This is a genomic window from Klebsiella scottii (assembly GCF_036561945.1).
Classification (GTDB): domain Bacteria; phylum Pseudomonadota; class Gammaproteobacteria; order Enterobacterales; family Enterobacteriaceae; genus Klebsiella; species Klebsiella scottii.
The window spans coordinates 1199963-1257633 of sequence record NZ_JARXNI010000020.1 but is presented as its reverse complement, the minus strand read 5'-3'; the positions used below and the strand labels follow the sequence as shown (position 1 = coordinate 1257633).

Here is a 57671-nt window from a genome sequence, read left to right as displayed (position 1 = left end):
ATTGACGCCGGGGTAGAGCGCGCCAGCGACGACCCGCTCACCATCTACCATATCGGGCAGATCGACAGCCGGCTGGCCGCCGCCGAGGCGCTGCTGGAGCAGGCGGGGAAAACCCTCGATCGCTACCGCAACGCGCTGAACGAGGAGAACGTGGCGCTGGCTTCGGTTGCCGTCGCCCGCGCGAAGGTGTTCACCACCGAAGTGGCGCTGGAGGCCGCCAGCCGCCTGTTCGAGCTCAGCGGCACCCGAGCCACCAGCAGCAGCAACAACCTCGATCGCCACTGGCGCAACGCCCGCGTCCATACCCTGCACGACCCGGTGCGCTGGAAGTATCAGCTGCTGGGCAACTGGGTGCTGAACGGCGTTCGCCCACAGCGCCACGACTGGAACTAAGGTGGCGACGGTGCTGGAATTTTTTGCCGAAATCGACTGGAACGACGTGGCGCAGGCCGCTATCGATACCCTGACGATGCTGGGCTGGTCGCTGGGCTTTACCGTCCTGATTGGCCTGCCGCTGGGGATCGTTCTCTACCTGACCGGCCAGCCTCGGCTGCTGCACGCCCCGCGGCTTTACCGCCTGCTGTCGCTGTGCGTCAACGTGCTGCGCTCGCTGCCGTTTATCATTTTGCTGATCGTGATGATCCCGGTCACCACCTTCATCACCGGCACCTCGCTGGGGGTGCAGGGCACCATTCCGCCGCTGGTCGTCGGCTGCGCGCCCTTCTTCGCCCGGCTGGTCGAAACGGCGCTGCGCGAAGTGGATCACGGGCTGGTAGAGGCCAGCTGGTCGATGGGCGGCAACACCTGGCAGCTGATCTGGCACACCCTGCTGCCCGAGTCGCGCTCGGGGCTGGTTGCCGCCGTTACCGTCACCGCCATTTTGCTGGTGGACTACACCTCGATGGCGGGCGTAATTGGCGGCGGCGGCCTCGGAGACCTGGCGATCCGTTTTGGCTATCAGCGCTTTCAGACCGACGTTATGGTCGTCACCGTACTACTGCTGATTGCCCTGGTGCAGATATTACAAATGAGCGGCGACCGCCTCGTGCGGTCGATAAGCCGTAAATAAAGGATGCCCGCCCTCTTCCCGCTGCCACAGCCGGTTGACGGGCATCCGTCGCGCAAAAATTAAAGGAAAAGATCATGAAAAAAACGCTTATTGCCGCCGGGCTGCTATCCCTGTTCTCTTTATCGGCCGCCGCCAACGAAACGCTGACCGTCGGCGCCACGCCGGTCCCGCACGCGGAGATCCTCGAATTCGTCAAACCGGTGCTGGCGAAAGAAGGGGTCGATTTAAAAATCAAAGTCTTCAACGACTTTATTCAGCCTAACCAGCAGCTGGCGGAAAAAAATCTCGACGCCAACTACTACCAGTACCGGCCGTTCCTCGATAACTACAATCAGACGCGGCACACCAATCTGGTGCCGGTGGTGGGCGTCCATATCGAACCGTTTGGCGCCTACTCCAGCAAATACAAATCCATTAAAGAGGTACCGGACGGCGCCACCATCGCCATCCCCAACGATCCGGTCAATACCGGCCGCGCGCTGGTGATGCTCAGCAACGCGGGGCTCATCACCCTGAAAAACCCGCAGGACCCGCAGTCGGCCACCCGGGATATCGTCAGCAATCCGCACCGTTTCAAAATTCGCGAGCTGGAGGGGGCGATGCTGGCTCGGGCGGTGAATCAGGTCGACCTGGCGTTTATCTTTGCCAACTATGCGCTGGAGGCTGGAATTGATACCGACAAAGCGCTGCTGGTGGAAAAAGGCAGCGATCTTTACGTCGAGTACCTGGTGGCCCGCCCCGACAACATCAACGATCCGGGGATCCAGAAGCTGGCGAAAGCCCTGCACTCCGAGGCGGTACGCAATTTCATCCTGACCCGCTATAAGGGCAAAATTGTGCCCGGTTTCTGACCGCTGAAATTGACCCGGCAGCGCTACCGCTGCCGCCATTTGCTGGCTAACGGAGGAGAATACCGTGACCAATGCGCTCACCGCAGTACCGCATATTGAGTTAACCCACATCGGTAAAGCCTATCCCAACGGCGTTCGGGCGCTGCAGGATATCAACCTGACGATTCATCAGGGCGAAATCTTCGGCATTATCGGGCGCAGCGGCGCCGGGAAATCCACCCTGCTGCGCCTGTTTAACCGCCTGGAAAGCGCCGACAGCGGCGAAATCATTATTCACGGCGAGCCTACCCGGCGCTATTTACCCGCCCAGCTGCGGGATCTGCGCCGCCGGGTGGCGATGATCTTTCAGCATTTCAATCTGATGTCGACGAAGACGGTGGCGCAGAACGTCGAACTGCCGCTAAAAATGGCCGGCGTTCCCCGGGACGAAAGGCGGCGGCGGGTCGATGAAATGCTTGAGCTGGTCGGCCTCAGCGCCCTGCGCGACAGCTGGCCGGCCAGGCTCTCCGGCGGGCAGAAACAGCGTACCGGTATTGCCCGCGCGCTGGTCACTCAGCCGGAAATCCTGCTGTGCGATGAGGCGACCTCGGCGCTCGACCCGGAGAATACCTACGCCGTGCTGGCGCTGCTGAGAGAGATAAACCAGCGCCTCGGCCTGACCATTATCCTTATCACCCACGAGATGGACGTGATTCGTACGCTGTGCGATCGGGTGGCGGTGCTCGAACAGGGAAAAATTATTGAACAGGGCGAAGTGTGGCAGATTTTTGGCAACCCGCAGCACGAGGTTACCCGCAGCATGACCGGGACGCTGCACCACGCGCGTCCCGGCGAGCCGGAGGCGCCGGTCGCCGGTCGCCAGGTGGTGACGCTCCATTTTGACGGCAGCAGCGGACGGGAGCCGAATTTACAGCATATCGCCGGCCTGCTCGGGGACCAGGCCAGCCTGCTCTCCAGCAGCTGCGAACATATTCAGGGGCGGACGATCGGCCAGATTCGGGTTCGCCTGGCGCAGCCGCTGGAGCCCGGCGCGCTGCACCAGCACGGCTGGGTGGCGGACCGCTTCACCCTCGGCACGGAGGAAATGGTGGAAACCACTACTCCTTAGCACAAATCCGGCATTTTAATTCTGCATTATTGCTAATTCTAATTCGCTATAAACCATAGCCTTTCGTTGTTAGACAGCCGGAGGTGCGGCTCTTATCTTTCGTCATGAATTGTAAATTTAAGCGCAATCATTTGATGAGGGAGCACTTTTGTCCAGATTACTGCCCGGATTAAAAACCAAACGTTCGCGATTCTCGCTAGCTCTGAAAATCGCGCTCATTAGCAGCGCGGTGGCATTTTCTTCTGTCGCCACTGCGGATGATATTTTACAGGAAGGGATCACCCCGGCCACCGATGCCAGCCAGATCCCGGCGGCCGCCAAACTGCGTAAAGACACCGTGGTCGCCGGCATTTCCGAGCCGCAGGGCATCTTTAACCCCTACTTCTTCGTTAACGGCTGGGATGAAAACGTCACCAACGTCATCTTTTCACGGCTGATTGACTGGGACAGCCACGGTAATCTGGTGCCGGGGCTGGCCGAAAGCTGGACCGTCAGCGCCGATAACAAGGTCTACACCATCAAGCTGCGTCCCAATCTGACCTTCAGCGACGGCTCGCCGCTCACCGCCGAAGACGTGGCCTTTACGCTGACCGTGCTGCTGGACCCCAAATACGACGGCGATACTGACATTACGCTCGCCAATATTGCCGGCGGCGCTGAATATAAGGCCGGTACGGCCGACAGCGTTAGCGGCCTGAAGGTCATCGATCCGCTGACGCTGCAGGTGACCACCAGCGAACCGGGCGCCACGACGCTGGCCAAAATCGGCGGCCCGGTGCTGTCCAAAGCCTGGTACGGCAAGGGATATCAGCGCGGGCAGCTCGACTATCTGCGCACGCTGCACGGCAAACCGCTGGGCAACGGCCCTTACGTCTACGACAAATATCTCCCGGGCCAGGAGATTCGCTTCCACGCCAACAGCCATTACTATCGCGGTACGCCGCCGACGCCGCGCTTTATCTATCGCGTCACCAATCCGTCCACCAACTTCCAGCTGTTCCAGACCGGCGAAACCGATTATGACGCCTTTACCTCGCGTCCGGACGATATCGAACAGCTGAAAATGCTCGGCTTCGCCAACATCAACCTCTACGGCTCCAGCGACTACAGCCAGGTTGAATTCAACGTTCGTCGCCCGGCGCTGCAGGATGTCAAAGTGCGCCAGGCGCTGATTTACGGCCTCGACCGGCAGAAGCTGATTGACGTGGTGTATCAGGGCTACGGCAAGGTGGCCATTGAGCCCATCGCCCCCATCTCCTGGGCCTACAATGCGGAAGGCGTTAACCCGTATAAATACGACCCGGCACAGGCGAAAAAGCTGCTTGATGAGGCGGGCTGGAAGCCCGGACCGGACGGCATCCGGGTGAAAGACGGCAAGCGCCTGGAGCTGACGCTGCTGGTCAGCAAGAAGGTGCTCAACGATGCGCTGATCCCCATCGCCAAAGAGAACTGGCAGCAGATTGGCGTCCTGCTTAAGCCGCAGGTGGTGGACTTCAACGCCCTGATGGCCCAGCGAAAATCGGGTAACTACGATCTGGCCTCTTTCAGCACCAGCACGCTGAACGACCCGCATGACGGGGTATGGGACTTCTACAGCAGCGAGGCGAAAGAGTCCGGCTATCACAATCCGCAGGTCGATAAGCTGATTAACGCAGGTAACGCAGTGCTCGACGTGAATCAGCGCAAACCGATTTACCACCAGCTGTACAAAGTGCTGGCGGAAGACCCGCCGGTTATCTTCCTCGGCTACCGCCAGATCCTCTCCGCCAGCAGCGCCAGGGTCAGCGGCTTTAAGCCGGATATCTATAACGGTCTGACCGGCAGCCTGCCGGACGTGAAAATCGCCAGGTAAAAATCGCCTCCGCCGGGGTTTCCCGGCGGGGGATATGAGAATGTTATGAGAAATTTCATCCTGAGACGGCTGCTGCAAACTCTGCCGATGCTGCTGCTGGCTTCCTTGATCATTTTTATGCTGTTCGCTAAAACCCCGGGCGACTTTATCGACGGTAATATCACTCTTACCGCCGCCCGCGCCGCCGAGCTGAAGGCCATCTACGGCCTCGACCAGCCCCTGTTCACCCGGTACCTGCACTGGCTCGGCCAGCTGCTGCGCGGCGACCTGGGCTTCTCGCTGCAGTACCAGATCCCGGTCAGCCAGCTGCTCAACCAGTACGTCTGGAACTCCTTTCTGCTGGCCAGCGTCGCGCTGGTTTTTTACTGGGGCATTGGCCTGACGGTGGGGATTGTTTCCGCCATGAAGCCCAACTCGCTGTTCGATCACCTGGTCAGCATCGCCGTCTTCGCCGCCATGTCCTTTCCGACCTTTTTCCTCTGCCTGCTGCTGATTAAGTGGTTCGCCGTCGATCTGCACTGGCTGCCGCCGGGGGGCATGACCAACACCGGCAGCGATGAGCGCGGCTGGGCCTATATCCTGCAGGTGGCGGCGCATCTGGCGCTGCCGGTGCTGGCGCTGGTGATGCTGCAGGCCGGTAGCCTGACGCGCTATTTTCGCGCCAGCATGCTCGACGTGGTGAAAATGGATTTTATTCGTACCGCCCGCGCCAAGGGGCTGCGCGAACGCACGGTCATCTTCAGGCACGCGCTGCGCAACGCGCTGCTGCCGATTATCACCCTGCTCGGCTTTGAGCTGCCGGGGCTGTTTTCCGGCGCCATCATCACCGAAAAAGTCTTCAACTGGCCGGGGGCGGGCCATATTCATATCGACTCGCTGGCCGCCCGCGATTACCCGGTGCTGATGGGCTTTACCCTGTTTCTGGCGGTGCTGACGATCCTCGGCAACCTGATTGCCGACGTGCTGTACGCGTGGGCCGACCCGCGAATCCGGGTGAGGTCATAATGCTCAGTTCACTGTTTTCAACCAACCGTCGCCTGCGTAAAGCGGAGATCCCGACGCTGGCGCAGATCGCGCCATCGCCCTGGCGCCAGGCCTGGCAAGCGCTACGGCGCAACCGGCTGGCGATGCTGTGCCTGATAGTCCTGCTGTTGATGGCGGCATGGTGCGTGCTGGGCCCCCTGTGGTCGCCGTGGAAAAAAGATGACGCCACCGACGTGCTGATGATCAACAAGCCCCCCGGCGCTGAGCACTGGTTGGGTACCGATTTTCTCGGCCGCGACGTCTATACCCGGCTGCTGCTGGCCGGGCGGATCTCGCTGATTATCGGCCTCCTGACCATGCTGCTGTCGGTCACCCTGGGCTATCTGCTCGGCGCGGTCTCCGGCTATGCCGGCGGCCTGACCGACCGGCTGATCATGCGCCTGGCGGATCTGGTGATGACCATTCCCGGCCTGCCGCTGCTGATTGTCGCCGGGGCGATGCTCTCGGAGCTCGATTTCTCCCCGGAGTCGCGGATCTACATGGTGGTCATTATGCTGAGCCTGCTGGAGTGGCCGAAGCTGGCACGGCTGGTGCGCGGGCAGTGCCTGTCGCTGCGCGAGCGCGACTTTATGCTGGCAACCCAGGTGCTGGGCCTGTCGGCGCGCCGCCGCCTGTTTGGTCATCTGCTGCCGAATACCATCCCGATTCTGGTGGTGATGGCGACGATGGCGGTCGCCAACGCCATTCTGAGCGAGTCGGCCCTCAGCTATCTCGGCCTCGGCGTGGTGCCGCCAACCCCGTCGTGGGGCAATATGATGGACGCCGCCAACAGCCTGATCGACTTCCAGCGCCGCCCGTGGCTGTGGATGCCGCCGGGACTGGCTATTTTTATCACCGTTATCGCCATCAACGTGCTGGGCGACGGCCTGCGCGATGCGATGGACCCCAAAATGAAACAGAGGCTGAAATGAGCGCGCCGCTAATCACCTTTAACCAGCTTTCGGTCTCCTTTGCCGGCGAAAAAAACCGCGTGCGGGCGGTGCAGGAGGTCTCTTTCGCCATTCATGCCGGGCAAACCGTCGGCGTGGTCGGCGAGTCCGGCTGCGGCAAAAGCGTCACCGCCATGTCGCTGATGGGCCTGCTGCCTCCCCAGGCGGCGCGCATCGACGGCGGAGAGATTTTATTCAACGGCGAGGATCTGCTGCGCCTGAAGGCGGCAAAAATGGCCGATCTGCGCGGCAACAAGCTGGCGATGATTTTCCAGGAGCCGATGAGCGCGCTCAATCCGGTATTCACCATCGGCGAGCAGCTGTGCGAACCGCTGATCCGCCATCGCGGAGAATCGGCAAAGGCCGCCTGGCAGCACGCGACGCGGCTCATTAGCGACGTCGGACTGGCGCGGGCGGAGAGCCTGATGGAGAGCTATCCGCACCAGCTCTCCGGCGGTATGCTGCAGCGCATCATGATCGCGATGGCCCTGAGCTGCGAACCGCAGCTGCTGATCGCCGACGAGCCCACCACCGCCCTGGACGTCACCGTGCAGGCGCAGATCCTCCAGCTTCTGCGCGATCGTTCCCGGGCCAGCCGGATGGCGATGATGCTGATCACCCACGATCTCGGCGTTATTGCGCAAATGGCGGAGCACGTGGTGGTGATGTACGCCGGCAGGGTTGTTGAACAGGGCCCGACGGCCGAGATATTACGCCACCCGCAGCACCCCTATACCCAGGGGCTGATTGCCTCCCGCCCGGTGCCCGGCGAGCGCCGTCGCCGCCTCTACTCGATCCCCGGACAGGTGCCGGATCTGGCCGCCCTGCCGCCTTACTGCGCCTTTGCCGATCGCTGCGCGCGCGCCAGCGAACGCTGCCGCCAGGGGATACCGCCGCTGGCGGGCCGCGCCCGACAGGTCGCCTGTTTTCATAGCGAGTTAGCGGAGATCGTGGCATGAGCAATGAATACGTCATCGAGGTCGAAGGACTTAAAAAGCACTTCCCGCTGCGCGACGGGCTGTTCGGTCAGCAAACCGGGGAGCTGCGGGCGGTGGACGGCGTGAGCTTTAAGATCCGTCCGGGGACCATTTTCGGCCTGGTGGGGGAATCCGGCAGCGGTAAAACCACCGTCGGACGCACCCTGCTCGGGCTGTATGAGAAAACCGCGGGCAGCGTCAGGTACCGCGGCCGCGAGCTCAGCGCGCTCTCCCCGCGCGAGATGCGGGCGCTGCGGCCGAAAATCCAGCTGGTCTTTCAGGACCCCTACAGTTCGCTGAACCCGCGAATTCGCATTGGCGACGCCATCGGCGAGGCGATGCTGGAACACAGGCTGTGCAGCAAGGCGGAGCTGTATGACAGGACCCTCGCGGTCATGCAGATCTGCGGCCTCGCGCCGCAGCATTACAACCGTTTTCCGCACGAATTTTCCGGCGGCCAGCGCCAGCGCATCGGCATCGCGCGGGCGCTGATACTCAACCCGGATTTCATTATTGCCGACGAGCCGATTTCGGCGCTGGACGTCTCAATCCAGGCGCAGATCATTAACCTCTTTTCCGACCTGCGCGACGATCTGGGGGTCACGTTCCTGTTTATCTCCCACGACCTTGGCGTGGTGGAGCATCTGTGCGATGACGTGGCGGTGATGTATCTCGGACAGCTGGTGGAAACCGCAAGCCGCGACGCGCTGTTTGCCCGGCCGCTGCATCCCTATACCCGGGCGCTGCTGGCGGCGGTCCCCACCTTAGACCCGCTCCGCGAACCGGCGGTCGTGGTGCAGGGAGAGATTCCGGACCCGTCAAACCCGCCGCCCGGCTGCCGCTTCTCCTCCCGCTGCCCGCAGGCCAGCGAACGCTGCCGCCGGGAAGTCCCCGCCCTCCGGGAGGTCGCCGAAGGCCATCACGTCGCCTGCCACGCCGTTTAGTTCGCCCCTGCCCGGCAGCGGGCGAAAAAAAACCTGCCGGTTGTTCAGCGGCAGGTTTTGTTCACCGGAGGGAGCTAATCCTCGTTAGGCGTGAATAGCCCGCGGGCGCTACTCTTCAAGGGCGTAGGCGATGATATCGTCGCCGACGTCCGGCGAGTGGCTGGCGCCGCCGGCGGAGATCACCACATACTCTTTGCCCGTTTTCGGCGATTTGTAAATCAGCGGCGCGGCCACTGCGCCTACCGGCAGACGCGCGCGCCACAGCTCTTTCCCGGTCGCCGAATCCAGCGCCCGCAGATAGTTATCCTGGGTACCGGCAAAGAAGATCAGCCCGGAAGCGGTCGAGGTTGGCCCGCCCAGAGTCGGCATTCCCAGAGGAATATGCATATGGGTTTTCAGACCCAGCGGACCGGTATCCTCGACCGAGCCCATCGGGACCTGCCACAGCAGCTGACGGGTATTGAGGTCAACGGCGCTCATGGTGCCGAACGGCGGCGTATTGCAGGGTACGCCCAGCGCGGACTGCAGAATATCGATCCGCACGCCGCCGTATGGCCCGGCGATCTGCGGACGGACGGTGCCCATGAAGCCCGGGACTTCGTCGGTGGAAACCTTGTATTTCGCCATATCTTCCTGACGCACCAGCGACATTCTCAGCGGCATACGCATGTCGTTAACAAACAGCGTCCCGGTGCGTTCATCGATGGTGATGCCGCCCCAGTTCATGCCGCCCAGCAGGCTCGGCCATTCGATATACGGCTTCTCTGACGGCGGCGTATACATCCCAAGGTAGGTGGACTCTTTGAAGTCAATACGGCAAATCAGCTGGTCAAACGGCGTCACGCCCCACATTGATTTCTCGGTTAACGGCTCAACGCCGAGCTGCGGCATGCCGGTAGAGAACGGCTGGGTCGCGGAGAGACGCTCGCCTTCCGCCCCTTCTTGCGCCACCGGCCGCTCCTCGACGCGGGTCACCGGCTTACCGGTACGGCGGTCAAGGACGTAGATTTGGCCGGTTTTGGTGGTCTGAATCAGTACCGGGACCTCTTCGCCCTGGTCGTTCTTCATGTGGAACAGAACCGGCTGTGACGGCAGGTCATAATCCCAGATATCGTGGTGCACGGTCTGGAACACCCACTTCGTTTCGCCGCTGCCGGCATCAACCGCCACCACCGAGGAGCCGTACTTCTCTTTGGCCTCATTACGATCGCCGCCCCAGTAATCCGGCGGACCGTTGCCGGTCGGCAGATAAACCAGATTCAGCTCTTTATCAAAGCCCGGTACCGTCCACACGTTCGGGGTTTCGAGGGTGTAGACGCGCCCTTTTTGCGGATCGGTCACATTTTCCGGATGGCCAACGTCCCAGGCCCACACCACCTTACCGCTGCGCACGTCAAAGGCGCGGACCACGCCGGACGGCTCGCCGTGCACGATATCGCGAACCCAGCCGCCGAGAACCGCGATGTGCCCCATAATCACCGGCGTTGAGGTTGGGTGATAGCGCTTGCTGTTTTCGGTGTTATCCATCCCCTGCTTCAGATCGACGCTGCCGTGAGTGCCGAAGTCTTCGCACAGTTCACCGGTTTTCGCATTCAGCGCCAGCAGGCGGGCGTCAACGGTGGAGACCAGAATCCGCTGCGGGCACTGCTGCAGTGACGGGCTGGCCTTCTCCTCGGCGCTCAGCGAGGCGTCGCTTTGCACGTCGTAATAGCCCACGCCGCGGCAGGTAACGTGCTCTGCGGTCTGCGCGTGCGGGTCAAAGCGCCAGCGCGCTTTACCGGTGTCGGCATCCAGCGCGGTCACCACGTTGAGCGGCGTACAGGAATAGAGGGTATCGCCAATCTGCAGCGGGGTATTTTCATCAACCCCGATCCCCGCGCCGGTCAGCCGACGGCCGGTGTGATAGGTCCAGGCCACCTTCAGATTTTTGACGTTTTCCGGGGTGATTTGATCGTAAGGCGCGAAGCGGGTACCGGAGGCATCGCGGCCGAAGAACGCCCAGTTATCGCTTTTCGCCGCCTCGGTCGACACGCCGTCGGTCGCCGCTTGGACGACGCCGTTATGGATGCCGCCGTGCGGATAGAACGCCGACACCAGCGTCGCCAGCAGCGCGATGAAAATTACCGCGGCGCCGCGGTTAGCGTAGCGAACCTGCGCTCGTTTTACCGGCAGGGTCGCGGCCAGCCACAGGCCCAGCATCAGCAGCAGAGCGGGAACCACCAGGCGAGGGATCAGTCCCCAGTAGCTAAGCTGGACTTCGTAAAGTGCCCAGACCAGGGTCAGAAAGAAGGTAATAATTGCGAAAGGAAGAACGTATTTACTGCGGATAAGGTAGCCGACGGCGATAACCATATAGGCCAGGCCCGCCAACAGATACCAGGCGCTGCCGCCAAGAGAGAGGAGCTTGCCGCCCCAGATAGTTAAGAACAGCCCAATGCAAAAACTCAATAACACAAATAGCAGGCGCCAGGCGGTGAAGAACATCCCTCTGCCGCTACCTCGTTGTTCGTCCATATTTCATCCCATACGACGCTAGTCGTTGTAACCAATGTATTTATTCTTAACAGTGCTTTATTGACATAATTAAGGCACAGACCACATAACATACTGGTTGGACGCTCCTGAACGGAGCGAAGAACGTAAGAAAGTATATGAGTTTGTAAATTTTATGTAAAACCATCCAGCATTTAATGTTTAAAATTTTTTAATTTATAAAAGGAAGTTGATAGATGAAGCGGTTTTAAGCTGCCCAACGCGAGGGGAGATCACGGAAAAGCAAGGGGTATACGGGATAGTGCGGAAGATGGCAGGAGGTTGCTGGAAGGTGCGGGAGGATTGCGGGAGGTTGCCGGCCAACAGCCCCCTGTTGACCGGCAAACCCGCTGCTGCAGATTAACCGGCGCTAAGACGCCCGCCAAGCTGCTGCATTGAGGCCGCAAGCTCATGCTGCACCAGCTCTTTCAAACTTTCACGCTTGATAAACTGGCTGCGATGCTTACTTTTGACCTCTTCAAGGCTTTTCTTTATTTCCTGCGACGGCAGTTTATACCAACCGCGACGATACTGCTCACCGCCTACTTCCAGCCACAGCGCAGCGTAATTGGTCATTACTTTGTCGCTTTTAACGTGGAAATGGCTGTCAACCGCATAGATCTCTTTAATATCGCAATGCTGTAAAAAACCGTACAGCAGAGTGATTATTAAATTTTTAGGTCGGATACCGAAAAGCTCCTTAGTCACGACTTTAATTTCATCATTAGTTACGTCTTTCCCTCCCTGAATTCCGCCAATATAAGCGCGACCGTCTGCGGTACAGGAAAAACAGAGACTGTAGATGCGTCTATTATCCAGGAGCATTAAGAGCATCAGCTCCCCTTCTTCCTGAAAAGGCGATGCCAGCAGCTTAACATCAATGCTGGAACCATTTTTCAGCGGAACGCTAGCTACCGTCAGGCCAAACTCTTTCACGTTATACAGCTGCGGCATGATCGCTTCAGAAAACGTTTTTTCCATAAAAATCAACGACCCGTAGGCAATATCGAGTTTGGTTCTCTTTGACAACTTTTTATTTAAATACGCTTTGAAGGGTTTATCCTGGAAACTGACCAGCCCCTCCGTGGCATCGGTTAATCTGGCGCAAACGTATTTATTACACAGCGCTTGATATTCCCTATATTTGCCCCCTGCCAGCGGTATTTCTCTGCATCGGCGTAACACCTTCTTATATTTGAGTTTAACATTACAAATGAGTTTATTATTTTTTCGCCATTCTTTGATGGCGACTGCTGCTGTTTGAGCCATCGATCAAGATCCATAGAATCAACCATAATCGCGGCAATAATATCATAAATCATTCAAGTCAACGCTTAGTTACCCGTTCGTTGTCCTTTCATTTAATAAATAGCCAGGTAATCATTCTATAATTCCCAAAATTATATTCAGCCAACCTGTCAACTCTCATTATTAGCAGTCAGCTTAATTATTCATCACGCGGCGAACTGTTAACTGGCGCGATTATCGCTACGTGCGATCAACGACGGCATGGGGTGCCCCCTCGCCCGTTTTGCCCTATAATCTGCCCACGGTCAAAACTGAACTTAAGTGGGTAACTCATGGAAATTGATCTCGACAACCTGGTTTTTAGCGGTCTGGAAGAGGCGCAGGAGCGTAACGCTGAACGCCTTGAAGATGCTGATAAAAAAGCCCAGGCAATCGTTGCCGATGATGATTGCGGCGACGCCTGCAAAATCTGATTTCTGAACCGGCCGACCAGGCCGGTTTTTTTATGCCCGCCGCTCGCCTGACGTAAAAGTAAAATTATCTACACATCCCACACCTGAAAGTATTTTTTTCTCTCAAACCTGGTTTTTGCGAAGTGAACATGCAACTTATTTCTCTGCCGGGTGCGCTAACATTCTTACTACAGCGCCTGCCGTCCTGTCGATGCTGGCTGGACAGTTGCAGAGCCCAGGCCCGGGAGAGTTGAGATCCGCTCCGTTCACTTTCTCGATGGACATTTTTCTGTACCCCTATAGAGGCTCAGTCATGCCACACCGGGAAACCCGCGTAAAATGGAACGCCTTCATCACCGTCCTGCAGCAAGAGGTCAAGCCAGCCTTAGGCTGCACCGAGCCCGTTTCAGTCGCCCTCGCCTGCGCCGTTGCGGCACGGCAGCTATCCGGGGCCATCGTGCGCATCGAAGCGTCGGTTTCGCCCAATTTAATGAAAAATGGAATGGGGGTCACCGTGCCGGGTACCGGCATGCTCGGCCTGCCCATCGCTGCGGCCTTAGGCGCTGTCGCCGGAGACCCGCAGGCGGATCTTGAAGTGCTTAAAAATGCCAGCCAGCGGGAGATTTCGGCGGCTAAAGCCCTACTCGCCGTCGGCGCCGTGCGCATTGTCCTGCAGGAGCCCTGTGAGGAAACGATCTACGTTCGCGCCACGGTGTTTGCCGGCGACCAGCACGCGACGGTAACGATCATCGGCGACCATACTAACGTGGTGGCGATTGAAAAAATGGGACAGCCCGTGTTTGTCAAAACGGCGGAGGCCGCATGCGACGATCGGCCGCAGCCGCTGACCCAGGTTGCCGCCAGCTCGCTGCGCCAAATCTACGATTTTATTCGCGACGTTCCCTGCGGGGAGATTGACTTCATTTTAGCCGCCGCGCAGATGAACAACGCGCTCTCGAAGCGAGGTCTGGCGAAAGAGTGGGGTCTGCATATTGGGCCGACGCTAAAGCGCCAGGTCGACAAGGGGCTGGCCGCTGACGATATCTTTACCGAGATCCTTTATCGTACCAGCGCCGCCTCGGATGCCAGAATGGGCGGCGCTACGCTTCCGGCAATGACCAACTCCGGTTCCGGTAATCAGGGCATTACCGCGACCCTGCCGGTGGTGGTTGCCGCCGAACGACTCGGCGCCAGCCGGCAGCAGCTCACCCGCGCGCTGGCGCTGTCGCACCTCGTGGCTATCTATATCCACAGCAAGCTTCCGCGCCTGTCCGCGCTCTGCGCCACCACCACGGCCGCGATGGGCGCCGCGGCGGGGATTATCTGGCTGATGGAGGGGAGTTACGACAATATCGCCATGGCGGTCAACAATATGATTGGCGATATCAGCGGCATGATTTGCGACGGCGCCTCCAGCAGCTGCTCAATGAAGGTCTCGACCAGCATTTCTTGCGCGTGGAAAGCAATCCTGCTGGCGCTGGATAACTCCGTCGTTTCCGCCAGCGACGGTATCGTTGAACGCGATGTCGAAAATTCGATCCGTAATTTATGCGCCATCGCCGCTCAGTCGATGCAGCATACCGATCGGCAGATTATTACCATCATGGCGAGTAAGCGCTATTAGCGGGGAGACCGCTGAAAATATCATTGCCCCGGTCAGCGCTGCGCCGCCGGGGCATAGCCGCCATATTCAGGCTTAAACCTGCGGGTAACAGGCGAACAGCGCCGGAGCGCCGCCGGTATGCATAAACATCACCGGACCGCTGCCGACGAATCGCGATGTTTGCACGCCGTCAATCAGCCCCGCCATCGCCTTGCCGGTATAAACCGGGTCCAGCATGATGCCCTCTAGCCGCGCCAGCAGCTCAACCGCCTGCATCCCCTCGGCATTCGGCATACCGTAGCGCGGCGCAAAGTAATCATCCCACAGCGTCAGCGGCGAAGAGGTCGCCACGTTCAGCAGCGCCGATAATTCGCTTTGCAGCTGCGCGACTTTGGGGAGCTGATCGCTGGCGAGACGAGAGACGGTGACTCCGACAACCGCCATGTCCGGCCGGCAGTGTGCAAAACCGACCGCCAGTCCCGCATGGGTTCCCGCGCTCCCCGAAGGTACCACCAGCGAGTCGATATGGAGATCCATGCGGGCGCACTGCTCCGCTATTTCCAGCGCGCAGTCAACGTAGCCCAGCGACCCCAGCGCATTGGAGCCGCCAACGGGAATGACGTACGGCTTCGCCCCGCCGCGAGCGAGCCTCTCGCTAAGCTCCCGCAGCTGCGCGTCCGGCTCGTTAAGCGCCTCGACGTTTTCCAGACGACAGCCCATCATTGAGGAGAGTAAATGGTTGCCGTTGGCGAGATAGTTTGGCGCCTCCGTGGCGATCGGATTTTCAAGCAGCGCCGCACATTTCAGGCCCAGATGCGCGGCTGCGGCTGCGGTCTGGCGCACGTGATTCGACTGAATGGCCCCCGCCGTCACCAGCGTATCGCAGCCTTGTTGAAGCGCATCTGCGACGAGAAACTCGAGCTTTCTGAGCTTATTGCCCCCCATACCAAGATATGAAAGATCGTCTCGCTTAATATAGATATCGCGCTGCAGATACTCCGACAGCCGTTTGAGGTGCTGGATCGGCGTCACCGCCCCCACCAGCTCAACGCGTGGCAATGTCTGCAGATAGTTTTTAATCAGCATTACGTTTGCTCTCAATAAACAGGAATAACAACGGCGGCGCGATGCGGCCGCCGTTATGATGACGCTGACGCCGCGTTAGCCCTGCCAGGCTACCGCTTCAATTTCAACTTTGACGTCTTTAGGCAGGCGCGCAACCTCCACGCAGGAGCGCGCCGGATACTGCACCTTGTGCTGGTCAAAAAACCCGGCGTACGCCTGATTAATCTCCGCAAATTCATTCAGGTCCTTGACGAAGATATTAACCTTACAGATATGTTCGAGGGCTAACCCGCCGGCTTCGATAATGGCCTTAATATTCTCCAGGCTTTGCCGGGCCTGCCCGCCCGCGCTCCCGGCGATCTCGCCGGTTGCCGGATTAATCGGCAGCTGCCCCGAAGTAAAGATAAAACCCCCTACCCGGGCGCCCTGAATATAGGGGCCAATAGCTTCCGGGGCCTGCGCCGTAGCGATAACCTTGGTCATGATAAATCCTTATATAAATATTGAGCGTTAGATCGAAAACCCGACGATTAAATAGACGATGAGCGCGAGGAACCCGGTGACCAGCGCGTAGGGCATCTGCGTGCGAATATGCTCAATGTGATCGCAGTTGGTAGCCATTGAAGCCACGATGGCGTCGCTGGAAATAGGCGAAGTCATGTCGCCAAAGATTGAGCCGGAAATAGCCGCGCCGATCATAAAGTGAGGGTCGATACCGAGCGATACGCCCAGCTGTACGCCGATCGGGATCATAATGGCGAAAGTTCCCCACGAGGTCCCGGTGGCCAGAGACATTACCGCCGCAATCAGAAAAATAAAGCCAATCGAAAATCCGGAGGGAATAACGCCCGAGGTAATTGAAGCAATATACTGCCCGGTATTCAGCTCTGCCGAAATATGTCCCATCAAAAAGGCCAGAATCATGATTGAGCTGATTTTCACCATGCTGGCGTAACCGATATAGAGCTCTTTAAAGAAATTCTCAACGTTTAAAATACCGCGCAGTCTGAACCACGCAAAAGAGACGACGGTACCGAACATCACCCCGGAGTAGACCGACATGGAGCCGCTGCCCCTGGAGAACTGGCCGTCTCCGGTAATATAGAGCACGACCGGAACCATCAGCACGGTTGAAAGAATAGGGATAAAGAAGTTGAGTAGCGAGTTGGATGCCGGATGGTCAATCACCGGGTCTTGCTCTGTTTCGCTCTGTTCCTGCTCCTGCGCCATCAGGCAGGATTCAAACCGGACTTCCGCCTTTTTCATCGGCCCCCAGGTGCAGCCTGACAGGATATAAAAGATGACGGATGCCAGAGAAAACCAGGCCATGATATTCCAGACCATCGAGCTGGCCAGCACTTCAAAGGGTTCCCCGGTCAAATAGCCCTGCGCGATCTGTACGCCGATAATGCCCATCATCGCCGCACCCCAGCCGTTGATCATTACCGATGAGCAGACCGAGACGCAGGAGGTTTGAATAATGTAGGACATTTTTTCCGGCGAGACTTTATAGCGCCGGGCGAGGTTTTTAGTCGACGCCCCGGCAATAAGCTGGTTAATCGAGCTCTCGATAAAAATAAGCGAGGTTACCAGCATAGCCAGCAGCTGAACCGACTTCTTATTGGTGACAAAGTCGTTTTTCTCAGAGAGAAACTGGACCAGCTTGCGCACGCCGCCGGTTACCACAATCAGCCGCATAATGCCGCCGATCATCACCATAAAGATAATCGTCCGGGCGTTCCCGGCGGAAGCAAAGGTCTCAATAATGCCGTTCAGGGTTCCGCCAACGCCCTGAATGAGGCTTTGATGAATCACCGCATACCCGACAAAAATGCCGGTCAATAAGGAGAGAATCACCTGCCGGGTGAGGATCGCCAAAATAATGGTGACCATTGGCGTGATAATTGTCCAGATACCGTAGTCATGCATGATCGCTATCCTGTGTCCGGGCGCTAGCGGCAAAAGCGGTATCGAGGTCGGCAATCAGATCCTCGACATTCTCGATACCGGCGGAGAACCGCAGCGTGGTGTCGTAGACGCCTATCGCTTCCCGCTCCTCTTTTGACATCGCGGCATGAGACATTGATGCCGAATGATTGATCATGCTCTCCACGCCGCCCAGCGACTCGGCGAGAACAAAATAGCGCAGCCCGGAGATAAAGCGTTTCAGGCCCTGCACGTCGCCTTTAAGGGTAGCGGTAACCACCGCGCCGCCCGAGCGCATCTGCTTTTTGCACAGCGCATGCTGCGGATGCGAAGGCAGGCCGGGATAATAGACGCGGGCAACCGCCGGATGGTTCTCAAGATATTCAGCAATACGCCGGGCGTTGCCGCACTGGCGCTGCATGCGGACATCCAGCGTTTTCATTCCGCGCAGCGCCAGGTAGGCATCAAAGGGTGACGCGATAGCGCCAACGGTGGTTTTGATAAAATCAAGCCGGGCCGCTAGCGGTTCATTATTGGTGATGACCGCCCCGCCGATTAAATCGGAGTGCCCGCCGATATATTTACTGGTGGAGAGCATCACCAGATCCGCGCCCATTTCGAGCGGCTGATGATTCCAGGCGCTGGCAAAGGTATTATCGACGCAGGTAAAAATACCGCGCGCCTTCGCAATAGTGCAGACTTTATTAATATCCACCAGCTCCAGCAGCGGATTAGTCGGCGTCTCAATCCAGATTAAATACGTATTTTCCTGAATGCTGGCAATAAGGCTTTCTTCATCATTAAGATCAATATAGGAGACGGTGACGCCGGTGGTATTGGCCTTTAGCTTATCGAACAGACGCCAGGTGCCGCCGTATACGCCCTTCATTGCAATAATATGTGAATCTTTCGGCAGCAGCTCCATAACGATATTAGTGGCGGCCATTCCCGAGGCGGTAGCGGTGGCATAAACACCGCCCTCCAGCTCAGCCAGCGCCGACTCATACGCCTTACGGGTCGGGTTCGAGACCCTTGAATAGCAAAAATCGCCGCCTTCATCGAGATTCGGCTGAATAAAAGAGCTGGCGGTAACTATCGGGGTAAATATGGCATTATTCGCCGGATCAATTTGATTCCCGGCATGGACAACCAGAGTCGCGATATCTTTAAATTTATTTTTCATAGGATATACTCAAACTATTATTCGACATTAGGTAGTGAACATTTATCTCTCTAACAACAGCAGTCAGCACCGGCTAATAAAACAGCAGCCAAAACGCCGCGCAAGAGCTAAAAAATAGCCAACCGCGTTGCTATCAACATAGAGATTTTCATAAATCAACCACCGTTAAAATATATATTAGCGACCGAAGAAAATCTTACCTATTTTCCCCCAAAGGAGGGCAAAGTGGAGAAATTCATTCTCCAAAATCAAAACGGGTAATTTTTCAATACACTGAAAAATAAGGATATATTTATTAATGGTGATTTTAATCACAAAAAATAGGGGAAAAAACACACTCTTTCCCCTTTGCCGGAGAAATTAATTCCATAGGCCGCCGCTGAGGGCCTCCCTTAAGCATCACGGTAAATATCGCCCTCGCGGCTGGACCGGCAAAAAAACCTTCAGCCCGTGCGGCAGCGCCCGCCACAAGAGATGACTTTTGCTGGCTAAGGGGGAGCCTTTGGGCACAATCGCCCCGAAGCGGTCCAGGGCGAGAGGCGATCGGCCTGACGGAAACCCTGACGCTGGAAACCGCCAGAACCGGCATCACCGGCAATGCGATATGCCCCGGCTCGCTGCTGACCCGCTGGTGCAGCAGCGGTTCGACCGACGTATCGCGCAAGGCACGGACCCGGCGCCGACGCCGGTCAGAGAGCGGCGGGTGGCCGAAAAGCAGCCCTCCGGCGAGTTCGTCCCCCCGGAGCCGCCGGGATAAATGGCGCTATTCCTGTGCAGCGATGCCGCCGCCCGGGTGCGCGGGGCGCGTGGAATATGGACGGCGGCTGGGCGGCCAGGTACCAGGTAATTGCCGCGGGCGCGCAGGACGCGGCTATCGTAGCGTCCTCGCGCCCCTGGTGAGGCGCGAAAATAGCGTTGACCAATCAGGAGTTTATTTTCCCACGGCGAAATCATTTCGAGCTATTGATAGAAGAATGATGTATGGTTGCAGCCCATTACATCAGGAAAAAATCATATGTCAGATCGAAAAGACTCGAAAACCCGCCGTAATTACCTTGTAAAATGTTCCTGCCCTAATTGCTCCCAGGAATCAGAACATAGCTTTAGCCGGGTACAAAAAGGCGCCCAGCTCATCTGCCCTTACTGCCATAAACTCTTCCAGACTTCACCCAGAAACGCCGCCTAATCCCTAAATGCCAGACGCTGATTGCTCCCCGCCCCGTTATTTAGATAATTCTTATTATTGGGACGAATCAAACAATCGGTTTTTACCTCGTACCGGCAAATAGAAAACCCGCACTATGGCGGGTTTTAAATAGATCCACATGTTATTTCCTGGCATAACGTATCGTTATCGCTTTTTTATTTTTACCAGGAGTTTATTTGTTCCAAAAAATGACAGGTATTGTCAAAAGCTTTGATAATAAAACCGGCAGAGGACTCATCGTCCCTTCCGATGGTCGTAAAGACGTTCAGGTTCATATTTCCGCATTATCCTCCGCTGAGTCCACCCCCATGACTCCCGGTATTCGCGTTGAGTTTCGTCGGGTTAACGGCCTACGCGGGCCGACGGCGGCAAACGTCTATACCTGCCAGACCGACGACCCGCTTAAAACATCTCCAGAAAGCGTTTTACCGTTCGCGAACGTTCAAAACGCCGCCACGCGATGGCGATATCCGTCTTCAGCGACTCCCCCAGCAGCGGATGCCAGGTTACGTTGGGGTGGCGAATACAGGTCATCGACTGAGGCACCAGCGCAAAGCCGAACCCCGCGTCCACCATGCTAATAGAAGAAGAGAGCTGTGAAGATTGCCTGGCGCGGCTCAGATCGACCCCCGCATGCCGGCAGCTATCGTAAACCTGCTCGTAGAGCCCCGGCGCCACCTCCGGCGGGAAAATAATCGGCACCGTGTCGGTAAGCTGTGTCAGGGAGATCGCGGTTTCCCCGGACAAGGGGTGCGAACGGTGAAGCGCGATAACCATCGGCTCCTCGGCAATAATGCGCAAATTAAACGCCTTGCTGCTTTCACACGGCAGGCGGACAAAAGCGATATCCAGCTCCGCCTCACCCAGCGCGTTCATCAGGGTCGCCATATTACCTTCGACCTGGCGCAGCGCCACCGACGGATAGCGCTGCTGAAACTGGTACAGCAAAGTGAAGATCTGCGCATGAAAAGCAGCTGAACTGGTAATGCCCGGCACCAGGCTGCCGTTGACGCCCCGCGCAATCCCCTTGGTTTTTTCCAACGCCGCATCGCTTAAGGCGAGGATCTGACGCGCGTCGACGTAGAACGACTCCCCGGCTTCCGTCAGCTCAACGCCTCGCGTCAAACGACGCAGCAGCGGCGTCCCCACTTCGCGCTCAAGGCGCTGAATTTGCTGACTTAATGGCGGCTGAGAAATCCCAAGTTCGTGGGCCGCCCGGGTGAAGTTCCGCGCCTCGGCCACGGCGACAAAATAGCGTAAATAACGAAGTTCCATATCGAAAACGTCTCAAACCAGCATGGTTTCTATATTGGAACTGAGAGCTGAATCGGGTCAACATTTATTTAATCTTTCTTATATTTGTTGAACGAGGAAGTGGATTGTGAATCATTATCCTGAATGCTCCTGCGAAGAGAGCCTGTGCGAAACCATACGCGGCTTCTCTGCCCACCACCCCGATAGCGTGATCTATCAGACCTCTCTGATGAGCGCGCTCCTGAGCGGGGTCTACGAGGGCAGTACCACCATCGCCGACCTGCTCACCCACGGCGACTTCGGCCTCGGGACCTTTAACGAACTCGACGGCGAACTTATCGCCTTTAGCAGCGAAGTCTATCAGCTGCGCGCCGACGGCAGCGCGCGTAAAGCCCGGGCGGATCAAAAAACGCCGTTCGCGGTGATGACCTGGTTCAGGCCGCAGTACCGAAAAACCTTTGACCACCCGGTCAGCCGCCAGCAGCTGCACGATATTATCAACCGGCAGATCCCCTCCGATAACCTGTTCTGCGCCCTGCATATTGATGGCCACTTCCGCCACGCCCATACCCGCACCGTGCCGCGGCAGACGCCGCCCTATCGGGCGATGACCGACGTGCTGGATGACCAGCCGGTTTTTCGCTTTAACCAGCGCCAGGGCACGCTGGTCGGCTTTCGCACCCCGCAGCATATGCAGGGTCTCAACGTTGCCGGCTACCACGAGCACTTTATAACCGACGATCGTCAGGGCGGCGGCCATCTGCTGGATTACCAGCTCGATAGCGGCGTGCTGACCTTCGGCGAGATCCACAAGCTGATGATTGACCTCCCGGCCGACAGCGCTTTCCTGCAGGCCGACCTGCATCCTGACAATCTCGATGCCGCCATTCGTGCGGTAGAAAACTAAGGAGCTTCAGATGGACAAACCGCGTCACGAACGCCAGTGGGCCCACGGTGCCGACATGATAGTCAGCCAGCTTGAGGCCCAGGGAGTACGCCAGGTCTTCGGTATCCCCGGCGCCAAAATCGACAAGGTGTTTGATTCCCTCCTCGACTCCTCAATCCGCATTATCCCGGTACGCCACGAAGCCAACGCCGCCTTTATGGCCGCGGCGGTGGGGCGTATTACCGGTAAAGCGGGCGTCGCGCTGGTGACCTCCGGCCCCGGCTGCTCAAACCTGATAACCGGCATGGCCACCGCCAATAGCGAAGGCGACCCGGTGGTGGCGCTGGGCGGTGCGGTTAAGCGGGCGGATAAGGCCAAGCTGGTCCACCAGAGCATGGACACCGTGGCCATGTTCAGCCCGGTCACCAAATATTCCGTCGAAGTGACCGCCGCCGACGCGCTGGCAGAAGTGGTCTCCAACGCCTTCCGCGCCGCCGAGCAGGGACGCCCGGGGAGCGCTTTTGTCAGCCTGCCGCAGGATATCGTCGACGGCCCCACCCGCGGCAGTACGCTGCCCGCCAGCAAAGCGCCGCAAATGGGTGCCGCGCCGGATGACGCCGTCGACGGCGTGGCGCAGGCCATCGCCGCGGCGAAGAACCCCATCTTTCTGCTGGGGCTGATGGCCAGCCAGCCGGAAAGCAGCCGCGCCCTGCACCGCCTGCTGGAAAAAAGCCATATTCCGGTCACCAGCACCTATCAGGCCGCCGGGGCGGTGAATCAGGATAACTTCACCCGCTTCGCCGGCCGGGTGGGCCTGTTTAATAACCAGGCGGGCGATCGCCTGCTGCGCCAGGCGGATCTGATCATCTGCATCGGCTATAGCCCGGTCGAGTACGAGCCGGCCATGTGGAATAACGGCACGGCAACGCTGGTGCATATCGACGTGCTGCCGGCCTACGAAGAGCGGAATTACGTGCCGGATATCGAGCTGGTGGGCGACATCGCCGGCACCCTGGAGAAGCTGAGCCAGCGCATTGAGCATCGGCTGGTGTTAACCCCGCAGGCGGCGGAAATCCTCGCCGACCGCCAGCGTCAACGGGAGCTGCTTGACCGCCGCGGGGCGCAGCTGAATCAGTTCGCGCTCCATCCGCTGCGCATCGTGCGGGCGATGCAGGATATCGTCAACAGCGACGTCACGTTAACCGTCGATATGGGCAGTTTCCATATCTGGATTGCCCGCTACCTGTACAGCTTCCGCGCCCGCCAGGTGATGATCTCCAACGGCCAGCAAACGATGGGCGTCGCTCTGCCGTGGGCGATTGGCGCATGGCTGGTCAATCCGCAGCGCAAGGTGGTATCCGTTTCCGGCGATGGCGGCTTCCTGCAGTCGAGCATGGAGCTGGAGACCGCCGTGCGGCTGCACGCCAATATTCTGCACATCATCTGGGTCGATAACGGCTACAACATGGTGGCGATCCAGGAACAGAAAAAATATCAGCGCCTCTCCGGCGTGGAGTTCGGCCCGGTAGATTTCAAAGTCTACGCCGAAGCGTTCGGGGCCAAAGGGTTCTCGGTAGAGAGCGCCGACGCGCTGGAGCCGACGCTGCGCGCCGCGATGGATGTCGATGGCCCGGCGGTGGTCGCCATTCCGGTCGATTACCGCGATAACCCCCTGCTGATGGGCCAGCTCCATCTCAGCCAAATACTGTGAGTCACTACAATAAGGAAATAAAAATGGAAAAAGTCGCACTTGTCACCGGCGCCGGTCAGGGCATCGGTAAAGCTATCGCGCTGCGCCTCGTGAAGGATGGATTTGCCGTGGCTATCGCCGATTACAACGAGGCCACGGCCAAAGCGGTGGCCGCTGAAATCAACCAGGCCGGCGGCCGCGCGGTGGCCGTTAAGGTAGACGTCTCCCGTCGCGAGCAGGTTTTCGCCGCCGTTGAGCAGGCGCGTAAAGCCCTGGGCGGGTTCGACGTTATCGTCAACAACGCCGGTATCGCCCCGTCAACGCCGATCGAGTCAATCACCGAGGAAACCATTGACAGGGTCTATAACATCAACGTTAAGGGCGTCATCTGGGGGATTCAGGCGGCGGTTGAGGCATTCAAAAAAGAGGGGCACGGCGGGAAAATCGTTAACGCCTGCTCCCAGGCCGGCCACGTCGGCAACCCGGAGCTGGCCATCTACAGTTCGAGTAAATTCGCCGTTCGCGGCCTGACGCAAACCGCAGCCCGCGACCTGGCGCCGCTGGGCATCACCGTTAACGGCTACTGCCCGGGGATCGTCAAGACGCCAATGTGGGCGGAAATTGACCGTCAGGTATCGGAAGCGGCGGGTAAACCGCTGGGTTACGGCACGGCTGAGTTTGCCAAACGTATCACCCTCGGCCGCCTGTCGGAGCCCGAAGACGTCGCGGCCTGCGTGTCGTTCCTCGCCGGCCCGGATTCGGACTATATGACCGGGCAATCGCTGCTGATCGACGGCGGCATGGTATTCAACTAATCGCGGTATTCAACTAATAATATTAAGCTCTGACATGATTTGCCCCTGCCGCAGCGCAGGGGCTTTTTTTTGACCTGACCTCACGCGCGGGTGCCCGCCCGTTCCTGCAGCCTACCGCGTACGTCCCTGTTGTGCTCCCGCAATAGAGATAGCTCCAGTCTAATTTTCCCCGAACGATATTTATGACCCCAGGCCCACCGGCCATATTTCGTTTGCGGGCGGAGGCAGCCCTCACTTCGCCCTGTTTTATGCCGGCGGCCTAAGGCGTCGGGAAGATCCACAGGTCGCTGGCGGGAAGCGTGATATGGCAATGCTCCGCGTCGCGCAGCGTTGAGCCGTAGACGCGAATGGCAAAGTCATCGCCGCGGGTGCGGAACAGATATTCCCAGCGGTCGCCAAGATACATGCTGGTCAGCAGCGGCAGCTCAAGCATGTTGTCTTCCGGCGAGGAGCCGAGGCGCAGGCGCTCAACGCGGATCACCGCCGTCGCCTCCTCGCCGATGCTAACCCCCTCTCCCGCCATGCCCCACAGCGCCCAGCTGGCTCCCTCAATGCGCGCCCGGCCGCTTTCCAGCGCCGTGATTTTACCGCGCAGGCGGTTATTGCTGCCCATAAACTCGGCGGCAAACAGCGTCGTCGGGTTGCCGTACATCTCCTGCGGCGTGCCCTGCTGCTCAATCACCCCGTTGTTCAGCAGCAGGATCCGGTCGGAAATCGCCATCGCCTCATTCTGATCGTGAGTCACCATCAGCGCCGAGAGTCCGAGATTGATAATCAGCTCGCGCAGAAAGACCCTCGCCTCTTCGCGCAGCTTGGCATCGAGGTTCGACAGCGGCTCGTCGAGCAGGATAACCGGCGGGTTATAGACCAGCGCCCGGCCAATCGCCACGCGCTGCTGCTGGCCGCCGGAAAGCTGATGGGGATGGCGATTGCCGAGATGTCCCAGACCGAGCTGGTCGAGAACGGCCTGCACCCGCTGGGCGATTTCGCCGCGGGCGACCTTGCGCAGCTTCAGCGGATAGGCGACGTTTTCAAATACGCTCTTATGCGGCCACAGCGCGTAGGACTGAAACACCAGCCCCAGATTGCGCTCCTCGGCGGGGATTTCGCTGCGCGGATTGCCGTCGTAGACCGTGGTTTTACCAATGGTAATACGCCCGGCGGTGGGCTTTTCCAGCCCGGCGACGGCGCGTAGCAGGGTCGTTTTCCCGCTGCCGGAGGGCCCGAGCAGGGAAACCACTTCCCCCCGACTGAGCTCCATCGATACCCCTTTCAGGACCGGGTTGTCGCCATAGGTGAGATGCAGGTTTTCTACAGATAGCTCAATCATGTAATTTCACTCCAAAGCGCAGGGCGATACCCAACCCGACGACCACCAGCAGGATATTGATAAACGAGAGCGCGGCGACGATATCAATCGCTCCCGCCGCCCACAGCGAGACCAGCATCGAGCCGATCGTTTCCGTTCCCGGCGAAAGCAGGTACACCCCGGTGGAGTATTCGCGCTCGAAGATCAGAAACATCAGCAGCCACGAACCGATCAGGCCGTAGCGCGACAGCGGAACCGTGACGTGGCGGGTAACCTGCCCGCGGGAGGCGCCGGTGCTGCGGGCCGCCTCCTCAAGCTCCGGCGCAACCTGCAGCAGCGTCGAGGAGATCAGGCGCAGCCCGTAGGCCATCCATACCACGGTATAGGCCAGCCAGACGCTGAAAATGGTATTGCGCAGCGCGCGCAGCTGCGCAATAAGATGTTCGCGCAGCCAGTCGGCCATCGGCAGCGCCGAGAGCCAGCCGTTTTTCAGCGACTGATCCAGCCACATCGGCAGGAACAGAAACACCCACAGGAACGCCAGCCCCGCCAGCAGGCCCGGCACCGCGCGCGGCACCAGCACGCTGTAGTCGAGAAAGCGCGTCACGTTGTCCGGCTTACGGTGCATGGCGATCCCGACAAACAGATAGCAAACGACCGCCAGCGCGCCGCCAAAAATGCCGATCGCCATCGAGTTGACGATGGCCCGCAGCAGGTTCGGCTGCTGCCAGATATTGCGGAAGGTCGCCAGCGACAGCTCGTCCCACAGCGAAACGCCGACGCCCCAGTTCGAAATAAACGCCCGCATCGCCACGCCAAGCAGCGGAACGCCGATGGTCACCGTCAGCCACAGCACAACCACCACCCCGGCAACCCAGCGCCACTTGCCCAGCGGCAGCGCGCGCGCCTGGGAGGCTTTACCTTTCATGGTGACAAACCGACTGGCGGTGCGCATCAGCCGACGCTGCAGCATCACCAGCGGGATGGTGATGCAAATAAGCACCACCGCCACCGCCGCCATCAGGTGGTATGAAGGGGTTCCAAGCTTATTGGTCAGCTTATAGAGATAGGTCGCCAGCACCATATTGCCTTCGGGGTCGCCGAGTACCAGCATCAGGCCGAACACTTCCAGACCGAGGAAAAACAGCAGCACGCAGGCGTAGAGGATCGAGGGCCGCACCATCGGCAGGCTGACGGAGGTCATAACCTGCAGCGGCGACGCGCCTACCGTCCGGGCCGCCTCCTCGACGTCGGAGCCGACGCTGCGCAGGGCGGACGAGATGTACAGGTAGGCGTGCGGGACGTGGGTTAATCCGGCGATCGCCACGATGCTGAACATCGAGTAGATATTCCACGGCACAAAGCCCAGCAGCCGCTCGGCCCACTGCGAGAAGAAGCCAACCGGCCCCGCGGCCACCACGTAGCCAAAGGCCAGCACCATCGGCGAGACGAAAACGGGCACCAGGATCAGGGGTTCAATAAAGCGCCGCCCGGGTAAATCGGTGCGGACCATCAGAAACGCGAGGATCCCGCCGAGCGGGATCGCGATCGCCACCAGGCCGAACGCCAGAATAAAGCCGGACTTCAGCGCCAGATAAAAATCAGGATCGGTAAATATAAATTCGAAGGCTTCGAAGCTGAACGCTTTCGACCGCGCAAAAAAAGGCGCCGAGAGAAAGCTCTGCACCACAATAAATAACAGCGGGACATAGATAACTAATGCCGCGATCAGTACCACAATACCGCGCGGCAGCCCCTGCCATTTTCGGCGTAATACGTTCATATGCGATCCCTTTGGTCAGGCGTTTAAAGAGAACCTGCCGGGTATTAACGGGCGCGGCATCGGAGGATGTCGCGCCTCGGGAGGATTATTTTGCCGCCGCGGTACGCCACTGTTTGATAAATTCCAGACGTTTTTTCGGTTCCAGATATTCCAGCAGGGTTTCATCCACCGGAATCGGCTTCAGCGCGTTGCCCAGCATTTTAGTCATACCGTCGATATCATTTTTGCCTTCGATATCATTGCGAATTGAGGGAATATCGGCCTGGCTGGCGAGAATGCTCTGCCCTTTTTCGGACAGCACGTAGTCGAACCACAGCTTAGCGGCGTTAGGATGCCCGGCGTCGGCGGTAATAAACGAGACGCGGGAAAGGACCAGCACATAGTCTTTGGGATAGGCGATGCCGAGGGAGGGATCGGTTTTGGCGCGCGCTTCGGCGTATGAGCCCAGAATATTAAAGCCAATCAGGTTTTCACCCGAGGAGACGCGCTCCATCATGGTGCCGGTAGAAGATTGCACGGTCAGGCCGCCTTTGGCCATTCCGGCCAGGTCGCTGAAATAGCTGGCGTCAGCCTTGCTGTCCTGCACGGCCAGCATAAAGCCCAGGCCGGATTTTTCGATATCGTAGGTGGTAACTTTAGCTTTGAATTTGTCGGCCTGGCCGGCAATCAGCTTCGCCAGCGCGGTATGAGAATCCGGGACGTCGCCCTGCGGGATCAGCCGCTTATTGTAGATAAAGACCACCGGTTCATAGGTGGTGCCGTAGGCTTTCTGCTGCCAGACCGCCCATTTTGGCAGCTTGCTCAGCTCGGGCGAGGCGTACTCTTCGGCGTAATCGGTGGCAAGCTTCAGCGCCGTATCCATCGATGAGCTCCAGACCACGTCCCCGCTGCCGCCGCCCGCCGCCTGCTCGCTGATGTAGCGGTTATACAGCTCGGTGCTGTTCATATCGTTATATTCAACTTTAATTCCGGGGTACTGCGCCTCAAATCCTTTAATTAGCGGACCCGCCGCTTTGGTGTCCGTCGTTGAATAGATGACCACTTTGCCCTCTTTCGTCCCGCCATCAACCACTTTTTGATATTCAGCCGGGTAGCCTTGAGGTAGTTCCGCCAAAACGGAGCCAGAGAAGACCGTCGTCAGTGAAACCACTAACCCACCAATTTTCTTATACATAAAACCAACCCTTAGGCATCATTTATTAAACATAAATTTAACATATAGCGAGGCGTTCGCGCCTTGCAACGCTGGGGGCGGTTTTTTTCTGGCTTTTGTGATGCTGACGGAATTTAACTAAATAAATGGCGAGCGGAATCCGTGCGGCGATAAGCGTTACTCTGCTGGAATATTAAGAAAATATTAAGCTAAGCCGTTTCGCAAAATAGTCCTTACGTTTACCTGAGCGCAAATATAATGCCCGCCGGGTTGTCGAGCAGCACAATATTCATGCGCGCAATGATCCTCGGCGGTAATTTCACTTTTACCGCTGGCTGCTAGCGCCTTAAGCTTAAAATTTGTGACCGACATAGCAAACTGGTCATGAAAGAAAAAAGTAAAAATATTTTTTAAATCAAAAAGGTAATAAAAAAACGCGTCAGCATAAACATGACAAAAGTCACAAAATCACAATCAGGTCACTATTTTTAAGTAAAGGTGACTTTTTTACTATTTCATCACCCTGGAGAACGAGGAAAGATAGCGAGCTTAGACCGCGAATATCGATGTACAACAGCGCGCAGGAGCCGAAATGGCGGTGATAGTTACTTATACATGCGATCTTAACGAAGGTATTCACGCCAGGCCCGCAGGATATATCGCGCGCTTATGCAACCTGTTTCAGGCCGCTGTAAGCTGGGAGAATATCCGTACCGGCCTACAGGCCAATGCGAAAAGCGCCCTCTCGCTGGTTGCCACCGATACGTTGCTAAACGATGAGTGCCGTATCGTGCTTAGCGGTAATGATGAACAGCAGACCGCATCTGAGCTGCGCGCGCTACTGGCCCGCCTTCCTGCGTTTAGCATTGCGTCAGCTCCCGTCTCCCTACACGGCTACCTTCCCCGCTGCCTGCGGGAGCTAAACCCGCGGGTGATCCAGGGAACCCGTATTAATAAAGGCGCGGCGATCGCCAAAACGCTGTTCATGCAAAGCCTTACGTTCAGCGAGCTCGCCGCGCGCAATCCCGGCCGTATTGAGGACCTGGAGAGCGAAAAGGCGCGGCTGATTACCGGGCTCGAGGGATTAGGCGCCGAAAAAGAAATCGCCCTCGGGCAAACCCAGGGCGTTGAGCACGATCTTATCGAGGCTCAGCATTCGCTCATCAGCGACATTGCTTTTCAGAATAATGCGATCGGTTATCTTAATGACAAGATGAATGCCTGGTCCGCGATCGTGCAGGCGGCACTCGATTTTTGTCGCGTACTTGAGCGCTCATCAAGCCACTATCTGCGGGAGCGAACGCTGGATATCCTTGATATCGCCAGCCAGCTAATCCGCATCATGTATGGCGAGCAGGCTCTGGCGCAGCAGCCGCTTACGCTGAATGCGCCGACGATCGTCTTCGCCAGCACGCTGACCCCCGACCAGTTTCTGGCCCTCGACAGAACCCTGCTTGCAGGCCTGGTCATGTCGACTACCGGAAAAACGTCGCACACGGCGATTCTGGCCCGCTCATTAGGCATTCCGGCACTGACGGATATCGATTTTTCGGCCCTCAAACTTGATGCCGATCGGCAGGTCATCATCGATGGCGATCCGGGCATTTTAATAACCGATCCTGATGAGAAAATCCTGCGCTATTACCGCCATGAAATCGCGATACAGCAGAAAATGCAGCGGCTGATGCGCGCCAGCGCGGCAACCCCGGCGCGGACCAGCGACGGACATCGTGTCGAAATTGCCGCCAATATCTCCAGCCTTGCAGAAGTACAGGCGGCAATCGACGGCGGCGCGGAGCATATCGGGCTCTACCGAACCGAGACCGCATTTATGCAGCGCGACCGGCCGCCGGCCGGGGAAGAGCTAAACGAGCTGTATAGCCAGGTGGTCAGACTGGCCGCCGGAAAATCGGTGACCTTTCGCACCTTCGATATCGGCGGCGACAAGCCCGTCGGATATCTTAACTGCGGTAAAGAAGAGAACCCGTTCCTCGGTTTCCGCGCAGTGCGAACTTATCCGCAATATCGTGACCTTTTCGCCCTGCAGCTAAAGGCGATTCTCTCCGCGTCCGCGGTCGGTAGAGCCAAAATCCTGCTGCCGATGATTGCGCGCGTTGAAGAGCTGATCTGGTGCCGGGAGGTGCTGGAATCAGTTAAGCAGGAGATGCGCCGCGAGGGGCGCGCCTTCGATGAGCGGATTGCACTCGGTATTATGCTGGAGGTTCCCTCCGTGCTATTCGCCATGGAGGAAATGGCCGAATACGTCGACTTTTTCAGCCTGGGCAGTAACGATCTGGCGCAGTATCTTTTTGCCGCTGACCGGGGTAATAGCCGGCTCAAGGGGGTTTCTGACAGCTATGCGCCGCCGCTTCTGCGCGCCCTCAAATTAGCGACAGGCGAGGCCCACCGCCTCGGTAAACCCATCGGCCTGTGCGGCGAACTGGCCGCTGACGAGAGCATACTCCCGCTCCTTATCGGCCTCGGCTTTGATGAATTGAGCATGAGCTGTCCGGCGATTGCGGGGATAAAACAGGCCCTGCGCGAGCTTAGCTTTGCCGATTGTCAGACGCTGGCGCGGGTTCTTCTCCAGAGCCCAAACGCCGAGCGGGTCAAAACCGAGCTGCGCAGGTCTGCGGTCGGCGCGGTGAAGAAACCGCTGCTGTCGCCGGAGATGGTTATGTGGGGCATTGACGCTGCCGATAAAAACGAAGCAATCAAAATAATGGTCGATAACCTGTGGTTACACCAGCGCACCACCGCGCGGGAGATACTGTGCGACGATATCTGGGCCCGCGAAGTCCCTTTCCCCACCGTTGTCGGCTCAGGATTTGCTATCCCCCATGCCCGAACGGACGCCATTGGCGACTCGACCGTCAGCGTCGCGACGCTTAAGCAGCCGATCGCCTGGGGCGGCGTGATGGTCGATACCCTCTTTATGCTGACAATCAGCAAATCGGCGAAGGATAACGAGCATATGAAATACTTCTCCACGCTTGCGCGCATGCTGATGAACGATGAATTTGTCCGCCAAATCAAAGAGACACAAAACCCGAAAGCGCTCTATGACCTGATATCCAGAACGCTGGCCTTCTGATCACCACTACGGTATGAGGCTAAGATGTTAAAACTATTAAAAAATACCAAGCGGCATTTTATGACCGGCGTGTCGTACATGATCCCCTTCGTGGTGGCCGGCGGCGTGTTGCTGGCGCTGGCGGTGATGTTCAATGGCGAAGCGGCCGTGCCGGACCACGGTTTTTTGAAAGCCATGTCGCAAATCGGTATGGCCGGACTGACCCTGTTCATTCCGATCCTGTCGGGTTTTATCGCCTATTCAATGGTGGATAAACCCGGTATCGCGCCGGGTGCCATCGGCGGGTTAATGGCCTACCAGATGGGGGCCGGTTTTTTAGGCGGCATGCTCTCCGGGATTATTGCCGGGCTGGTCGTCTATCTTCTGCTCAATATGATTGCCCGACTCAATGTTCCCCACTTCCTGCGGATGGTATTGCCGATCTTTATTATCCCGCTGGTCGGCACCTTCCTCACCGGAATGGCGGTTTATTACATCATTGGTGACCCGATAGCCGGAGTCATGAAGTGGCTTAGCGTTTGGCTTGGCAATATGCAGGGGACCTCGTTCATTATTCTCGGGACCATTCTCGGCTGCATGATCGCCGTCGACATGGGCGGTCCGCTGAACAAAACCGCTTTTTTCTTTGCCGTCGCCCTGATCTCAACTAACCCACAGCTGATGGCGGCGGTTGCCGCCGCTGACTGCACCCCGCCTCTGGGGCTGGCGCTGGCGACCTTTCTGTTTAAAGGCATTTTTAATGATGTTGAGCGAGAAGCCGGGAAGCCCGCGGTTATTATGGGCGCGATGGGCATCACGGAAGGGGCGATCCCGTTTGCGGCGGCGGATCCGGTCCGCGTGATCCCGGCGATTATGCTCGGCAGCGCGGTCGCCGCCGTCCTCTCTTTATGGTTCGGCGCCACCAACGCCGCGCCCTGGGGCGGGCTTATCGTGTTGCCGGTGATCGGCAACCACTTTGGCTATCTCGTTTCAGTGGCCGCGGGAACCGTGACGACCGCAGTTGCGGTCAAAATATTAAAAACCGTTATCAAACCGCGAGCATAATATGGGCACGTTTATTCAATCCATCCTCAGCGAATTTAGTACCCAGGGCGCGAGCAATGACAACGTGCTGGTGGCCAACGGCAACGCGCAGGCCCCGGCGATGGCCTACCATCTGCACGTGCCGCGCATCGAACTTACGGTAAAAGGCACCCTGAGCATGCTGCTGCCGAAAGGGACCGACAGGATCGTTAAATGTGAGCGCCCGGTCGGCACGATTACCTATATTCCCGCCAACGGCTGGAACTCGCCGCTGTGGGAAGGCCCGGTTATCTGCATGTCGATTGTGTTCTGGAAGCAGGATGTTGGTTTCAGTATCAGTAACTGGGACGGGACGCAGTTTAAAGAAGTCGAGAAATATAACCTGCAAAACTCCAGCAGTACGGTTCGTGACCGCCTGCTTGAGCTGACCGAATCGTTAGCGTGGGCGCAGGATAATACCGGCGAAACCTTTGCCCACATCGCCTATGCGCTAATAAACGATCTGCTGTGCCAAATCACCGATGGCCTGAATAACCAGCAGGGCCCCTTCTCTCTGCTGGATGAAATTAAAGGCCATATCGATAGCCACTACCACACGGACATCAGTCGGGAAAGCGTCGCCGAGACCTTTAACATCTCACCCGGCTACCTGTCGCGTCTGTTTTCGAAGGAGTCAGACGTGAAATTCAATGAATATCTGAAGTTGGCCCGTATCTCGCGTTCGAAGGCGCTGCTGATGAATACCAATCTGAAAATCAACGAGGTTTCAGAGAAGTGCGGTTTCACTGATACCAACTATTTCTGCAAAGTCTTTCGCGATATTAACGACTGTACGCCGCTTGAGTACCGGCGCAAAAATAAGGGAGCAAGCTTATGATAACTCGCGCAGGAAGAGATGAGATCCCGCCCTTCTCAAGCGAACGCAATCTGCATATTGTCGCGGTAACCGCGTGCGCAACCGGCGTGGCGCACACCTATATGGCCGCAGAGCAGCTGGAAAAACTGGCGAAGCAGTATCGCTTTGCGATCAAAATTGAGACCCAGGGCGTGCTGGGGCTGAAGAATCCCATTACCGATAAGGATATTTTCGCATCCGAGCTCGCCATCATTGCGTCCGATATTACTATCGATAATCCCGCACGCTTTGACGGCTGCCGTATTCTCAACGTGTGCATTAACTCGCTGCTGCTCAAGCCGACGGAAGTTATCGCCGCGATCCGCAAGTCGCTGAATCTGCCCAGAGGCAATGTCATCGACCTGTAGCGGGCGGGCGTGAAGCTGAGAAGCAAATGCTTCTCAGCTCAGTGCAGCGTAGAGCTCCTCAATGCGATCCCCGCCGCGGCGTTCAAGAAACTCCAGCACCCGTCGCGGGGAGGTGTTGAGGACCCTTGATGCGGGAAAATCAGCCTCTGCAAGCAGATGCTGACAGGCGCTGAAATCACCCACTGAAAACGCGCTGTGCGAATCGCTGCCCAGCGCGATAAGCCCGCCGCTATCCCGCACGGCGGCAACAATGTTGCGGCAGTTCGCCTCACTACCCTGACGCGAATGGACAAAAGAGGCGTTATTCACCTCCAGCGCCACGTGGCAGGCTTTGGCGGCCGCGACTACCGCCGGGATATCAATGGGATACTCCGGGTTGCCGGGGTGGCTAATGATATCCACCTTTCCGCTCTCAATTACCGCGATCAGCGCATCGGTGTTGCTCGCCGTCCCGGCCGGGGCAAAGACCTGTTTGTGGAACCCGGCAATAACCAGATCTAACGAAGCGCGCATTTTGGCGCTGCAATCGGTCTCGCCGCCGGGTTTGATGTTGGCTTCGATACCGCGCAGGAGTCCCACGCCCTCAACGACGCGCGGCAGCACGCGCAGATTATTAAAGTGGAACGGATGCGGCGCGTCGACCATTTCCGGTCCATGGTCGGTGATAGCGATCAGGCGGATATGCTTGCGCGCGGCGGCGGCTATGTAGTCATGAATCGTGCTGTAGGCGTGGGTGCTGGCAAGAGTATGCATATGCAGGTCGACGGGATACATTTCTTTCCCCTGAATAAAAAATGGCCCCAGGTCGTGCAAGGGGCCGGGAAGGTTAAGCCAGAAGCGCTTTCGCCTGATGCAAAATCGCCTCGAGGGTGATACCGAACGTCTGATACAACTGCTCCGCCGGGGCCGATTCACCGAAGGTGGTCATGCCGATAACCGCTCCGTTCAGCCCAACATATTTGTACCAGTAGTCGGTAATCCCCGCTTCCACCGCCACGCGAGCGGAAACGGTTTTTGGCAGTACGGCCTCGCGATAGGCGGCGTCCTGTTTATCAAATACATCGGTGGAGGGCATTGACACCACCCGCGCCTTCACGCCGTCGGCGGTCAGTTTTTCATAGGCAACAACCGCCAGCTCAACTTCAGAGCCGGTCGCGATAAGGATCAGCTGCGGCTGGCCGAGGCAATCCTTCAATACGTAGCCGCCGCGCGCAATATCCTGCACCTGCTGCCAGGTCCGTTCCTGCTGGGTCAGGTTTTGCCGGGAGAAAATCAGCGCGGTTGGGCCATCTTCACGCTCCACGCCGTACTTCCACGCCACCGCCGATTCCACCTGATCGCAGGGACGCCAGGTGCTGAGGTCAGGAGTCAGGCGCAACGAGGCAATCTGCTCGACCGGCTGATGAGTCGGGCCATCTTCACCCAGACCGATGGAGTCGTGGGTATAGACCATCACCTGACGCTGCTTCATCAGCGCCGCCATACGCACCGCGTTACGGGCATACTCCACAAACATCAGGAAGGTCGAGGTGTACGGCAGAAAGCCGCCGTGCAGCGCGATACCGTTAGCGATGGCGGTCATGCCGAATTCACGCACCCCGTAGTGGATATAGTTCCCGCCGCTATCGTGGTTGATCGCTGTCGATCCCGACCAGAGCGTCAGGTTTGACGGAGCCAGATCAGAGGAGCCGCCGAGAAATTCCGGCAGCAGCGGACCAAAGGCTTCAATCGCATTTTGTGAGGCCTTGCGGCTGGCGATCTTCGCCGGTTTCGCCTGCAGCTTTTCAATATACGCCTGGGCTTTGCTGGCAAAGTCGGGCGGCATCTGCCCCTTTATCCTGCGGGTGAATTCGGCAGCCAGTTCCGGGAACGCGTGAGCGTAGGCGGCGAACTTGTCATTCCATGCCGCCTCCTTTGCCCGGCCGGCCTCTTTTGCATCCCACTGCGCGTAGATGTCAGAAGGGATCGCGAACGGCGGATGCGGCCAGCCCAGGGCCTCGCGCGTTGCCGCCACTTCAGCCTCTCCCAGCGGCGCGCCGTGAACATCATGAGTACCGGCCTTATGCGGCGAGCCAAAACCGATGATCGTTTTACAGATAATCAACGTCGGCATTGAGTCTATCGACCGGGCGACGTCAATGGCGGCGCGGATAGACTCAGGGTCATGCCCATCTACCCCGCGCACCACGTGCCAGCCGTAGGCCTCAAAGCGTTTGGCGGTATCGTCGGTAAACCAGCCCTCCACATGACCGTCAATGGAAATGCCGTTATCGTCATAGAATGCCACCAGCTTACCGAGCTTCAGCGTCCCGGCCAGTGAGCACGCTTCGTGCGAAATCCCCTCCATCATGCAGCCGTCGCCCATAAAGGCCCAGGTGAAGTGGTCCACGATCTCGTGGCCGGGGCGGTTAAACTGCGCCGCCAGGGTTTTCTCCGCAATGGCCATGCCGACCGCATTAGCGATCCCCTGCCCCAGCGGCCCGGTGGTGGTTTCCACGCCTGGGGTATAGCCCACCTCCGGGTGGCCCGGGGTTTTGGCATGCAGTTGACGAAACGCCTTCAGCTCGTCAATCGGCAGATCGTAGCCGGTGAGGTGTAACAGGCTGTAGATCAGCATCGAGCCGTGGCCGTTGGAGAGCACGAATCTATCGCGGTTTGCCCACATCGGGTTATTCGGGTTGTGGTTAAGAAAATCCCGCCACAGAACTTCGGCAATATCCGCCATCCCCATCGGCGCGCCCGGGTGACCCGAATTGGCCCGCTGGACGGCATCAACGCTGAGCATACGGATGGCATTCGCCAGGGTCTTTCTTGATGACATAACAAACTCCCTCTTTACATCTTAAGGAAAAAATCCGCCTCGCCCTTGCGCATCACGCGCAGGTCGAGGTAGTGATCAACGGTTTGCCAGGTGTCGATATCGTGAACCATCGACTGGCGGGTCAGGACTTCAACCACCACGCATCCGGCCTCGGTGGCGGAGAGCAGACCGGCGGTGGAGTCTTCAAAAGCGAGACAGCGGGCGGGAGACAGGTTGAGCCGGGCTGCGCCGATCGCAAACGGCTCCGGGTGGGGCTTGCCGTGACGGACATCTTCGCTGGTCACCAGCATGGGCGGATTCGGAAAACCGGCCTGTTTAATGCGCGCCGAGGCAACCTTAAGCGAGCCGGAGGTCACGATGGCCCAGGGAACCTGAAGCCGCACCAGCTGGCGAAGAAATTCATCAGCCCCGGGCACCGGGGTGATGCCGTCGGTATTGCGTGCTTCAAACGCTTCCAGGGCCAGAAACTCATCGTTAATCGTCCGCTCGCTGGCGTCGGGCATAAAATGGCGCAGCGTACTGAGCGCCGGTTTGCCATGCAGGTAATGGCATACCGTTTCGGCATCCAGCCCCTTTTTATTCGCCCATATCCGCCACGACGCCTCCACGAAATCCAGCGAATTGACCAGGGTCCCGTCTAAATCCAATAATATTCCACGAAAATGCATCGCCCTCACCTCAAAAAAAGAAAGTGTGAGCTTTATTTTGTACGCCATCACCCGGCAGCAAATAAATAGAAAAAATGGCCCTTTAATAGCAATTACGTGACCGCAGATTATTCATTAGCCAGAGTGTGATAACTATCACAAGACGTATCATCACTTAATTTCATGACTGCGATCACATAATCGCAATCATGTTATTTAATTAGAGCAAAGGTAACTTTTTTACTATTCAAAGCAGAGCAATAACGATGAAGGATATATAACAAGAAACGCAGACACTAACGTCTGCCCAGAAAATTAACTCGCTTTGTTTAAAGATTCTCGGGAGTGATAATGTCACAGGTAATAAATTATCAATGTGAGCTGAAGGACGGCATTCATGCCAGACCGGCGGGGCATATCGAACGGCTGTGTAATACCTTTCAATCTGCGGTAAGCTGGAAAAATATGCGCAGCGGGATTGCCGCCAATGGTAAAAGCGCCCTCGCCATTGTCGCTACTGATACATTATTCAATGACGCCTGCGAAATTACGCTCATCGGTAAAGATGCGCCTGCTGCTGCGCAACGGCTCGGCGCGCTGCTGAAAAAGCTGCCCTCATTCGAAGTCAGCCAGGCGGAAGAAGCTCCGGCATCCACGGGCTATCTCCCGCGCTCCCTGCGGGAAACCCAGCCCAGGTTTATTCAAGGTTCACGCATTAGCGGCGGTGTCGCCATTGCCAGACCGCTGCACATTCAGAGCCTGTCATTAGACGAAATGCTGGCGCTGAATCCCGCCGAAATATATGACAAAGAGTCACAGCAGCGTATTTTCCTGGCAGGTTTGGAAATGCTGCAGCATGACAAACAGGCGGCCCTGGAAATAACTCAAGGCGTTGAGCATGAGATCCTCCAGGCACATTTATCAATCATTACCGACGTAACCTTTCAAAGCCATATTTCCAGCGCAATAGCTGACGGTGAAAACGCCTGGAATGCGGTCATTAAAGCCGCCATAGAATTCAGCGAAATACTTAACCGCTCGTCCAGTAAATACATAAAAGAGAGGACCCTTGATGTCCTCGATATTACCGGGCAGTTGCTCACGGCCATTTATGGTGCGGGCGTATTGCCGCCAAACCGTCTCGAGTTAAGCGAACCGTCAATTATTCTGGCCAATAGCCTGACGCCGAGTCAGTTTCTCGCCATAAATAAATCGTTGCTCGCCGGGATGGTGCTATCCGTCACCGGAAAAACCTCGCATACCGCAATATTGGCGCGTTCCCTGGGGATCCCAACGCTGACGGATATCGATTTTTCAGCCCTCGAGCTGAATGCGGAAAGTGACATCATTATCGACGGTAATCCGGGTATTTTGATTACCGCTGCGGATGAAAAGGTACTGCGCTATTACCGCCATGAAATCGCCGTCCAACGGACCATGCAACAGCAGATGCTGGCTAACGTGCATCTGCCGGCGACGACAAGCGATAACCATCGTATTGAGATAGCCGCCAATATCGCCAGCCTGGCGGAAGCCGAAACCGCGTTTAGCAACGGTGCTGAAGGTATCGGCCTGTTCCGTACCGAAATGTCGTTTATGGATCGGGAAACGCCGCCGAACTATCACGAACTGGCGGAGCTTTACAGCCGGGTGATGCGGCTTGCTGACGGTAAGCCGGTGATATTCCGCACCTTCGATATCGGCGGCGACAAGCCCGTCGACTATATGTGCATCGGTGAAGAAGAAAATCCGTTTCTTGGCTTCCGGGCGGTACGCGCCTACCCGCGCTATCGAGAGCTTTTCGCCATGCAGCTAAAGGCGATTCTTACCGCCTCCGCGCTGGGTGAAGCCAAAATCATGATCCCGATGATCGCTAACGTCGATGAAGTTATCTGGTGTCGCGAAGTGCTGGAAGAGGTGCAGAACGCGATGCGCGCTGAGGGACTGGGGTTCAACGATAAGATTTCGCTCGGCGTGATGCTGGAAGTGCCCTCTGTCATCTTCGCCATCAGCGAAATAGCGGAATACGTCGATTTCTTTAGCGTCGGCAGCAACGATCTGACCCAGTACTTTTTTGCCGCGGACCGCGGCAATACCCAGGTCGAGGCGGTGTATGACAATTATGCCCCGGCATTTCTGCGCGCCATGCGGTTCGCCGCCGATGAAGTTCATCGTGCGGGCAAGTGGATTGGCATCTGCGGCGAACTGGGGGCCAGCAAAGACTTTCTCCCGCTGTTTGCCGGCATGGGCTTCGACGAGCTCAGCATGAGCGGTACCGCCATTCCCGGCGTGAAACATGCGCTACGGGAGCTGGATTTCGCCAAATGCCAAAGGCTGGCGCAGGAGAGCGTGACCTTAAAACGCTCCGCCGCGGTCAAAGCCCTGCTTCGCTCACCGGATGTGAAAGCGGTCAGCACAATGCCGATCTTCGCCCCGGAGTTTATTCTCTTTGGCCTGCAGGCCAGCGATAAAAACGAAGTCATTAAAAAGATGACCGACAATCTCTGGCTGCACCATCGTAGCGATAACCGCGATCGATTAGCCGATGATATCTGGACCCGCGAGGACTCATTTTCCACCGCCGTAGGCTATGGTTTCGCCATTCCGCACACGCGCTCAAACCATATCCGCCACTCTACCATCAGTATGGCGACGCTTGATACCCCCATTATGTGGGGCGATCAGCAGGTCGAAACCGTATTTATGCTGACGGTGAGCCAATCCGCCGATCCTAACGAACACATGAAATATTTCTCTACGCTTGCCCGAAAGCTAATGAAAGAGGATTTCCGCAATGAAATAAAACAGGCCGAAGACGTCACCGTACTCTACAACCTGATGGCAACAACATTAGCCATATGAAATCAGGATTTATTAAGCCACGTTTTAACTTACAGCCAAATATCAAACTCAGGAGTTATTCATGAAAATTGTCGGAGTCGCAGCGTGCATTACCGGAGTCGCCCACACCTATATGGCTCAGGAGGCGATTGAGCAAGAGTGTAAAAAAAGAGGCTATGACGTAAAGGTCGAAACTCAGGGCGGTATGGGGATTGAAAATGAGCTCAGCGAAGACGAAATTGCCGAAGCCGATGTGGTTATTCTGGCGATTGCCATCGGCATCGAGGGCGTCGAACGTTTTGAGGAAAAAGAGGATGCCGGGCGGGTTATTTCACTTAACCCAGCCGAGGTTGTTCGCGATCCGGTTGCGATCATTGATAAAGCCGAAAAATTAGCAAAATAAATCAAAGATCATATTCCTGAGTTATTTCGACACGCGGAATCTGGTGAATAAAAACGTTAATTAATTTTCAGTGAACCCTGCGTTTATATTCCGTGGCGCAAGCGCCCGGGACGACTACGTCCGTATATCGTGGTTATCCAATAAAAGCACAGGGTGTCTGGAGGATAAAAATGTCGGATAAAATGAAAGCCATTAAGGATGATTTAGTCAAAGCGTTCAGCACCGGCGTCTCATATATGATGCCGGTGGTGGTGGTCGGCGGGATTTGTCTGGCGCTGTCCCTGATTGGCGGCGAGCCGGTTGCCGGCAAAGGCATGGTGGTAACCAATCCCTTCTTATTAAACCTTGGCGCTATCGGTAGCGCGGGCCTCGGGATGATGATCCCGGTGCTGGCGGCGTATATCTCCTACTCTATCGCCGGTAAACCGGGGCTCACGCCCGGTTTAATCACCGGTTTTATGGCCAGCACTCCGCTCGGCGCGGACCACGTAGTCACCGGTTTTCTCGGCGCCATGCTGCTCGGGATCCTCAGTGGCTACGTCGCAAAATGGGTTAAAACCTGGAAAGTCGGCAAAGCGCTCATGCCGGTTATGCCGATACTGATTATCCCTATCGTCTCCAGCTGTATCGTCGGCATGCTCTATCTGTACGTGCTGATTGGGCCTATCGGTATCGCCATGAAATGGCTGGTGTCGATGCTCTCTAATATGCAGGGCAGCAGCGGCGTGGTGCTCGGCCTGATTCTCGGCGCTATGGCCGCCTTTGATATGGGCGGTCCGGTCAATAAAACCGCCACCGCATTTACCCTCGCGTTAATGGCCGAAGGTATTTATGGCCCGAACGGCGCTTACCGTATTGCCTGTGCTATTCCCCCACTGGGCATTGCTCTCTCAACGTTTATTTCTCAGCGCAAATGGGCTGAGGATGAAAGAAGAATGGGGACCTCCGCCGCCTTTATGGGATTAATTGGCATTACCGAAGGGGCAATTCCTTTCGCGGTTAAAAACCTTAAAACAGTTCTGCCATCGATTATTATCGGCAGCGCCGTCGGCGCCGGTCTGGCAATGATTCATGGCGTCGAGTCCATGGTGCCCCACGGTGGGTTAATTGCTATCGCCGGCGTCAATAAAGCCCCGCTGTGGTACGTCATTGATATGGCTATCGGCGTGGTTGTCACCGCTCTCTGCCTGCATATTTTGCGTCCCAATATTAGCGAACCGGCAAAGAAAGAGTCCGCTAAAAAAACAATCACTACTGATATGAATAAAGTCTGAGGAGTTATTATGAAAAACACCATGAAACAGTACGTCGATTATATTGTCAACGGCGGGAAATCCACCATGTTGGGTATTGGCCCAATGTCTCCGGCGTTAATTCAGGCATGCTTTGAACTGGGCAAAGAAAAAGATCTGCCGCTGATGTTTATCGCCAGCCGTAACCAGGTCGATGCCGATGAATTTGGTGCCGGTTACGTCAACAACTGGGATCAGTTCCGCTTTGCCGCCGACCTGAAAGCCATGGCGGAAAAAGTCGGCTTTGATGGCGACTATTTCCTCTGTCGCGACCACGGCGGTCCGTGGCAGCGCGATAAAGAGCGTAAAGACCATATTCCGGAAGACGAAGCGATGAAGCTGGCCCGCCGCTCTTATCAGATTGATATGGATGCCGGTTTTGATCTGCTGCATATCGACCCGACCAAAGACCCGTATGTTGTCGGCAAAGTGATTGATATTGAACTGGTCCTCAGCCGTACCGTTGAACTGATTCGCTTCTGTGAAGAGTACCGCAAGGCTAACAGCCTGAAAGAGTTCTTCTATGAAGTCGGCACTGAAGAGACCAACGGCGGCCTGACTGACGTCAACGCCTATGAAGGTTTTATTATCGAGCTCAATAAGCGCCTGGCCGCCGAAGCGCTGCCGCAGCCGCTGTTTATTGTCGGCCAGACCGGTACCCTGACCCGCCTGACTAAAAATGTCGGCCATTTCAACGACAAGCAGTCCGCCGAGCTCTCAGCGATCAGCACCCGTCACGGCGTGGGTTTGAAAGAGCATAACGGCGACTATCTACCGGATGAGATCCTGCTCAAACATCCGGGGCTGGGGATCACGGCGATGAACGTCGCTCCGGCTTACGGCACCATCGAAACCCGCGCGTATCTGAAGCTCGCGGAAGTGGAAAAAGATCTGGCGGCGAAAGGCTTTATCAAGTCGGCCTCTGATTTGAAAACCGTATTGACCCGCGAGTGCGTACTCAGCCACAAATGGGAAAAGTGGATGACCGATGAGCACAAAAATAAATCCGAAGAGCAAATCTTCAGTGAGCCAGAATTGCTGAAAGAGATCCTCGAACTCAGCGGTCATTATAATTATGAAAAACCAGCGGTGGTTAAAGAGATGCGGACCCTGTTTGCCAATCTGCAATCGTTTGGCGTGGAGCCTGAACGTTACGTGGTCAATAAAATTAAAGATATGATCCAGAACGAAGCCGAGTGCTTCAATATGCCCGGCCTGACCACCCGCGTCGCGCAGGCGAAATAACCGTTCAGCCAGCTTAACGCCATGCATCAATAACAAGGAGAGGGCCAGGGTCCCTCCTTGTTATGTCAGTAATCGGATTAAAAAACAGGTAATGGTTATGAATCAGCTTGAACAACTGAAGCAGCGGACAACGATTGTTGCCGACAGTGGGGATATCGACAGCATCATGGCTTATCAGCCCGAGGATGCAACCACAAATCCGTCGCTTATCTACAAAGCGGCACAGCTCGCGCAGTATCAGAAACTGGTGAAAGATGCCGCTGCGGCGGTGAAGTCTCGCCAGGCCGGAAAAACGGTTCTCCCTTCCGACATCGCCGACTATCTCGCGGTCAGCATCGGCGCACTGATCCTGAAAAGCGTGCCCGGGCGTATTTCAACCGAAGTGGATGCCCGCCTCTCTTTTGACACTGACGCCAGCATCAATAAAGCGCGCGATATCATTGCCCTGTACCAGGAGAAAGGCGTCGGCAAAGATCGCGTACTGATTAAGCTAGCCGCCACCTGGCAAGGGATCCGCGCCGCCGAAACGCTGGAAAAAGAGGGGATTCAGTGCAACCTGACGCTGCTTTTCTCCTTTGCCCAGGCCAGAGCGTGCGCCGACGCGGGAGTTTTCCTGATTTCTCCCTTTGTTGGCCGTATCTACGACTGGTACAAGCACAACCATCCGGACACCCTTTTCACTGTCGATAACGATCCGGGCGTTGCGTCGGTACAAAAAATCTATCGTTTCTACAAACAGCACGGATACCGGACGGTGGTGATGGGCGCCAGCTTCCGCACGCCGGAACAGGTACTGGCGCTTAACGGCTGCGACCGCCTGACCGTCTCTCCGGCGCTGCTGGCGCAATTACAGCAAAATGAGGGGCCAGTACCCGCTCCGCTGGCGTATGAAGGTCAGGTTCAGCCCAAACCCGAGGCGATGAGTGAAGCGGAGTTCTACTGGGCGCATCACCAGGATCCGATGGCAGTTGAGAAGCTCGCCGAAGGTATTCGTCTGTTTGCCGCCGATCAAAACAGTCTTGAGACTTTACTCAGTCAGTATATTTAATCGCCAAACGCCGTCAGGCAAAACGATGCTCCCCGCCGCCGGGCGCCCGGTCATTACGACAGCCGGCATCCCGGCTCCGGCAGGGGAGCCTCCGTTACCCCCGCGGCCAGACCTGCGGGAACAGCGGTGAAATCAGCTCGTCGCCATCCTGCAGCGTCAGCTCCGGGAACGGCGGCGAGGTCACGCCCCCGCGGTCAACAAAGGTGGCGTCGTCGCCAACCCAGCGGGCGGAGAAGACCCGTCGCGCCCGCGCCGTGGCGTTACCTCTGGCCCCGTGCACCGTCCGGTAGTGAAAGGCGACCGCATCGCCCGGCTCCAGCGCCCAGCTGACGATATCGTAATCATCCTGACGGGCGTCAATGTCCGGCAGCTCCTTAAAGCGACCGTGCTGGTAGAGCTTCGAGCCGTTGAAGCGGGTCGGGCTGAACTCCTCTCCCCACAGATGGGAGCCGCGGATACAGCGCAGCGAAATCTCCTGAGCGACCGGGTCCAGCGGGATCCAGAAGCTGACGTTCTGCCGCCCCTCAACGCAGTAGTAGGGCTGATCGTGATGCCAGGGGGTCACCGTGCTGCCGCCGGCCGGCTTGACCAGAGTGTGCTCGTGGAAAAATTTCGCCGTTGTTGATTGCATCAGGGCGGCGGCAATTTCCGCCGCCGGCGACTGCCTGACAAACTGCTCAAAATCGGCGATCCGGGACCAGTTGCAGTAATCCTGGAAAAAAGGCGCGGAGCCGTCTTTCGGCACCACCGTTCTGGCGTGCCCGTACTCGCTGGGGTTGGCCATCAGTTCCGCCACGCCGCTCGCCAGGCCGTCGATCCACGGGGTGAACACGCCTTTCAGTAACACCACTCCATCCGTCTGGTAGGTATCGATCGTCTGCCGGTCGATCTGCGGATAACGCTGATTGTGCATAGCTAACCGTCCTGTGCTGGATAAATGATTGAGTTGATGACGCCGGGCGTCAGCGGACTCAGGTTATTTAGCCAGCGTCGAATGGTAAATTATTATAAAACGATCCTCGCAATAGAAATTTATGAGCCTCAGAGCCTGTCCCACCAGGCGTTATTGCTGCTGGCAGTTTGAACACGGCCAGCGCGAAGAAACCGCAGGGTACAGGTAGTACGTGAGGATGGACTCGCCAGGCTCACCCTCCGGGCCGCCCTGAAGGGCGTTCAAAATGACAAATAAAATAGCCTGGAGATAGGCTCTCAGACGCGTGACAATATATATCCTCGCCCCTCGTTAGTGACCGGCTAAACCAGCGCCGGAGTTAACTCAATGCTGCGACAATAGTCCATGAAAAGCTGAGTTGGCCGGGTAGGTTCATTATTGGCGAGGTGCGCCATAATTAATGTCGAGGCCGGCATTTGATCTTCAATATCCAGCTGGACCAGCCGCTCGCCGTCGTAGGTCATATCGCAAAGCGGCCGGGTCACTAATACCGAGAAGCCCAAACCCTGCCCGACCATACAGCGCACCATTTCAATTGACGGGGAGCTATAGGCCACCTGTGGGTGATAGCCCTTCTCTTTAAAAATGGTAATAAAATAGTTTTTACTCGGCACCGCATCGAGCAAAATCATCGGCTCCTGACTTAATTCCTGCAGCGTGACGCTCTTTTTTTGCGCCAGCGGATGGCTGGCCGGTAATAGCGCATAGGGTTTATGCGGGGCATTGAGCATCTCTTTACTGATCGAGTGGCCTAATTCCAGATCGTAAACCAGCGCTAAATCAAAACGCCCGCGATGCAGACCGTGCATTAATTCGTGCTGTTCGCCATCGTAGAGCTGGAGGGTTATTTCGGGATACATCTTTTTAAACCCGGCCACCAGCTTTGGCATATATAGCGGAGCGACGGACTCAAAGCAGCCCACTGAAATAGTGCCGGAAACCAGCTCCTTATCGGCGCGCGAGTTTTGCTCAAACTCGTAGGAGAGGCGCAGCAGCTCCTTGGCCTTCTCATAAAAACGGCGCCCGCAGGGGGTGAGCGAAACGCCCTGCGCGTGGTGGCGAATAAACAGCTGCTGCTCGAAGGTGCCCTCCAGGTTCTTTATCGCAATCGAGATCGACGGCTGGGCAATATGCAGCTGTCGGGAGGCTTCGGCGATGCTTTCGGTCTCCACAACGGTAACAAAGTATTTGAGTTGTTTGAGCGTGAATCGCGTCATAGCCTTACCCTTTATGAAATATTGTTTCTCACAGAAACGGCATAGTTTCCTGATATGCCGATTGCAAGCATCGTGCCACTCCCCGGCTAAGAGACGCTTTCCCCCTGCGGACGAATGGGTTATTCATCGCGCGGAACGGGTACAAATAATTAAAATCATTAACCGTCGGATTAATTGCACCAATATGAATCAGGCTGCACCAAATAAATCATTCACGCGCCCCAGTATCGCGCAACGGCGAATTTAGCCGATGATTCCGTTGACCAATAGCAGCAATTGTTTTTTTAATGTTTAGTTCTTGTTTCGCACTCATTGCTTTAAATTTATTGAAATTAATCTGCCTATATAGTTTTTTTAAACTTAAAGGCCAAAAATTTACTAATTGCCTCACAGCGAAGAGTGCCAGCATAGTGTTATTGCCCGATAAATACTGGCGATGCCCCATTTTAGAACATCGGCATTGCCTTCATGTCCGTTAATTATGGCGAGTGAAATAGCCCATGATGTTTAACTGGAACTACATGTTAAGTCTGCTCAGCGACGCAGATTTTTGGCAGGCCACCTGGACCGTCATTAAATTGAGTCTGCTGACCTGGGGTTGCAGTATTGTGCTGGGCTTTATTCTCGCCCTCGCCAAGCAGTCGCCGCGCAGGCTCTTTAACGTCCCTGCCCGGCTCTATATCTGGCTGTTTCGCAGCCTGCCGCTGCTGGTTCTGCTGATTTTCGTCTATAACCTGCCGCAGGCGGTGCCCTCTTTCGCGGCGGTGCTCAACGATCCTTTCTGGGCCGGCCTGCTGGCGATGGTGCTCAGTGAAGCGGCCTACGTCGCCGAGATCCACCGCGGCGGGCTGCTGTCCATCGCCAAAGGCCAGGCCGAGGCTGCGCGAGCCTTAGGGCTGCGCTATGGCGGCACGCAGTGGCGGGTGATTATTCCCCAGGCGCTGCGGGTGGCGCTGCCGGCGCTGGCCAATGAGTATATTGCTATCGTCAAGCTCAGCTCGCTGGTTTCCGTCATCTCCCTGACCGAGATTTTGATGGTCGGCCAGCGCCTCTATTCGCAAAACTTTTTGGTGATGGAGACTATGGCGGCGGTGGCGTTCTACTACGTGCTGATCGTCACCGTTTTCGACTTCCTGCTGAAACGGCTGGAGAACTATCTCGACGTTACCCAGCGTAAAACGACCCGCCCGGTCGACGCCGACATGCTGGCGCTGGCCACCGCCGCCCGGCCGGCCGCCGGCCGCAGCGCCGTCGATACCCGCCAGCCGGCGCTGCAGGCTTCGAAACTGCATAAGGCCTACAACAACGTGGAGGTGCTGGGCGCCGTCAGCCTGCAGATCCAGCCCGGGGAAGTGGTATCGGTGATCGGCCCTTCCGGCTCCGGCAAAACCACGCTCATTCGCCTGCTCAACGGCCTGGAGCAGATCGACAACGGCGAGATCCGCATCAACGGCCAGCCGTTTATTCACCTCGATCGCCAGGGCATGCAGAAGCCGCGCTTTATGGAGAACGCCGAGCACCGGCTGAATATTGGCATGGTCTTTCAGAGCTTCAACCTGTTCCCCCACCTGACCGTGTTCGGCAACCTGCTGCTGGCCCCGCGCTATCACCGGCTGGCGGCGGAGGCGGAGCTCAGGCAGCGCGCCTGTGAACTGCTGCATAAGGTCGGCATGCTCGAACACGCGTGGAAGTACCCGCACCAGCTTTCCGGCGGCCAGCAGCAGCGGGTGGCTATCGCCCGCGCCCTGATGATGCGCCCGCAAATCATGCTGTTTGATGAACCGACCTCCGCGCTGGACCCGGAAAAGGTCAACGAAGTGCTCCAGGTTATCGAATCGCTGGCTGATGAGGGCATCACGATGGTTATCGTGACGCACGAGATGAATTTTGCTTTCAAAGTTTCTGACCGAATTGTCTTTATGGAAAAAGGGCGCGTGGTTTGCGACGACACGCCTCAGTCGATGCGCGACGGCAATCACCCGCGCGTTGACGCCTTCCTGAAAGACGTCTCTCTGGCTTAACCGCTCCGTTTGTGAAAGGAAAAAATATGATCGCGCAGTGGCAAATCGAACAGTTTCATCAGCAGGGTTTTCTGGTGATTGAGGGGGTGCTTTCCCCCTCGGAGATCGCCGAGCTTCAGCAGGATTTTGACGGTTGGGTAGACGAAAGCCGTCATCACGGCGACGCCTGGGGAGAGACCGAGGACGGCCGCCCGCGCTTCGACCTCGAAAGCGATCATCGCCCCGATCATCCGTCGCTGCGCCGCGTCAGCTCGCCGACGGAGATCTCCGCGGCCTACCGGCGCGCCGCGCTGGATTCACGGATGGCGGCCATTGCCGCGCAGCTTATCGGCGGCAGCGGCACCCGCTTTCATCACAGCAAAATTAACTCCAAGCTGCCGCATACCGCCACCCAGGTGAAATGGCATCAGGATTTTCTGTTCACGCCGCACAGCAACGACGACATTATCACCGCCCTGCTGATGGTCAGCGACGTGACGCCGGAGAACGGCCCGCTGAACGTGGTGCCGGGAAGTCATAAGGGGCCGCTGTGGTCGCACTGGCAGGAGTCGCGGTTTACCGGCGCGGTCGATGACGAGGTGGTGGCGACCCACTGTCAGCAGCCCGAGGCCTGCTTTGGCCCGTCCGGCTCGGTGTGCTTTATGCACACCCGACTGCTCCACGCCTCCAGCCCCAATGAAACCGATCTGCCGCGCACCCTGTTTATCAGCGTTTACGCCGCCGAAGACGCCCTGCCGTTCGGCGATAATCCGCTGCCCTGCGTCCACGCCGGACAGATGGTCGCCGGCGTAGAAAGCGGGCTGGTACGCAGCGTCGCCAACCATGTCCGTCTGCCGCAGAAACCGCGCGGCGCCTCGTTCTTCGTACAGCAGGCCGGAAACGACCTTGCCAGCATGTGATTGCCCCCCACTTTGGAGATATGTTTATGAAACGCTTAAATACCCTGCTCCTCTGCACCGTTGGCGCTCTGAGCGCGGCTAGCGCCCAGGCGGCCTTTCAGCAGCCGGGAAAAATCATTGCCGGTTCGGATATGACCTTTTTCCCCTACGAATACATTGAAAACAACAAGCCCACCGGTTTTGATATCGAGTTTCTCGCCGGGATTGCCAAAACGATGGGCCGCGAGGCGGTCAACCTTGATACCCGCTTCCCGAATCTGATCCCCGGACTGCAGGGCGGACGCTTCGATATCACCAACTCGTCGATGTATATCACCGCCGAACGGCTGAAGGTTATCGATATGGTTCCGTACCTGAAAAGCGGCGAGTCGATACTGGCCCTGAAGGGCGCCAGCTATCAGCCGAAGACGCCGGAAGAGTTTTGCGGCCATAAGATTGGCTCGATGGGCGCCACCTCGTGGCTGGCGCAGCTGCAAAAGCTGTCCGCCGACTACTGCGTGAAAAAAGGGCTGCCGCCGATTGCGCTCAGCGAATACGCCACCGATCCGCAAACCACCCAGGCGCTGCTGTCGCGGGCGGTGGAGGCGCAGATCACCGATGCGGCGGTGGCGCGCGGCGTGGTCGACAAGCTGGGCGATCGGATCGCCATCTCTTCCACGACGCTGATCTACCCGGTACTCAACGGCTTTGGGGTGAAAAAAGGCAACAGCGAAGTGAAGACCGCGCTTGAAGAGGGGCTGAAGAAGTTCAGCGCCACGCCGGAGTATGCCGCCCTGCTGAAAAAGTATAACTTCCAGCCGCCGACGGCGGCAGACCTCAACGACCTGATGCCGAAAGTGGAATAACGCCCGTGGCCTACTCTCTTGAAGAACAAACGCGTATCGACCTGGCGGCGACGCTGCGCATTGTTGCCCACCTCGGCATGCACGAGGCGGTCGCCAACCACTTTAGCGCCGCCCTGTCGCCGGACGGCAAAACGTTCCTGCTTAACCCGAAGTGGCGGCACTTCTCACGCATTCGCGCCAGCGATCTGCTGCTGCTGAACGCCGATGATGAAGATAACGCCCACCGCGCGGACGTTGACGCGACGGCATGGGCTATCCACGGGCAGATTCACCAGCGGCTGCCGCAGGCCCGGGCGGTGCTGCATCTGCATCCGGTGTATGCCACCAGCGTCGCCTGCCTCGAGCAGCCGCAGATCCTGCCGATCGATCAAAACACCGCGCGCTACTTTCAGCGCGTGGCGGTCGATACGCTGTACGGCGGGATGGCGGATACCGCCGCAGAAGGGGCGCGGCTGGCGGGGCTGCTGGCGGATAAACGCCGTCTGCTGATGGGCAATCACGGGGTGCTGGTGACCGCCGGCTCCATCGGCGAGGCGTTTGACGATATCTGGACCCTCGAGCGAGCCTGCCAGATTCTGGTCACCGCCTGGTCAACCGGCCGGCCGCTGAAGGTTCTGTCCGACGAGGTGGCGGAGAAAACCGCCGCCGACTGGGAAAAAATTACCGACTTTTCCCATCAGCATTTTGAGGAAATGAAACAGCTGATGATCGACGCCGATCCTTCGCTGCTTGACTAAACTGCGCCAGGCTTACCCCGGGCAAGTCCCGGGGGAGCCGCTTAGCGCTGCGCCAGCTGGCTGAATACCGCCTGCAGCTCCTCCGGTTTACGCCAGCCCTGATGCAGATCCACCACCCGCCCGCGGCTATCAATCAGCACCGACGTCGGGGTGCCGATAACCTGATAGCGCTCCTGGGTTATTTTCAGCCGATCGCGCAGCACCGGATAGCTGATCCCGTGCTTTACCAGCAGCGGCGCGATCTCTACGCTGTCGGGATCGGTATTCACCCCCACCACCACCACTTTATCCGGCCAGCGCTGGCTGAGCGCCTGCAGGGTATCCATCTCCGCCAGGCAGCCGCCGCAGCCGGCGGACCAGAAATTAAGATAGATAGCCTTGCCGCGCCAGCGTTCAAGGCTGGCCGCATTATCCTGAAGATCGAAGGCCGCCAGCGCGGGCGCCGCCTCGCCGCGCGCCAGCTTCTCCTCTTTGCAGCCGACCAGCAGCGTCAGCAGCAGCATGATAATCACCTTAGGCATGCGCATGATGGTTCACCTCTTCGCCCAGATACCTGCCGTGCTGCAGCCGCACGATACGGTCGGCAAACTGCCCCAGCGCCGGGTTGTGGGTCACCATCACCACGGTGCGCCCCTGCCGGTGCAGATCGGTCAGCAGATCCAGCACCCGCTGCTCGTTTTCTTCATCGAGGTTGCCGGTGGGCTCATCGGCAAAAATGACCGGCGGCTCGTTGACCAGCGCCCGGGCGATGCAGACGCGCTGCTGTTCGCCGCCCGAAAGCTGGCTCGGCAGATGGGTCATGCGGTGCTCAAGGCCGACCTGTGCCAGTACCGCCCGGGCGGCGGCTTCGTCAACCACGCTGTGGTAGTGCTGCGCCAGCATGATATTTTCCAGCGCCGTCAGAAACGGGATCAGGTGAAACTGCTGGAAAACGAGGCCAATTTTCTGCGCGCGAAAGGCGCGGCGCGCCTCTTCGTCCAGCGCCGCCGCGTCGGTGCCGTCGAGGATAACCTGGCCTTCGCTGGCGGTATCAAGGCAGGTAAGAATGTTCATCAGCGTCGTTTTCCCGGAACCGGAAGCGCCCATAATGGCGACGAACTCCCCGCGGGCGATGCACAGATTAATATCCTCCAGCGCGGTGACCTCGCCAAATCGCTTATATAAATGACGGGTCTCAATTGCCATCTGACGCAAGGGCGTGACGGTCATGGCGTTACTCTCCTTTCAACACTTTCGCCGGTTCAACGCTTACCGCGCGCCGCACCGGAACAATGGCCGCCAGCGCGGCGACCAGTAAAGACAGCGCCAGGGTAATCGGCAGCACCGGCAGGCGCAGCGAGATACTGGCATTAAATACCGTCATTCCCAGCAGCTGCGCCAGCAGATAGCCGAGCACCCAGCCGCAAACCACCGCCGCAAGGGTGATAATGCTGGTTTCCAGCAGCATCTGGCGGATGATATCGCCGTTGCTGGCGCCCAGCGCCTTTTGCAAGGCAAACTCGCGGGCGCGTTCGCCAACGATCGCCATCAGCGTGGTGTTTACGCACAGCGATGACAGCGCGAGGATAACGAGCGATACCAGCCCCATCAGCCCCTTGATTTTATCCAGCACCTGGCCTTCGGAGGCCGAAACCTTGCGCACCGGGCGGATTTCAAGATCGGGGTACTGCTGCTGCAGCTGGCCGGCGTAGCGATCCACCTGGCCGAGATCGTTGCTGACGCTCAGCAGGCCGTGGCTGATAACGCCGGGTTTATTCAGCCAGCCCTGCGCGACGTCGAGGCTAACAATCAGCATATTATCGGTGGCGTCTCCGGCCTCCACGATGCCTTTGACCAGCAGCTTTTTGCGCTGATTACCCGCCACCAGCGTCAGGCTATCGCCGAGGTGCAGATCCAGGCGCTGCGCCAGCTTGACGCCGATCATTGCATTGCGATCGTCAAAGCTGACGCCGATCCAGCTGCCGCTCACCTGCCAGTACGGCACCAGCTTTTGCAGCGACTCGAACCACACGCCGACCATCACCACCTTTTCCAGCTCGGTACGCGCCGTGCCGTACAGCCACGGGCTGGCGCCGTGAATAAGCCCCGGCGGCGCGGCGTCGAGAATCGCCTGCAGCTCGGGCTGCGGCATGCTGGTGCCGTGCCCGGGGCCAATATAGAAATTGGCGCCGAAGGTGCGCAGCTCTTCGCTCATTTTGCTATTAATGTCGAACCACACGGCGGAGAGCGCCGTTACGATGGTCGCCCCCACCGCCAGCGCGGCAAACACCACGCTAACCCGCTGTAAGCGCAGGCGCAGCGCCCGCAGCACCAGCAGCCACAGCATGTCGCGCTTAGCGGCCATACAGCACCTCCACGGGATAAAGACGGGCAATGCGCCGCGCCGGGAACCAGGTGCCGATTAACGAAATCAGCACCGCAATCACCAGCACGCAGGGGACCACCACCCAGGCAAAATTAAGCGGTGTCGCGAACAGCATCAGGCCAATCACCTTCGCCAGCCCCCATCCCGCCATGCAGCCAAACGCTCCGCCCACCAGGCCGCCGAGCGCCGCCTCAAGGTAAAACAGCAGCAGGATTTGCCACTGCCGCGCGCCCAGCGCTTTCATCAGGCCGATCTCTTTCGCCCGCTCCATAATGGTGCTGGTCATCAGCGAGGCGATCCCCATCGCGGCGGCGGCCAGCGCCGCCAGGGTCACGACGGCCATCAGCAGCTGAATTTTATCGATAACCACCCCTTCTGAGGCGGCAACCTGCCAGACCGGGCGCACCTGCGCGCCGGAGATCGCCTCCTCCAGCTGATGGGCAATGGAAGAGACGTAGGCCGTGCAGTACCACAGGTCATACTCCTCGGCATTCAGCGCTTCCAGATCCTCGCGCGCCCGGCGCGAAAGCTCGTTCTCCGGCACCGTCAGCGCCGACACGCGGATCGCCTGCACTTTCCCCGGCAGGCCCAGCAGCTGCTGAACGACGCCCAGCGGCATCACCAGCTGGTTATCTTCATCGCCGCCGCTGGATAAAATGCCGCTAACCTCGACGGTCAGATCGCGCTCCGCAGTCCGCAGCGTCAGGCGGTCGCCCGGCTTCCAGCCGGAGCTGCGCGCCAGCGCGTGGCCGACCAGCGCCTGCGGCAGCGGGCCCGGCGGCTCCTGCGGCCACTCGCCGGCGACCTGCCAGTACGGGCTGACCGTACGCTGCCCGGTTTGGTAGCCCTCTTCATCCGGTATCGCCACCGGCTGGCTGAAGAAGGTCCCCAGAACCCGAATATCCCGACCGTTGACCTGCACCTCGCCGCCGAGCATCGGGGCGAAGCCGACGATATTATTGCGCCAGAAGATATCTTTAATATTGGGCAGCTCGGATTGGTCAAGGAAGTCATCGCTGGCCAGCGGGTTGCTTTGCTCGCTGAACAGCGCCGGCAGCGCGGCCTGCCCCGCCGGTTCAATCAGGATATTAGCGCCGTAGGATTTCAGCTCGCGCGACATCTTATCGCCGATGTCGATAGAGACCGCCAGCAGCGCCGAAATCAGGCTGGCGGCGAGAAAAACGGTCAGCACCGCCAGCGCTTTTCGCCGCAGGTTGCGTCCCCATGAGCGGTAGATCATTCGCCACAGCATCGCTACTCCTCCTTCACCGCGTCGGCAACGAACTGCTCCGGCGCCTGACGAAAACGATCATAGTTGGCTTCGGAGGCGAAGAACCAGGTCTTACCGCCATAGCTATATTTAAAGTCGGCCGCGGTATTGGTCAGGCTTGAGCCGTCCACCGGGTCGGTAACCTTGATGGTCAGCACCGTCGAGAAGTAATTGACCCCTGTCGCCAGCGCGCTGCCGGGGATCGTCAGCTCGGTTTCATCGTTGCGCCAGCCGTCGATCGGCACCGGATTGCAGCCGCCGGGTTTGCCAATCGACGGGATAAAAATGTGCACCCCGCAGGCGACGCAAATCACCTGGTTGCCTTCCATCACGTACCCCTGATCGCCGCACAGCAGGCAGGCGTCGAACACCACGCCCAGGCGCAGCTTGTCGGGATAGCGGTTGATCACAAAAAAGCGCACCGCTTTACCGTCGTCTGCCACCCAGACGAAGCGATGCAGCTTCCCGTCGCGGACCTGCTCCAGCGGAATATGCACCTGCCCGTCGGCGGCGAGCGTCACCGGCTGCGCTTCGGATAAGCGCGGCGGCTGCGAGGCCACCAGATCCCACCACAGCTGGCCGCCGATAATCACCAGCGCGCAGGCGACGGTGGTTAACCACAGGCGGCTGGCTCCCCGGCGTTCGGCGAGCGCCAGCCGGCGGTCAATCGGCCGTTCGGCGGCCTTCACCGCCCGGGCATAGCCGCGCATCGCCGGGAGCCAGAGCAGGCTCATCAGCAGCAGTATTGCGCCGGCGGCCCAGCTATAGAGCGCGGCATTATTGGTCACTTTGGCGACAAAGCTCAGCAGCGGCTTCAGCAGCGGCACCACCTGCAGCTTCATCAGCAGCAGCAGAAGCGTTCCGCTGAGCGGAAGCCACAGCAGAACCATCAGCAGCAGGGTCAGCGGCCAGTACAGCCAGCGCATCCGCCGCAGAAGCATCGCGCAGAGCGCGGCGGCGAGGCAGAGCGTTGCCAGCGCGAGGACGATCGCCGTCAGGTTCAGCAACAGATCGGTATTGAGGACGTGAGTTGAGGTCAGGCCGGTCAGGTTCGGGTCAAGCCCCCAGCGGCGGGCGGCGCCGGCAACAAGGACCCCCTGCCACAGGTAGCGAACCCGCTGCGATGCCCACCAGAAGCTGAGCAAAAACAGCAGCGAAAGCAGAATTTCAGCGCCGACGATGATCAGCTGCAGCGACTGGCTACCGCGAACGTAGAGCCCCGCCAGCAGGCCTGCAGCCAGCGCCGCGAGCAGCGTCCAGGCGAGCGGGCGCAGCGCGGGAGCGTCGCCGCGTCCCCAGAGCGCAGCGGACAGAAGCGCAATGCAGAAAAAGACCTGTAGCGTCGAGACGAAAAAATAGCTCATGACTTCAACTCTGTACGGCAGATAAATAACATGCCGCAGGATGACCGGCGGGCCATCCTGCGTAACAACGGCGGCGTCTTTCGCCGCGGACAGGCAGATACGCCAGGCGCTTAGTTCAGGCCGACGTATTTAAACTCATAGCTGACGTCAAACGGTTTCCACCAGCGGCCGACGCCGGTTTCGCTATCGGTATGGCGGTGCATCCCGGCTTTTGACGGCGGGTCGATGTGGTAGGTCACTTTATAGTTACCAACGCCCATCATTTTAATATTGGCGCCGTAGTGCGGGCCGTCGCTGGCCACCATCGGCATAAAGGTACCTTCCTGCTTCTCGCCGGTGTCGCTGTTAACCAGGGTGTAGGCGATGGTCAGATAGGGGATCCATTCGCCCGCGCCAAAGCCGTTCTTGCCCCCTTCCACCGCATGGATGTCGGCTTCCAGATGAATATCCGACTTCGCCGCCGGCAGCCCCATGCCGCGAGGCTCCATATCGATCGGCTGGAGATAGACCGCCGCAATCTCCATCTCATTCATGGTCACCGGTTCCCCCGCCGGATATTCCTTAAAGGCCAGCGCCGCCGGGGCGGTAAAAATGCTGGCAACGGTGGCGCTGATAATCAGGGTCTGTTTAAAGGTCATCTGGCACATCCTCTCGTCTTAAAATTAAAATAGTCAGAAGTTATTTTTTATACTTTCAGCCGGCTCCCGGCCGCGGCGACGCATGATCCACAGCGCTACCAGCGCCGCAATCAGCAATATCGCCTGCGGGATCAGGGTTTCAACATAGGGATACACCCCCAGCCAGCCGATTTCGGGAATACCGCCGACCAGCGTCGGCTGGAAGAGTTTGCCCTCCACCAGCTCCAGCACCCCTTTACCGGCAAAAACGAATGCCATCAGGTACATAAAGCCGCCGGTGAACATGAAGAAGGGTTTAAGCGGCAGCCGAACCACCGAGTAGCGCATCACCAGCCAGGCCACCAGCAGCACCACGCAGCCGATGATAAACCCGCCGCCGATGGCGAGATGTCCGCCAACGCCCTGCGCATCGCCGATCAGCGCGGCGTAAAACAGCACCGTTTCCGCGCCTTCGCGATAGACCGCCAGGAAGCTGGTCAACCACAGCCCAACCAGCGAGCCGCGCGAGAGCGAGTGGGAGAGTTTGCCCTCCAGCCAGGCTTTCCAGTGGCGGGCTTCAACTTTGGAGAGCAGCCAGTAGCTCATGAAGAACAGCATCACCACCGCGATCAGCATGGTAATCCCCTCCAGCAGCTCCCGGCTGGCGCCGGAGTTGGTAAACAGCAGCTGGAAGATAAACGCCGTCACCACGCTGGCGACGAGCGCCACGACCACCGACTGGCGAATCAGCGGCAGCTTGTCGCGGTGGTCGTTTTTAATCAGATAGGCGACGATAGCCGCCACGATCAGCAGGGCTTCCAGCCCTT

51 protein-coding genes and 2 pseudogenes (2 of these 53 running past the window's edge) are annotated in these 57671 nt (G+C 57.9%); 30 read left to right on the top strand and 23 right to left on the bottom strand.

Going from position 1 to position 57671, the window contains the following annotated elements:
• From QFI97_RS13625 to QFI97_RS13585, 9 genes are all read left to right on the top strand, one after another.
• On the top strand, positions 1–393 hold the final stretch of the coding sequence (locus tag QFI97_RS13625; protein WP_095102242.1) for an SfnB family sulfur acquisition oxidoreductase. The gene continues 831 nt to the left of window position 1, outside the view; only the last 393 of its 1224 coding nucleotides appear in the window; its start codon lies off the left edge, out of view; it ends in the stop codon at positions 391–393.
• 10 nt (positions 394–403) lie between these two features.
• The gene (locus tag QFI97_RS13620) at positions 404–1069 is read left to right on the top strand and encodes a methionine ABC transporter permease (RefSeq protein ID WP_370525577.1); all 666 of its coding nucleotides are present in this window, start codon (positions 404–406) and stop codon (positions 1067–1069) included.
• Positions 1070–1143: 74 nt separating this feature from the next.
• Positions 1144–1920 (top strand): MetQ/NlpA family ABC transporter substrate-binding protein, encoded by a 777-nt coding sequence (locus QFI97_RS13615; RefSeq protein ID WP_346431369.1) that lies wholly within the window; start codon positions 1144–1146, stop codon positions 1918–1920.
• A gap of 64 nt (positions 1921–1984) precedes the next feature.
• Positions 1985–3028 (top strand): methionine ABC transporter ATP-binding protein, encoded by a 1044-nt coding sequence (locus tag QFI97_RS13610; protein ID WP_346431368.1) that lies wholly within the window; start codon positions 1985–1987, stop codon positions 3026–3028.
• A 148-nt stretch (positions 3029–3176) separates the two neighbouring features.
• Positions 3177–4880 (top strand): ABC transporter substrate-binding protein, encoded by a 1704-nt coding sequence (locus QFI97_RS13605; protein WP_346431367.1) that lies wholly within the window; start codon positions 3177–3179, stop codon positions 4878–4880.
• 45 nt (positions 4881–4925) lie between these two features.
• Positions 4926–5885: an ABC transporter permease gene (locus tag QFI97_RS13600; protein WP_346431366.1), complete on the top strand. Its 960-nt coding sequence runs from the start codon at positions 4926–4928 to the stop codon at positions 5883–5885.
• On the top strand, positions 5885–6835 hold the full coding sequence (gene opp4C, locus QFI97_RS13595) for an oligopeptide ABC transporter permease (RefSeq protein WP_438943432.1): 951 nt from the start codon (positions 5885–5887) through the stop codon (positions 6833–6835). Before QFI97_RS13600 ends, opp4C begins: the two co-directional genes overlap by 1 nt.
• On the top strand, positions 6832–7812 hold the full coding sequence (locus QFI97_RS13590; protein ID WP_346431365.1) for an ABC transporter ATP-binding protein: 981 nt from the start codon (positions 6832–6834) through the stop codon (positions 7810–7812). Before opp4C ends, QFI97_RS13590 begins: the two co-directional genes overlap by 4 nt.
• Positions 7809–8774 carry an ABC transporter ATP-binding protein gene (locus QFI97_RS13585; RefSeq protein ID WP_331833818.1) on the top strand — a complete coding sequence of 322 codons (966 nt, stop codon included), beginning with the start codon at positions 7809–7811 and terminating at the stop codon, positions 8772–8774. The genes QFI97_RS13590 and QFI97_RS13585 overlap by 4 nt, the downstream gene beginning before the upstream one ends.
• A gap of 108 nt (positions 8775–8882) precedes the next feature.
• Here QFI97_RS13585 and QFI97_RS13580 read toward each other — a convergent pair whose 3' ends face one another.
• Complete coding sequence (locus QFI97_RS13580; RefSeq protein WP_346431364.1) at positions 8883–11288, bottom strand: membrane-bound PQQ-dependent dehydrogenase, glucose/quinate/shikimate family; 2406 nt, start codon at positions 11286–11288, stop codon at positions 8883–8885.
• 378 nt (positions 11289–11666) lie between these two features.
• Positions 11667–12575, bottom strand: a complete 909-nt coding sequence (locus QFI97_RS13575; protein WP_095102226.1) for a DUF535 family protein — start codon at positions 12573–12575, stop codon at positions 11667–11669.
• Between the two features lie 311 nt (positions 12576–12886).
• Here QFI97_RS13575 and QFI97_RS13570 point away from each other — a divergent pair, with 311 nt between their 5' ends.
• Both QFI97_RS13570 and QFI97_RS13565 read left to right on the top strand, forming a co-directional pair.
• Positions 12887–13027: a hypothetical protein gene (locus QFI97_RS13570; RefSeq protein ID WP_004102786.1), complete on the top strand. Its 141-nt coding sequence runs from the start codon at positions 12887–12889 to the stop codon at positions 13025–13027.
• Positions 13028–13319: 292 nt separating this feature from the next.
• Positions 13320–14630 carry an L-cysteine desulfidase family protein gene (locus QFI97_RS13565; RefSeq protein ID WP_346431363.1) on the top strand — a complete coding sequence of 437 codons (1311 nt, stop codon included), beginning with the start codon at positions 13320–13322 and terminating at the stop codon, positions 14628–14630.
• 72 nt (positions 14631–14702) lie between these two features.
• Here QFI97_RS13565 and QFI97_RS13560 read toward each other — a convergent pair whose 3' ends face one another.
• The 4 genes from QFI97_RS13560 to QFI97_RS13545 form a co-directional block, all read right to left on the bottom strand.
• Positions 14703–15695 carry a D-cysteine desulfhydrase gene (locus QFI97_RS13560; protein ID WP_346431362.1) on the bottom strand — a complete coding sequence of 331 codons (993 nt, stop codon included), beginning with the start codon at positions 15693–15695 and terminating at the stop codon, positions 14703–14705.
• Between the two features lie 75 nt (positions 15696–15770).
• Entirely contained in the window at positions 15771–16157 is a 387-nt protein-coding gene (locus tag QFI97_RS13555; protein ID WP_095102222.1) for a RidA family protein, read from the bottom strand.
• A 27-nt stretch (positions 16158–16184) separates the two neighbouring features.
• Positions 16185–17603 carry a Na+/H+ antiporter NhaC family protein gene (locus QFI97_RS13550; RefSeq protein WP_331833821.1) on the bottom strand — a complete coding sequence of 473 codons (1419 nt, stop codon included), beginning with the start codon at positions 17601–17603 and terminating at the stop codon, positions 16185–16187.
• Positions 17596–18783, bottom strand: a complete 1188-nt coding sequence (locus QFI97_RS13545; RefSeq protein WP_346431361.1) for a trans-sulfuration enzyme family protein — start codon at positions 18781–18783, stop codon at positions 17596–17598. Before QFI97_RS13545 ends, QFI97_RS13550 begins: the two co-directional genes overlap by 8 nt.
• Positions 18784–19325: 542 nt before the next feature.
• On the opposite strand from QFI97_RS13545, the pseudogene QFI97_RS13540 reads away from it, so the two are divergent.
• The 3 genes and pseudogenes from QFI97_RS13540 to cspF form a co-directional block, all read left to right on the top strand.
• A pseudogene (locus QFI97_RS13540) lies at positions 19326–19620 on the top strand (SDR family oxidoreductase); the annotation flags it as partial.
• 178 nt (positions 19621–19798) lie between these two features.
• Positions 19799–19969, top strand: coding sequence for a YnfU family zinc-binding protein (locus QFI97_RS13535; protein ID WP_223261794.1), 171 nt, complete (start codon positions 19799–19801; stop codon positions 19967–19969).
• A 197-nt stretch (positions 19970–20166) separates the two neighbouring features.
• Positions 20167–20376 (top strand): annotated as a pseudogene (gene cspF / locus QFI97_RS13530) (cold shock-like protein CspF); the annotation flags it as partial.
• Positions 20377–20392: 16 nt separating this feature from the next.
• Here the strand turns inward: cspF and QFI97_RS13525 are convergent.
• Positions 20393–21265: a LysR family transcriptional regulator gene (locus QFI97_RS13525; protein ID WP_095102216.1), complete on the bottom strand. Its 873-nt coding sequence runs from the start codon at positions 21263–21265 to the stop codon at positions 20393–20395.
• A 106-nt stretch (positions 21266–21371) separates the two neighbouring features.
• Between QFI97_RS13525 and budA the strand changes: the two genes are divergently transcribed.
• Genes budA through QFI97_RS13510 form a run of 3 tightly spaced genes read left to right on the top strand, consistent with a single transcriptional unit; the run spans position 21372 to position 24635 of the window.
• Positions 21372–22151 (top strand): acetolactate decarboxylase, encoded by a 780-nt coding sequence (gene budA / locus QFI97_RS13520; protein WP_095102214.1) that lies wholly within the window; start codon positions 21372–21374, stop codon positions 22149–22151.
• 10 nt (positions 22152–22161) lie between these two features.
• Positions 22162–23841 (top strand): acetolactate synthase AlsS, encoded by a 1680-nt coding sequence (gene alsS / locus QFI97_RS13515; protein ID WP_095102212.1) that lies wholly within the window; start codon positions 22162–22164, stop codon positions 23839–23841.
• A gap of 23 nt (positions 23842–23864) precedes the next feature.
• Complete coding sequence (locus QFI97_RS13510) at positions 23865–24635, top strand: (S)-acetoin forming diacetyl reductase (RefSeq protein WP_095102210.1); 771 nt, start codon at positions 23865–23867, stop codon at positions 24633–24635.
• Positions 24636–24894: 259 nt separating this feature from the next.
• Here the strand turns inward: QFI97_RS13510 and QFI97_RS13505 are convergent, their stop codons facing one another.
• From QFI97_RS13505 to QFI97_RS13495, 3 genes are all read right to left on the bottom strand, one after another.
• Positions 24895–25965 carry an ABC transporter ATP-binding protein gene (locus QFI97_RS13505; RefSeq protein ID WP_095102208.1) on the bottom strand — a complete coding sequence of 357 codons (1071 nt, stop codon included), beginning with the start codon at positions 25963–25965 and terminating at the stop codon, positions 24895–24897.
• A complete protein-coding gene (locus QFI97_RS13500; RefSeq protein WP_095102206.1) occupies positions 25958–27727 on the bottom strand; it encodes an ABC transporter permease in 1770 nt (589 codons plus the stop codon). Before QFI97_RS13500 ends, QFI97_RS13505 begins: the two co-directional genes overlap by 8 nt.
• Positions 27728–27812: 85 nt before the next feature.
• Positions 27813–28901, bottom strand: coding sequence for an ABC transporter substrate-binding protein (locus QFI97_RS13495; RefSeq protein ID WP_095102204.1), 1089 nt, complete (start codon positions 28899–28901; stop codon positions 27813–27815).
• 571 nt (positions 28902–29472) lie between these two features.
• Between QFI97_RS13495 and ptsP (QFI97_RS13490) the strand changes: the two genes are divergently transcribed.
• The 4 genes from ptsP (QFI97_RS13490) to QFI97_RS13475 are packed head-to-tail and all read left to right on the top strand — an operon-like array spanning position 29473 to position 34260.
• Complete coding sequence (ptsP, locus tag QFI97_RS13490; RefSeq protein ID WP_346431360.1) at positions 29473–31974, top strand: phosphoenolpyruvate--protein phosphotransferase; 2502 nt, start codon at positions 29473–29475, stop codon at positions 31972–31974.
• Positions 31975–31998: 24 nt separating this feature from the next.
• Positions 31999–33018 (top strand): PTS fructose transporter subunit IIC, encoded by a 1020-nt coding sequence (locus QFI97_RS13485; protein WP_095102200.1) that lies wholly within the window; start codon positions 31999–32001, stop codon positions 33016–33018.
• A 1-nt stretch (position 33019) separates the two neighbouring features.
• Complete coding sequence (locus tag QFI97_RS13480; RefSeq protein ID WP_095102198.1) at positions 33020–33874, top strand: helix-turn-helix transcriptional regulator; 855 nt, start codon at positions 33020–33022, stop codon at positions 33872–33874.
• Complete coding sequence (locus QFI97_RS13475; protein WP_095102196.1) at positions 33871–34260, top strand: PTS fructose transporter subunit IIB; 390 nt, start codon at positions 33871–33873, stop codon at positions 34258–34260. The genes QFI97_RS13480 and QFI97_RS13475 overlap by 4 nt, the downstream gene beginning before the upstream one ends.
• Before the next feature lie 33 nt (positions 34261–34293).
• On the opposite strand, the gene QFI97_RS13470 is transcribed toward QFI97_RS13475, so the two are convergent.
• The 3 genes from QFI97_RS13470 to QFI97_RS13460 are packed head-to-tail and all read right to left on the bottom strand — an operon-like array spanning position 34294 to position 37728.
• Positions 34294–35034 carry a phosphatase gene (locus QFI97_RS13470; protein WP_346431359.1) on the bottom strand — a complete coding sequence of 247 codons (741 nt, stop codon included), beginning with the start codon at positions 35032–35034 and terminating at the stop codon, positions 34294–34296.
• 52 nt (positions 35035–35086) lie between these two features.
• The gene (gene tkt / locus QFI97_RS13465) at positions 35087–37081 is read right to left on the bottom strand and encodes a transketolase (RefSeq protein WP_346431358.1); all 1995 of its coding nucleotides are present in this window, start codon (positions 37079–37081) and stop codon (positions 35087–35089) included.
• Between the two features lie 14 nt (positions 37082–37095).
• Positions 37096–37728: an HAD-IA family hydrolase gene (locus QFI97_RS13460; RefSeq protein ID WP_255430904.1), complete on the bottom strand. Its 633-nt coding sequence runs from the start codon at positions 37726–37728 to the stop codon at positions 37096–37098.
• Between the two features lie 351 nt (positions 37729–38079).
• Between QFI97_RS13460 and ptsP (QFI97_RS13455) the strand changes: the two genes are divergently transcribed.
• The 5 genes from ptsP (QFI97_RS13455) (at position 38080) to tal (ending at position 44557) form a co-directional block, all read left to right on the top strand.
• Positions 38080–40590: a phosphoenolpyruvate--protein phosphotransferase gene (gene ptsP, locus QFI97_RS13455; RefSeq protein ID WP_346431357.1), complete on the top strand. Its 2511-nt coding sequence runs from the start codon at positions 38080–38082 to the stop codon at positions 40588–40590.
• A 61-nt stretch (positions 40591–40651) separates the two neighbouring features.
• Complete coding sequence (locus QFI97_RS13450; protein ID WP_095102188.1) at positions 40652–40972, top strand: PTS fructose transporter subunit IIB; 321 nt, start codon at positions 40652–40654, stop codon at positions 40970–40972.
• A 170-nt stretch (positions 40973–41142) separates the two neighbouring features.
• Complete coding sequence (locus tag QFI97_RS13445) at positions 41143–42246, top strand: PTS fructose transporter subunit IIC (RefSeq protein ID WP_095102186.1); 1104 nt, start codon at positions 41143–41145, stop codon at positions 42244–42246.
• Between the two features lie 9 nt (positions 42247–42255).
• Positions 42256–43509, top strand: a complete 1254-nt coding sequence (locus QFI97_RS13440) for a class II D-tagatose-bisphosphate aldolase non-catalytic subunit (RefSeq protein ID WP_095102184.1) — start codon at positions 42256–42258, stop codon at positions 43507–43509.
• Between the two features lie 97 nt (positions 43510–43606).
• Entirely contained in the window at positions 43607–44557 is a 951-nt protein-coding gene (gene tal, locus QFI97_RS13435; RefSeq protein ID WP_346431356.1) for a transaldolase, read from the top strand.
• A gap of 94 nt (positions 44558–44651) precedes the next feature.
• Here the strand turns inward: tal and QFI97_RS13430 are convergent, their stop codons facing one another.
• The 3 genes from QFI97_RS13430 to QFI97_RS13420 all read right to left on the bottom strand — a co-directional run bounded on the left by QFI97_RS13430 (position 44652) and on the right by QFI97_RS13420 (position 47135).
• Positions 44652–45470: a phytanoyl-CoA dioxygenase family protein gene (locus tag QFI97_RS13430; RefSeq protein ID WP_346431355.1), complete on the bottom strand. Its 819-nt coding sequence runs from the start codon at positions 45468–45470 to the stop codon at positions 44652–44654.
• Positions 45471–45811: 341 nt separating this feature from the next.
• A complete protein-coding gene (locus QFI97_RS13425; protein ID WP_095102178.1) occupies positions 45812–46726 on the bottom strand; it encodes a LysR family transcriptional regulator in 915 nt (304 codons plus the stop codon).
• A 208-nt stretch (positions 46727–46934) separates the two neighbouring features.
• Entirely contained in the window at positions 46935–47135 is a 201-nt protein-coding gene (locus tag QFI97_RS13420) for a hypothetical protein (RefSeq protein ID WP_143350188.1), read from the bottom strand.
• 91 nt (positions 47136–47226) lie between these two features.
• Here QFI97_RS13420 and QFI97_RS13415 point away from each other — a divergent pair, with 91 nt between their 5' ends.
• From QFI97_RS13415 to QFI97_RS13400, 4 genes are read left to right on the top strand one after another with little or no spacing between them, the layout of a single operon-like run.
• Entirely contained in the window at positions 47227–48747 is a 1521-nt protein-coding gene (locus QFI97_RS13415; RefSeq protein WP_346431354.1) for an amino acid ABC transporter permease/ATP-binding protein, read from the top strand.
• A 26-nt stretch (positions 48748–48773) separates the two neighbouring features.
• Positions 48774–49646: a phytanoyl-CoA dioxygenase family protein gene (locus tag QFI97_RS13410; protein WP_346431353.1), complete on the top strand. Its 873-nt coding sequence runs from the start codon at positions 48774–48776 to the stop codon at positions 49644–49646.
• 26 nt (positions 49647–49672) lie between these two features.
• On the top strand, positions 49673–50491 hold the full coding sequence (locus QFI97_RS13405; protein WP_095102304.1) for an ABC transporter substrate-binding protein: 819 nt from the start codon (positions 49673–49675) through the stop codon (positions 50489–50491).
• 5 nt (positions 50492–50496) lie between these two features.
• Positions 50497–51228: a class II aldolase and adducin N-terminal domain-containing protein gene (locus QFI97_RS13400; RefSeq protein ID WP_346431352.1), complete on the top strand. Its 732-nt coding sequence runs from the start codon at positions 50497–50499 to the stop codon at positions 51226–51228.
• 41 nt (positions 51229–51269) lie between these two features.
• On the opposite strand, the gene QFI97_RS13395 is transcribed toward QFI97_RS13400, so the two are convergent.
• The 7 genes from QFI97_RS13395 to QFI97_RS13365 all read right to left on the bottom strand — a co-directional run.
• A complete protein-coding gene (locus tag QFI97_RS13395; protein ID WP_346431351.1) occupies positions 51270–51755 on the bottom strand; it encodes a TlpA family protein disulfide reductase in 486 nt (161 codons plus the stop codon).
• Positions 51742–52437: an ABC transporter ATP-binding protein gene (locus QFI97_RS13390; protein WP_346431350.1), complete on the bottom strand. Its 696-nt coding sequence runs from the start codon at positions 52435–52437 to the stop codon at positions 51742–51744. The genes QFI97_RS13395 and QFI97_RS13390 overlap by 14 nt, the downstream gene beginning before the upstream one ends.
• 4 nt (positions 52438–52441) lie before the next feature.
• Complete coding sequence (locus tag QFI97_RS13385) at positions 52442–53572, bottom strand: ABC transporter permease (protein ID WP_095102167.1); 1131 nt, start codon at positions 53570–53572, stop codon at positions 52442–52444.
• Positions 53562–54845, bottom strand: a complete 1284-nt coding sequence (locus QFI97_RS13380; RefSeq protein WP_331833838.1) for an ABC transporter permease — start codon at positions 54843–54845, stop codon at positions 53562–53564. The genes QFI97_RS13385 and QFI97_RS13380 overlap by 11 nt, the downstream gene beginning before the upstream one ends.
• 2 nt (positions 54846–54847) lie before the next feature.
• Positions 54848–56227, bottom strand: a complete 1380-nt coding sequence (locus QFI97_RS13375) for a Fe-S-containing protein (RefSeq protein ID WP_346431349.1) — start codon at positions 56225–56227, stop codon at positions 54848–54850.
• A gap of 110 nt (positions 56228–56337) precedes the next feature.
• Positions 56338–56865, bottom strand: a complete 528-nt coding sequence (locus tag QFI97_RS13370; protein WP_095102161.1) for an iron transporter — start codon at positions 56863–56865, stop codon at positions 56338–56340.
• A gap of 33 nt (positions 56866–56898) precedes the next feature.
• Positions 56899–57671, bottom strand: partial view of an FTR1 family iron permease gene (locus QFI97_RS13365; protein ID WP_375214729.1) — the 3' end only. The gene runs 1150 nt beyond the window's last position; the window shows 773 of its 1923 coding nt (coding positions 1151–1923); its start codon lies beyond the right edge, outside the window — the gene reads right to left on this strand; its stop codon occupies positions 56899–56901.

Bases quoted from the DNA above. Each gene is read 5' to 3' on its own strand.
- QFI97_RS13615 (WP_346431369.1), top strand. From the start codon at position 1,144: ATGAAAAAAACGCTTATTGCCGCCGGGCTGCTATCCCTGTTCTCTTTA.
- QFI97_RS13600 (WP_346431366.1), top strand. From the start codon at position 4,926: ATGAGAAATTTCATCCTGAGACGGCTGCTGCAAACTCTGCCGATGCTG.
- opp4C (WP_438943432.1), top strand. From the start codon at position 5,885: ATGCTCAGTTCACTGTTTTCAACCAACCGTCGCCTGCGTAAAGCGGAG.
- QFI97_RS13590 (WP_346431365.1), top strand. From the start codon at position 6,832: ATGAGCGCGCCGCTAATCACCTTTAACCAGCTTTCGGTCTCCTTTGCC.
- QFI97_RS13585 (WP_331833818.1), top strand. From the start codon at position 7,809: ATGAGCAATGAATACGTCATCGAGGTCGAAGGACTTAAAAAGCACTTC.
- QFI97_RS13580 (WP_346431364.1), bottom strand. From the start codon at position 11,288: ATGGACGAACAACGAGGTAGCGGCAGAGGGATGTTCTTCACCGCCTGG.
- QFI97_RS13575 (WP_095102226.1), bottom strand. From the start codon at position 12,575: ATGGCTCAAACAGCAGCAGTCGCCATCAAAGAATGGCGAAAAAATAAT.
- QFI97_RS13570 (WP_004102786.1), top strand. From the start codon at position 12,887: ATGGAAATTGATCTCGACAACCTGGTTTTTAGCGGTCTGGAAGAGGCG.
- QFI97_RS13565 (WP_346431363.1), top strand. From the start codon at position 13,320: ATGCCACACCGGGAAACCCGCGTAAAATGGAACGCCTTCATCACCGTC.
- QFI97_RS13560 (WP_346431362.1), bottom strand. From the start codon at position 15,695: ATGCTGATTAAAAACTATCTGCAGACATTGCCACGCGTTGAGCTGGTG.
- QFI97_RS13555 (WP_095102222.1), bottom strand. From the start codon at position 16,157: ATGACCAAGGTTATCGCTACGGCGCAGGCCCCGGAAGCTATTGGCCCC.
- QFI97_RS13550 (WP_331833821.1), bottom strand. From the start codon at position 17,603: ATGCATGACTACGGTATCTGGACAATTATCACGCCAATGGTCACCATT.
- QFI97_RS13545 (WP_346431361.1), bottom strand. From the start codon at position 18,783: ATGAAAAATAAATTTAAAGATATCGCGACTCTGGTTGTCCATGCCGGG.
- QFI97_RS13535 (WP_223261794.1), top strand. From the start codon at position 19,799: ATGTCAGATCGAAAAGACTCGAAAACCCGCCGTAATTACCTTGTAAAA.
- QFI97_RS13525 (WP_095102216.1), bottom strand. From the start codon at position 21,265: ATGGAACTTCGTTATTTACGCTATTTTGTCGCCGTGGCCGAGGCGCGG.
- alsS (WP_095102212.1), top strand. From the start codon at position 22,162: ATGGACAAACCGCGTCACGAACGCCAGTGGGCCCACGGTGCCGACATG.
- QFI97_RS13510 (WP_095102210.1), top strand. From the start codon at position 23,865: ATGGAAAAAGTCGCACTTGTCACCGGCGCCGGTCAGGGCATCGGTAAA.
- QFI97_RS13505 (WP_095102208.1), bottom strand. From the start codon at position 25,965: ATGATTGAGCTATCTGTAGAAAACCTGCATCTCACCTATGGCGACAAC.
- QFI97_RS13500 (WP_095102206.1), bottom strand. From the start codon at position 27,727: ATGAACGTATTACGCCGAAAATGGCAGGGGCTGCCGCGCGGTATTGTG.
- QFI97_RS13495 (WP_095102204.1), bottom strand. From the start codon at position 28,901: ATGTATAAGAAAATTGGTGGGTTAGTGGTTTCACTGACGACGGTCTTC.
- ptsP (WP_346431360.1), top strand. From the start codon at position 29,473: ATGGCGGTGATAGTTACTTATACATGCGATCTTAACGAAGGTATTCAC.
- QFI97_RS13485 (WP_095102200.1), top strand. From the start codon at position 31,999: ATGTTAAAACTATTAAAAAATACCAAGCGGCATTTTATGACCGGCGTG.
- QFI97_RS13480 (WP_095102198.1), top strand. From the start codon at position 33,020: ATGGGCACGTTTATTCAATCCATCCTCAGCGAATTTAGTACCCAGGGC.
- QFI97_RS13475 (WP_095102196.1), top strand. From the start codon at position 33,871: ATGATAACTCGCGCAGGAAGAGATGAGATCCCGCCCTTCTCAAGCGAA.
- QFI97_RS13470 (WP_346431359.1), bottom strand. From the start codon at position 35,034: ATGTATCCCGTCGACCTGCATATGCATACTCTTGCCAGCACCCACGCC.
- tkt (WP_346431358.1), bottom strand. From the start codon at position 37,081: ATGTCATCAAGAAAGACCCTGGCGAATGCCATCCGTATGCTCAGCGTT.
- ptsP (WP_346431357.1), top strand. From the start codon at position 38,080: ATGTCACAGGTAATAAATTATCAATGTGAGCTGAAGGACGGCATTCAT.
- QFI97_RS13450 (WP_095102188.1), top strand. From the start codon at position 40,652: ATGAAAATTGTCGGAGTCGCAGCGTGCATTACCGGAGTCGCCCACACC.
- QFI97_RS13445 (WP_095102186.1), top strand. From the start codon at position 41,143: ATGTCGGATAAAATGAAAGCCATTAAGGATGATTTAGTCAAAGCGTTC.
- QFI97_RS13440 (WP_095102184.1), top strand. From the start codon at position 42,256: ATGAAAAACACCATGAAACAGTACGTCGATTATATTGTCAACGGCGGG.
- tal (WP_346431356.1), top strand. From the start codon at position 43,607: ATGAATCAGCTTGAACAACTGAAGCAGCGGACAACGATTGTTGCCGAC.
- QFI97_RS13430 (WP_346431355.1), bottom strand. From the start codon at position 45,470: ATGCACAATCAGCGTTATCCGCAGATCGACCGGCAGACGATCGATACC.
- QFI97_RS13425 (WP_095102178.1), bottom strand. From the start codon at position 46,726: ATGACGCGATTCACGCTCAAACAACTCAAATACTTTGTTACCGTTGTG.
- QFI97_RS13420 (WP_143350188.1), bottom strand. From the start codon at position 47,135: ATGCTGGCACTCTTCGCTGTGAGGCAATTAGTAAATTTTTGGCCTTTA.
- QFI97_RS13415 (WP_346431354.1), top strand. From the start codon at position 47,227: ATGATGTTTAACTGGAACTACATGTTAAGTCTGCTCAGCGACGCAGAT.
- QFI97_RS13410 (WP_346431353.1), top strand. From the start codon at position 48,774: ATGATCGCGCAGTGGCAAATCGAACAGTTTCATCAGCAGGGTTTTCTG.
- QFI97_RS13405 (WP_095102304.1), top strand. From the start codon at position 49,673: ATGAAACGCTTAAATACCCTGCTCCTCTGCACCGTTGGCGCTCTGAGC.
- QFI97_RS13395 (WP_346431351.1), bottom strand. From the start codon at position 51,755: ATGCGCATGCCTAAGGTGATTATCATGCTGCTGCTGACGCTGCTGGTC.
- QFI97_RS13390 (WP_346431350.1), bottom strand. From the start codon at position 52,437: ATGACCGTCACGCCCTTGCGTCAGATGGCAATTGAGACCCGTCATTTA.
- QFI97_RS13385 (WP_095102167.1), bottom strand. From the start codon at position 53,572: ATGGCCGCTAAGCGCGACATGCTGTGGCTGCTGGTGCTGCGGGCGCTG.
- QFI97_RS13380 (WP_331833838.1), bottom strand. From the start codon at position 54,845: ATGCTGTGGCGAATGATCTACCGCTCATGGGGACGCAACCTGCGGCGA.
- QFI97_RS13375 (WP_346431349.1), bottom strand. From the start codon at position 56,227: ATGAGCTATTTTTTCGTCTCGACGCTACAGGTCTTTTTCTGCATTGCG.
- QFI97_RS13370 (WP_095102161.1), bottom strand. From the start codon at position 56,865: ATGACCTTTAAACAGACCCTGATTATCAGCGCCACCGTTGCCAGCATT.